At 66.8% G+C, this 57,671-nt stretch carries 30 protein-coding genes (1 of these 30 running past the window's edge); 15 read left to right on the forward strand and 15 right to left on the reverse strand.

Features of this window, described 5'->3' with window-relative positions; translation table 11 throughout:
- The first annotated feature begins 70 nt into the window (after nucleotides 1–70).
- Nucleotides 71–370 carry a DUF503 domain-containing protein gene (locus A5622_RS00205; protein WP_066867493.1) on the forward strand — a complete coding sequence of 100 codons (300 nt, stop codon included), beginning with the start codon at nucleotides 71–73 and terminating at the stop codon, nucleotides 368–370.
- Here A5622_RS00205 and trmI read toward each other — a convergent pair whose 3' ends face one another.
- Nucleotides 371–1,216, reverse strand: coding sequence for a tRNA (adenine(58)-N(1))-methyltransferase TrmI (trmI, locus tag A5622_RS00210; protein WP_066867490.1), 846 nt, complete (start codon nucleotides 1,214–1,216; stop codon nucleotides 371–373).
- A 122-nt stretch (nucleotides 1,217–1,338) separates the two neighbouring features.
- Here trmI and A5622_RS00215 point away from each other — a divergent pair, with 122 nt between their 5' ends.
- Complete coding sequence (locus A5622_RS00215; RefSeq protein ID WP_156749027.1) at nucleotides 1,339–2,202, forward strand: RecB family exonuclease; 864 nt, start codon at nucleotides 1,339–1,341, stop codon at nucleotides 2,200–2,202.
- Here the strand turns inward: A5622_RS00215 and A5622_RS00220 are convergent.
- The 5 genes from A5622_RS00220 to A5622_RS00240 form a co-directional block, all read right to left on the reverse strand.
- Nucleotides 2,199–3,578 (reverse strand): FAD-containing oxidoreductase, encoded by a 1,380-nt coding sequence (locus A5622_RS00220; RefSeq protein WP_066875916.1) that lies wholly within the window; start codon nucleotides 3,576–3,578, stop codon nucleotides 2,199–2,201. The two genes, A5622_RS00215 and A5622_RS00220, sit on opposite strands and share 4 nt — an antisense overlap.
- Nucleotides 3,575–4,087: a DUF4126 family protein gene (locus tag A5622_RS00225; RefSeq protein WP_066867483.1), complete on the reverse strand. Its 513-nt coding sequence runs from the start codon at nucleotides 4,085–4,087 to the stop codon at nucleotides 3,575–3,577. Before A5622_RS00225 ends, A5622_RS00220 begins: the two co-directional genes overlap by 4 nt.
- Nucleotides 4,088–4,205: 118 nt before the next feature.
- Complete coding sequence (gene hisG / locus A5622_RS00230) at nucleotides 4,206–5,060, reverse strand: ATP phosphoribosyltransferase (protein WP_066875995.1); 855 nt, start codon at nucleotides 5,058–5,060, stop codon at nucleotides 4,206–4,208.
- Between the two features lie 2 nt (nucleotides 5,061–5,062).
- A complete protein-coding gene (locus A5622_RS00235; RefSeq protein ID WP_066875917.1) occupies nucleotides 5,063–5,344 on the reverse strand; it encodes a phosphoribosyl-ATP diphosphatase in 282 nt (93 codons plus the stop codon).
- 55 nt (nucleotides 5,345–5,399) lie between these two features.
- Nucleotides 5,400–5,999 (reverse strand): TetR family transcriptional regulator, encoded by a 600-nt coding sequence (locus tag A5622_RS00240; protein WP_066875918.1) that lies wholly within the window; start codon nucleotides 5,997–5,999, stop codon nucleotides 5,400–5,402.
- Between the two features lie 305 nt (nucleotides 6,000–6,304).
- Between A5622_RS00240 and A5622_RS00245 the strand changes: the two genes are divergently transcribed.
- From A5622_RS00245 to malQ, 11 genes are all read left to right on the forward strand, one after another.
- Nucleotides 6,305–7,147, forward strand: coding sequence for an ABC transporter permease (locus A5622_RS00245; RefSeq protein WP_066875919.1), 843 nt, complete (start codon nucleotides 6,305–6,307; stop codon nucleotides 7,145–7,147).
- Nucleotide 7,148: 1 nt separating this feature from the next.
- Complete coding sequence (locus A5622_RS00250; protein WP_066875920.1) at nucleotides 7,149–8,012, forward strand: ABC transporter permease; 864 nt, start codon at nucleotides 7,149–7,151, stop codon at nucleotides 8,010–8,012.
- 11 nt (nucleotides 8,013–8,023) lie between these two features.
- A complete protein-coding gene (locus A5622_RS00255) occupies nucleotides 8,024–9,604 on the forward strand; it encodes an MlaD family protein (RefSeq protein ID WP_066875921.1) in 1,581 nt (526 codons plus the stop codon).
- Entirely contained in the window at nucleotides 9,601–10,656 is a 1,056-nt protein-coding gene (locus A5622_RS00260) for an MlaD family protein (RefSeq protein WP_066875922.1), read from the forward strand. Before A5622_RS00255 ends, A5622_RS00260 begins: the two co-directional genes overlap by 4 nt.
- Nucleotides 10,649–11,704, forward strand: a complete 1,056-nt coding sequence (locus tag A5622_RS00265) for an MCE family protein (RefSeq protein WP_066875923.1) — start codon at nucleotides 10,649–10,651, stop codon at nucleotides 11,702–11,704. The genes A5622_RS00260 and A5622_RS00265 overlap by 8 nt, the downstream gene beginning before the upstream one ends.
- Nucleotides 11,701–12,816, forward strand: a complete 1,116-nt coding sequence (locus A5622_RS00270) for an MCE family protein (RefSeq protein WP_066875924.1) — start codon at nucleotides 11,701–11,703, stop codon at nucleotides 12,814–12,816. The genes A5622_RS00265 and A5622_RS00270 overlap by 4 nt, the downstream gene beginning before the upstream one ends.
- On the forward strand, nucleotides 12,813–14,015 hold the full coding sequence (locus A5622_RS00275) for an MCE family protein (protein WP_066875925.1): 1,203 nt from the start codon (nucleotides 12,813–12,815) through the stop codon (nucleotides 14,013–14,015). The genes A5622_RS00270 and A5622_RS00275 overlap by 4 nt, the downstream gene beginning before the upstream one ends.
- Nucleotides 14,012–15,271 (forward strand): MlaD family protein, encoded by a 1,260-nt coding sequence (locus A5622_RS00280; protein WP_066875926.1) that lies wholly within the window; start codon nucleotides 14,012–14,014, stop codon nucleotides 15,269–15,271. The genes A5622_RS00275 and A5622_RS00280 overlap by 4 nt, the downstream gene beginning before the upstream one ends.
- Nucleotides 15,272–15,302: 31 nt before the next feature.
- Nucleotides 15,303–16,007, forward strand: a complete 705-nt coding sequence (locus A5622_RS00285; RefSeq protein WP_066875927.1) for a tetratricopeptide repeat protein — start codon at nucleotides 15,303–15,305, stop codon at nucleotides 16,005–16,007.
- Nucleotides 16,008–16,024: 17 nt separating this feature from the next.
- Nucleotides 16,025–16,792 carry a mannan-binding family protein gene (locus A5622_RS00290; protein ID WP_066875928.1) on the forward strand — a complete coding sequence of 256 codons (768 nt, stop codon included), beginning with the start codon at nucleotides 16,025–16,027 and terminating at the stop codon, nucleotides 16,790–16,792.
- A 228-nt stretch (nucleotides 16,793–17,020) separates the two neighbouring features.
- Entirely contained in the window at nucleotides 17,021–19,027 is a 2,007-nt protein-coding gene (gene malQ, locus A5622_RS00295) for a 4-alpha-glucanotransferase (RefSeq protein ID WP_066875931.1), read from the forward strand.
- A gap of 30 nt (nucleotides 19,028–19,057) precedes the next feature.
- Here the strand turns inward: malQ and metH are convergent, their stop codons facing one another.
- The gene (metH, locus tag A5622_RS00300; protein ID WP_066875933.1) at nucleotides 19,058–22,846 is read right to left on the reverse strand and encodes a methionine synthase; all 3,789 of its coding nucleotides are present in this window, start codon (nucleotides 22,844–22,846) and stop codon (nucleotides 19,058–19,060) included.
- A 365-nt stretch (nucleotides 22,847–23,211) separates the two neighbouring features.
- On the opposite strand from metH, the gene A5622_RS00305 reads away from it, so the two are divergent.
- Together A5622_RS00305 and A5622_RS00310 are read left to right on the forward strand one after the other, a co-directional pair.
- Nucleotides 23,212–24,102 (forward strand): PAC2 family protein, encoded by an 891-nt coding sequence (locus A5622_RS00305; protein ID WP_197498159.1) that lies wholly within the window; start codon nucleotides 23,212–23,214, stop codon nucleotides 24,100–24,102.
- Nucleotides 24,103–24,181: 79 nt separating this feature from the next.
- Nucleotides 24,182–25,663 (forward strand): amino acid permease, encoded by a 1,482-nt coding sequence (locus A5622_RS00310; RefSeq protein ID WP_066875936.1) that lies wholly within the window; start codon nucleotides 24,182–24,184, stop codon nucleotides 25,661–25,663.
- Here A5622_RS00310 and A5622_RS00315 read toward each other — a convergent pair.
- From A5622_RS00315 to A5622_RS00350, 8 genes are all read right to left on the reverse strand, one after another.
- Entirely contained in the window at nucleotides 25,660–26,538 is an 879-nt protein-coding gene (locus A5622_RS00315) for an SDR family oxidoreductase (protein WP_066867513.1), read from the reverse strand. The two genes, A5622_RS00310 and A5622_RS00315, sit on opposite strands and share 4 nt — an antisense overlap.
- A gap of 1,165 nt (nucleotides 26,539–27,703) precedes the next feature.
- A complete protein-coding gene (locus A5622_RS00320; RefSeq protein WP_066875997.1) occupies nucleotides 27,704–29,443 on the reverse strand; it encodes an AMP-binding protein in 1,740 nt (579 codons plus the stop codon).
- 2 nt (nucleotides 29,444–29,445) lie between these two features.
- Nucleotides 29,446–30,213, reverse strand: coding sequence for a siderophore-interacting protein (locus A5622_RS00325; RefSeq protein WP_197499361.1), 768 nt, complete (start codon nucleotides 30,211–30,213; stop codon nucleotides 29,446–29,448).
- A gap of 16 nt (nucleotides 30,214–30,229) precedes the next feature.
- Entirely contained in the window at nucleotides 30,230–30,568 is a 339-nt protein-coding gene (locus A5622_RS00330) for a hemophore-related protein (RefSeq protein ID WP_066867507.1), read from the reverse strand.
- Nucleotides 30,569–30,605: 37 nt separating this feature from the next.
- Nucleotides 30,606–31,883 (reverse strand): cytochrome P450, encoded by a 1,278-nt coding sequence (locus A5622_RS00335; protein ID WP_066875937.1) that lies wholly within the window; start codon nucleotides 31,881–31,883, stop codon nucleotides 30,606–30,608.
- Nucleotides 31,884–31,896: 13 nt separating this feature from the next.
- Entirely contained in the window at nucleotides 31,897–38,265 is a 6,369-nt protein-coding gene (gene pks2, locus A5622_RS00340) for a type I polyketide synthase (RefSeq protein WP_066875942.1), read from the reverse strand.
- Between the two features lie 472 nt (nucleotides 38,266–38,737).
- Entirely contained in the window at nucleotides 38,738–40,246 is a 1,509-nt protein-coding gene (locus tag A5622_RS00345; protein ID WP_066875943.1) for an MFS transporter, read from the reverse strand.
- Nucleotides 40,247–40,434: 188 nt separating this feature from the next.
- On the reverse strand, nucleotides 40,435–57,671 hold the 3' portion of the coding sequence (locus A5622_RS00350) for a non-ribosomal peptide synthetase (protein ID WP_082994496.1). 622 nt of this gene lie beyond the right edge of the window; only the last 17,237 of its 17,859 coding nucleotides appear in the window; its start codon lies off the right edge, out of view — the gene reads right to left on this strand; it ends in the stop codon at nucleotides 40,435–40,437.

Consider the following 57,671-nt stretch of genomic DNA (forward strand, 5'->3'; position numbering starts at 1 on the left):
GAGCTCCTCGGGGGCCGGCACCGGCCCCGGAGCCGCCCCCCGAGCAGAACCCGCCGGGTTGACCCGCGGCATGTGGATCGGTTGGCTCGAGTTCGACGTACTGCTGGGCGACGTGCGGTCCCTCAAACAGAAGCGGTCGGTGATTCGTCCCGTGGTCGCCGAGTTGCAGCGCAAGTTCAGCGTGTCGGCGGCCGAGGTGGGTTCGCATGACTTGTACCGGCGAGCGGGCATCGGCGTCGCCACGGTGTCCGGGGACCGCGGTCATGCCGTCGACGTCCTGGACGCGGCCGAGCGGCTGGTGGCCGCGCATCCCGAATTCGAGCTGCTGTCGGTGCGGCGCTCGTTGGTGCGCAGCGAGGACCTCGGCTAGCTAGCCGTCGCGGCCTTCACGCTTGCGGCCCAACGGCATGGGCGCGACGACGCCTGGCGCGAGCCGGCGTGTGAAGATCAGGAAGGCGGTGTGCCCACGCATCGAGTGCTGCGGCCGGACCGCGAGACCGACGACGTTCCAGCCGCGCTGCAACGTCTCCCACGACCGCGGCTCGGTCCAGCACTGCTGTTCCCGCAGGGCCTCGACCGCGCGCGACAGCTGGGTGACGGTCGCCACGTAGATGATCAGCACGCCGCCGGGAATCAGCAGCCGCGCGACCGACTCCAGCACCTCCCACGGCGCGAGCATGTCGAGCACGGCGCGGTCGAAGGATCCGTCCGGCAGCTCGGAGTCGGAGACGTCGCCGATGATCAGCTGCCAGTTGTCGGGCGCCTGGCCGCCGTGGAACACCGACACGTTGCGTTCGGCGTGCTCGGCGTGATCGGCGCGCAGCTCGTAGGAGGTCACCCGGCCGTCGGGTCCGACCGCGCGCAGCAGCGAGCAGGTCAGCGCGCCGGAGCCGGCGCCGGCCTCCAGCACCCGCGCGCCCGGGAAGATATCGCCCTCGTGCACGATCTGGGCGGCGTCCTTCGGGTAGATCACCTGGGGTCCGCGCGGCATCGACATCACGTAGTCGATCAGCAGGGGCCGCATCACCAAGTACACGGCGTTGTTGCTGGACTTGATCACGCTGCCCTGCTCGAGCCCGATCAGCGCGTCGTGCGGAATCGCCCCGCGATGGGTGTGGAACTCGGCGCCCGCGGTGAGCACCACGGTGTAGTGCCGACCCTTGGCATCGGTGAGCTGGACACGCTCGCCCTCGGTGAACGGGCCGGATACGGACACGCGGTCTAGCGTGCCAGCCGACTCGCCGCCGCAGGTGCTTGGGGGTTGTCGGCGCCCGGTCCTAGGCTGCCGACATGATCGTCCAGCCCGAGGCGCCCCTGTCTGAGGCGCCCCAGCCGGAGATGCGCCCGGCGGGCCAGGTGTACCGCCCGGCCCTGTCGCCGTCGCGGGCCGCGGACTTCAAGCAGTGCCCACTGCTGTACCGGTTCCGGGCCATCGACCGGCTGCCCGAGGCCCCGTCGCCGGCGCAGTTGCGCGGCTCGCTGGTCCATGCCGCCCTGCAGCAGCTGTACGGCCTGCCCGCCGAACAGCGTGGCCCCGACACCGCCATGGCGTTGGTGGAGCCCGCCTGGGACCAGGTCATCGGGGCGACGCCCGAGCTGGCCGCCGACGTGGATCCCGGGCAGCGCGCCCAGTTACTGGCCGAGGCGCAGGCGCTGCTCGCCGGTTACTACCGGCTCGAGGATCCCACTCGCTTCAACCCGGAATGCTGCGAGCAGCGCGTCGAGGTGGAACTCGCCGACGGCACCCTGCTGCGTGGCTTCATCGACCGGATCGACGTCGCCGCCACCGGCGAACTGCGGGTGGTCGACTACAAGACCGGCAAGGCGCCACCGGCCGCCCGGGCCCTGGCCGAGTTCAAGGCCATGTTCCAGATGAAGTTCTACGCGGTGGCGCTGTTGCGTTCGCGCGGTGTGCAGCCCACCCGGTTGCGGCTGATCTATCTAGCTGACGGACAGGTGCTGGACTACACGCCGGATCACGATGAGCTGCTGCGCTTCGAGAAGACGTTGATGGCGATCTGGCGGGCGATCCAGTCCGCCGGGCACTCCGGCGATTTCCGGCCCACCCAGTCGCGGCTGTGCGACTGGTGTCCCCACCAACAGCACTGCCCGCTCTTCGGCGGCACCCCGCCGCCCTACCCGGGCTGGCCGGAAACCCTTGTCGTGCAGAATGATTCACATCCCACTGAACCGGCCGCCTAAGCCTGGCCGTCCAGCGGCGAGAGCTCCTGCAGCATCGTGGGAATCAGCTCGCTGACGGTGGGATGGATGTGCATGGTGCGCGACAGCGTGGTGTAGGGCGCCTTGGCCGACATCACGTCCAGGATGGCGTGGATGGCCTCGTCACCGCCGACCCCGAGGATGGCGGCACCCAGGATCTCCTGGGTGTCGGCGTCCACCACGACTTTCATGAAGCCTTGTGTCTCACCCTTTTCCACCGCCCGGCCGACCCGGGTCATCGGCCGCTTGCCGACCAGCGCCTGGCGTCCCGACGAGCGGACCTGATCGACGGTCATGCCGGCGCGCCCCAACGGCGGATCGATGTAGAGCGCGTAGGTGGTGATGCGGTCACTCACCCGGCGCGGGTCCTCGTCCAGCAGGTTGGCGGCGACGATCTCGAAATCGTTGTAGGAGGTGTGGGTGAATGCGCCCTTGCCGTTGCAGTCGCCCATCGCCCAGATGTGTTCGACGCTGGTCTGGAGCTGATCGTCGACCACGATGTAGCCGCGGGCATCGGTCTGCACCCCGGCCGCGTCCAGGCCCAGGTCGTCGGTATTGGGTCGCCGGCCCACCGCCAGCAGCAGGTGACTTCCCTGAACGGGCGCGGCGCCCTCACCAGGGGTCAGCTCGAACCCATTGCCGTTCTTGGCTATTCGCACATCGTCCGCCCCGACGATGACGTCGATGCCCTCGGCGCGCAGGATTTCTTCGATGGTGGCCGAGACGTCCTCGTCCTCGCGCGACGCCAGCCGCGCGCCCCGTTCGACGACGGTCACCCGGGCCCCGAACCGGCGGTACATCTGCGCGAACTCGAGCGCGATGTAGCTGCCGCCGACGATGACGAGATGCGTTGGCACCGTGTCGAGTTCGAGGATCGACACGTTGGTGAGGAAGTCGACGTCGGACAGGCCCGGAATGTCGGGCACCACCGCACGCCCGCCGACGTTGAGGAAGATACGGTCGGCGCTCAGCTCATCGTCACCGACCCGCAGCGTGTGCGGATCCCGAAAGACCGCGTGCCCGCGAAAAACGGTGCAGCCCTTCATGCCCTCGAGCCAATCCTCGACGCCCTTGCGGTCGCCCAGCATGATCTCGTCTTTACGGGCCTTGACCTTTGCCATGTCCACGCTGACCGGCCCGGTCCCGACGCCGTATTCCGCGCCGCGGCGCGCGAGATGGGCGGCGTGCGCTGAGGCCACCAGCGTCTTGGTCGGGATGCACCCGGTGTTGACGCAGGTGCCGCCGATCAGCTTGCGCTCGATCAAAGCGACGCGCTGTCCCGCAGCGGTCAGCCGGCCTGCCAACGGCGGGCCGGCCTGCCCGGCCCCGACGATGATCGCATCGAAATGCGCTGTCACTTAACCGCCGTCAGCAGGTATTCGGTCAGCAGGTGGCCCGTCGCCGCCGCGATGGCGAACCCGCCCACGATCGCGACGGCGTCCTCGAGCAGCGCGATGGGCAGGTCCCTGCCACCCGTCGCCGCCACCAGTCGCTTGCGCGCCTGGTAGCCGCCGAGGGTACCGAGCACCGCACCGATGACACCGGCGCCCAGCGCGGTGAACGTCCAGTGCGGCCAAGCGCCCAGCGCGGCGCCCGCGAGCCCACCGGTGACGATCCGGGCCGCGAAGATCGGCGCCGCGGTGCGCGCCGGCGTCTTGGGCAGCTTGTCGTTGATCAGTTCGCCGATCGCCAGGACGGTGAAGATGATCACCGCAATGATGTTGGTCAGCCAACTCGCCCAGGTGCCGTGCAGGTCGATCCAGCCGATGTAGGCGGCCCAGGCCACGACGGCGGGCGCCGTCAGCGACCGCAGCCCGGCCACGACGCCAATCAGTAAAGCCAACAAGACGAGCAGCGCGTGTGTCACGGAAACCCTCCTGGGAGACGAACAGCCGGCGACCGATGCAGGGACGGCCCATTCGCCAACCCGGGCAGTCCCCCGAGGCGGACGCTAACACAGCCGCGGGTCTTACACCGCGTACGAATCAGAACCGGCAAAACCTGATGTCAGACGCCAGGATCGCCTTCGCGCCGATGGCGGACAGCTCGTCCATGATCTCGTTGACGCCCCGACGCGGCACCAGCGCGCGGATGGCAACCCAGTCCGGATCGGCCAGGGGCGCGATGGTGGGCGACTCCAGCCCCGGCGTGATCGCCGTGGCCTTATCCAGCACCGAACGGGGGCAGTCGTAATCGAGCATCAGATACTGCTGGCCGAACACCACGCCCTGGACCCGCGCCACCAGCTGATCGCGCGCCGCCTGCGTCCCCGCGTTGCTGTTCGAGTCGCTTTCGATCAGCACCGCTTCCGAATCGCACAGCGGGTTGCCGAAGGCGACGAGGTTGTGCAGGCTCAGGGTGCGCCCGGAGCCCACCACGTCGGCGATCGCGTCGGCCACGCCGAGCTGCACCGAGATCTCCACCGCGCCGTCGAGCCTGATGACGGTCGCCTCAATACCACGCCCCGCCAAGTCTTTTCGGACCAGATTGGGGTAGGCGGTGGCGATCCGTTTGCCGGCCAGGTCGGCGATCTTCCAGTCGCGCCCGGCCGGTGCGGCGTAGCGAAAGCTGGACGAGCCGAAGCCCAGCGCCAGACGCTCGCGCACCGGTGCGTCGGAATCGCCCACCAGGTCCCGGCCGGTGATGCCCAAATCCAGCTCCCCCGAACCCACGTAGATGGCAATGTCTTTGGGCCGCAGGAAGAAGAACTCGACCTGGTTCGCCGGGTCGATGACGGTCAGGTCTTTGGGATCGGTGCGACGCCGGTAACCGGCTTCCGTAAGGATCTCGCAGGCCGGGTCGCTGAGCGTGCCCTTGTTGGGGACCGCAAGCCGCAGCATGGTCATAGCTTCCGATACACGTCGTCGAGGGTCAGGCCACGCGCCACCATCAACACCTGCGTCCAGTAGAGCAACTGGCTGATCTCCCCGGCCAGCTCGTCGTCGGATTCGTGTTCGGCGGCCAGCCACACCTCGCCGGCTTCCTCGAGGATCTTCTTGCCCAGGCCGTGCACGCCGCCGTCGAGCGCTGCGACCGTCGCGCTGCCGGCCGGCCGGGTGCGGGCGCGCTCGCCCAACTCGGCGAACAGATCCTCGAAGGTCTTCACGGCCAGCGATTGTTTCACGCCACCGCGAGTAAAGTCACGGCGGTTTAGCCCCGGCGGCGTCCTCGCGGGTTCGTCAGTCGAATCCGGCGAGGGTGAGGCGCAGCGCCGCCTCCAGCTGCACGTGGAACGCCGGGCCTTCGGCGACGTTCGAGGTCAACCAGCCGTCGAGGACGAATTTCACTGTGGCCAAACTGGTGTGGACCAACAACGCGGGTCGGATGTCGGCCGCCGAATCGACCCCCATCCGATGGGCGACCTGCTCGATCAGCTTGCCGTGATCGGTTGCGCTGACCAAGACGGACTTGCTCAACAGGTGGGGCGCGGTCGCGACGGCCAGTCGCCAGGTATCGAGGTCGTCGACCTCGCTGACATCTTTGGCGTGCGTGACGAACAGCTGAATCAACGCTTCGACCGGTGACTCATGGGGCGGCCTGGTGCTGTAGGAACCCACGATCTCTGCGGCGGCCTCCCGGACGGGATCGACCAGCAGGCCCTCCTTGGTGGGCGCGTACCGGAAATACGTGCTGATGGAGATTCCAGCGGCCGCGGCGATGTCCTCGGTCGTCACCGCCTCGAAGCCGCGCTCGGCGAACAGCCGGTGGGCGGTCTGCTGGATCTGGGACAGCAGTTCAGCACGGCGTCGGTCACGCAACGATATGTTTGCTGAGGGCATGCCATCACCTTCGTCAATCCGACATTAGAACCCCACGACGCCGTTTACCGACGAACTCAGATGAGTGACTCTACACTATTGAAAGTCCCTATCAAGTAGGCTAGTGTGATGCAGCACACACCAATGAGCTGCGGAGATCTGGGGCTTGTTGACACTATTTTAATAAGAATAGCGTTCAACCGTTGCCCGACGTTCTCCGCTCGGCACTCAGGACTTAGGGGCGGGAAGAGGGCCGATGACAGCGGTAGCTGGTACGCGATGACTTGCGCCATGGGTTTGCTAGGCGGTCCGCGGGTCACGCCGCTATGACGACCACCGAGTTCGATGGCGTCACCGCTATCCGGAACTGGTCCGTGGGGTACGTCAAACGCCACCCGATCGCCTCGCTGACGACGGTAGGTGAACAGTTCGTGCTGGGTGTGCGAACCGCCCAATATTTCTTCTACGACCTGGCGACCGGGCGGTTCCAGTGGCACGAGTTCGTCCGGCAGGGCGCATTCATGGCCGGCACCGCCGTGTTGCCGACGATCCTGGTGTCCCTGCCGATCAGCGTCACGTTGTCCATCCAGTTCGCCTTGCTGGCCGGCCAGGTGGGTGCCACGTCGCTGGCCGGGGCGGCCAGCGGGCTGGCGGTCATCCGGCAGGGGGCGTCGCTGGTCGCCGCGGTGCTGATGGCCTCGGCGGTCGGCTCGGCCATCACCGCGGACCTCGGTTCGCGAACGATGCGCGAAGAGACCGACGCGATGGAGGTGATGGGCGTCTCGGTGATCCGCCGCCTGGTGGTGCCCCGTTTCGCCGCGGCGGTAATGATCGGCGTGGCCCTCACCGGCGTGGTGTGCTTCGCCGGGTTCTTCGCGAGCTACCTGTTCAACGTGTACTTCCAGAACGGGGCGCCGGGCAGCTTCGTGTCGACGTTCGCGTCGTTCGCCACGACCGGCGACATGATCCTGGCGCTGATCAAGGCCATCGTGTTCGGCGCCATCGTGGCGATCGTGTCCAGCCAGAAGGGCCTGTCCACCAAGGGCGGGCCGACCGGCGTGGCGAATTCGGTGAATGCCGCTGTGGTGGAGGCGATTCTGCTGCTGATGATCGTCAACGTCGCGATCAGCCAGCTCTACATCATGTTGTCACCGCGGACGGGGCTGTGACATGACGGCCTCCGCTTATCAACCGTTCGCACCGATTTCGGTCCCCCTCGTTCGGCTCTACCGCCGCGGCAAAGTGCCGGTCATCCGGCTCGGCCACCTCCTGGTCTTCTTCGTCCGGGCCGCGGTCGCGGTGCCGCTCGCCCTGCGCCAGTACCGCGCCGAATTCCTGCGGCTGCTGTCGAACATCACCTGGGGCAACGGCTCGATCGTGGTGGGTGGTGGCACGGCCGGGGTGGCCGTGGTGCTCGGCATGACGGTCGGCGCGCTGGTCGGCATCGAGGGGTACAACTTCCTGGATCTGCTCGGTCTGGGGCCGGCCACCGGGTTCGTCTCGTCGTTGGTCAACACCCGTGAGCTGGCTCCCCTGATGGCGTCGCTCGCCTTCGCCATGCAGGGCGGCTGCCGCTTCACCGCCCAGCTGGGATCCATGCGGATCGCCGAAGAGATCGACGCGATGGAATCGATCGCCATCCGCCCGATCCCCTACCTGGTGACCACCCGGCTGATCGCGTCGGTGGTGGCGATCGTCCCGCTGTACGCCGCGTGCCTGGCGATCGGATACCTGAGCACCCAGATCGTGGTGGGCCTGGGCAGCGGCGGCTCGACCGGCTCCTACCTGCACTACTTCACGCTGATGCTGGCCGGCCAGGACATCGTCTACTCCTTGTTCAAGGCGGTGATCTTCGTCTGGATCGCGTCCACGATCCAGTGCTATTACGGCTATTACGCGAGCGGCGGGCCCGAGGGCGTCGGGGTCGCCGCCGGACACGGCATGCGGGCCAGCATCACCGTGGTGATCATCGTGAACATGCTGCTCACCATGGCACTGTGGGGCGTCGACTCCGGCGCCAGGTTCGGCGGGTAGGTCGGTGAAACGTGCCCAATTCCTTTGAGCTGGACGGCCGCGGCCCCTCCGATCGGCAGCTGTTCGGCATCGGGATCGCGGTCGTGGTGGTCAGCGCCCTGGTCACCACCGCGATGTTGGTGAAATCCACCGGCAGGCTCAACGACTACGTGCGGGTGGTCGCCGATCTGATCAACGTCGGCGATGGCCTTCCCCAGAAGTCCGACGTCAAATACCGCGGCGTCCTGGTCGGGATGGTCAACGGCGTCGTCCCGGCGGCGCACGGCAAGCCCAACTACGTCCACATCGACCTCAAAGAGGAATACGCCAAGTCGATTCCGGCCAACGTGACCGCACGCGTGGTGCCGAGCAACGTCTTCGCCGTGTCGTCGGTCCAACTGGTGGGGTCCCCAAACCAGGAGGGCCGCGGTGGGAAAATCCGCGACGGCGCGCACATCTCGGAGGACAAGCGGCTGCCGACGGTTCTTTTCCAGACGACCGTGAGCAAGCTGCGCGACGTGCTCGCCGCCGCGGGTCGTGGCCGTGACGACAGGTCGGTGGGGATCCTGGCCGCGCTGGGCGCGGCGACCGATCACCGCCGCGTCAGCCTGCTGACCGCCGGTGCCCAACTGAATCGCCTTCTCGATCAACTCAATTCGATCGTCAGCACCGACGCCGGCCCCTCGACGGTGTCGGCGCTGCTGGATGCCACCACGGGGCTCGCCCAGACGGCGCCCGATCTTCTCGATGCGTTGCATCAGGCCGTCGAGCCGATGCGAACCTTCGCCGAGACGCGCGGGCAGTTGGCCTCGCTGCTCTCCGGCGCCGACTACACGGTCAGCACCACTCGCCAATCGTTCGACAACCACATCGACCAACTCATCAGGATCACAAGCGATTTCACGCCGGTGCTCGGCATCTTGGCGGAGAAGTCGAACAACTTCGTGCCCGCCGTCACCAAACTGGACAACCTGGCCAACCAGTTCATGGAACAGGTCTGGAACCCGCGGACCAACCTGGGCAACATGCGCGCGATGCTGACGTTCACGCCCAGTTCCACCTACACCCGTGCCGACTGTCCGCATTACGGCGAGCTCAAAGGGCCCAGTTGCTTCACCGCACCGCTGATTCCGGTGCGCCCCGATCTGCCCGACGTGCTGTTGCCGCAGAACTACCATCCGCCCAAGGACCTGGCCCCACCGCCCGGCACGGTGATCGGCCCGGACGGAAACCTGGTCGCGGTGGGCCCGCCGCTGGTGAACGGACCACCAAACCTGGTCGACCCCAATCCGCCACTCGCTCCCGGCATTACGCCGTCGCCGCCGGTGCCGGGCAGTGCGAACCCCGACAACCCCTCACCCGGGGCGCCCGCGACGCCGCAACCACACGAACCGTGGGTCGCGCCGGTGGCACCGAAGGCGCCGTGGATCCCGCAGGCCGCGTACCGGGCCTCGTTCGGCGGCAACGTGGGACCCGTTGGGAGTCAATACGAACGCACCATGCTCGGCGTGATCACCGGCGCCCCCGCGACCGAGGCCACCGAACTACTGCTGGGACCCGTCGCTCGCGGGACCACGGTCTCACTCGCTCATCCGCCCGGGGAGGCCAAATGAGGTTTCGCGGCCCGCTCCTCGCACTGACCCTGTTCATGATCGTCTCGCTGACGCTGACCTGGCTGGTGTATGTGAGCCTGCGGCGTGACGTCGCCGGCGACACCGCCAGGTACACGGCGGTGTTCAGCGACGTGTACGGACTACGCGAGGGCGACGACGTCCGCATGGCCGGGGTGCGCGTGGGCCGGGTCGAAAAGGTGGAACTGGACGGGACTCTGGCGAAGGTCTCGTTCGTGGTGCAGTCCGACCAGCGGTTGTTCGGAAACACCCTGGCGTCGGTGACCTACCAGAACATCGTCGGGCAGCGTTACCTCGGGCTGTCCCTGGGCAAGGAAGGCAGTCCGCAGCTGCTGGCGCCGGGCAGCACCATCCCGTTGGAGCGCACCGAGCCCTCTTTCGACGTGACCACGCTGCTCAACGGCTACGAGCCGTTGTTCAGCCTGCTGAACCCCCATGACGCCGACAACCTCACCAAGGGCATCATCGCCTCGCTGCAGGGCGACACGTCCTCGCTCACCACGCTGGTCGGCCAGACCTCCACGCTGACACAGACTTTCGCGGGCCGCGACCAGGCCCTGGGCAGCGTCATCACCAACCTCAACAAGGTGGTCGGCAACCTCGCCCAACAGAACGACGATCTCGACGGGGTCATCACGGCGGCCCGCAGCGTCGTCGGCGACCTCGACCGGCGGCGCCCGGACCTGGTCGCCTCGGTCGGTTCGCTGGCCCGGGTGACCAACCGGCTGTCGGCCTCGGCGACCGACGTCTACCCGGCGCTGCGCGAATTCATCGATCGCCAGCCCGGCGTCACCAAACACATCATGAACGTCGAACCGCAGGTGGCGTTCTTCGGCGACAACATTCCGCTGCTGCTGAAAGGCCTTACCCGCGTGGGCAATCAGGGCGCCTACGGCAATGCCTACGTGTGCGACGTGAACTTCATGGGTTTCTTCCCCGGGCTCAACGATGTCGTGCCGATCATCATCAACGCGGCCACGCCGGGCAACCGGGCCTGGCACACCCCACGCTGCAGGAGCACGGTCGATGGCTGAGGCATCGGTACGGCGGCGGTTGTCGGGGCTGACGAAGCGCCCGCTGGAAAGCTACAACAAGACCTGGCTCGGGTTCATCGCCGTCGCGGTGGTCGCGGTGGTGATTTCAGTCATGCTGGCGGTGCACGCGATCGGCGCCGCCTATCGCCATTACACCGCCGAGTTCCTGCAAGCGGCCTCGCTGCGGGCCGGCAACCCGATCGTGGTCGCGGGTATCCCGGTGGGCAACGTCACGAGCATGAAACTCGTCGGCGACCATGTCGAGGCGGGGTTGAAGGTCCGCGACGACATCAAGCTGGGCAAGGATTCTCGTGCACAGATCCGGGTCACCACCATCCTGGGCTCGCGCTATCTCGCGCTGGAACCCAAGGGGCCCGCCCGCCTGCCCAACGAGACCTTCGACCTGGGGCACACCGAGGTGCCCTACGACCTGCAGGCCGCGCTGCAGGACGCCACCACCACCTTCGAGCAGGTCGACTCCGACAGGTTCGCCCAATCGCTGGCGGTGCTCGGCAAGCAGCTTGAGGGCCTGCCCGCCGTTGTGCCGCAGGCGATCACGAACATCAACACCTTGTCGTCGATCATCGCGGTGCGACGCGACCAGCTGGGGCAGCTGCTGCGCAGCACCGAGCAGGTCACCAACACGCTGCGCCGCCAGCAGGCCGGCATCGGCGCCCTCGTCGACCAGGGTCAGGACCTGCTGGGCCAATTCGTCGCGCGGCGCGCCGTTTTCCACGCGATGATGCAATCCCTGTCGAGTCTGGTCGACACCATGAGCCAGGTCGTGGTCAACGACCGCTCGGGCCTGGACGCGTTGATCAGAGACATGCGCGACTTCACCAACTTGATGTCGGCGCACGACGACCTGCTGCACAGCATGCTACAAACCAGCCCGATCTTCTTCCGCGAGGCGGCCAATCTGACCGGTGACGGCAACGCGATCAACTTCAACGCCCCCAATGTCCCGTTGATCGACTCGTGGATGTGCGCAATCAGCGGGCGTGCCAAGCAGTTCGGCATGATCCAGTACTTCAAGGACTGCAAGTGAACGGGCTCGGCGCCAAGGCGCTGGCCATCGTCGCCGCGGTCGCGGTCCTCGCCGCGGCGGTCGGCGCCGGCTGGTGGTACCTGAGTTCGGACGACGACACAATCACCGTGACGGCCCAATTCGACAGCGCCTCAGGCCTCTACGAGGGCAACGAGGTTGCGGTGCTGGGCATGCCGGTGGGCAAGATCACCAAGATCAACCCCAAGGGGGGTTACGTCGAGGTCCAGTTCACCGTCGACCGCCACGTCAAGGTGCCCGCCACCGCGCAGGCCGTCACGGTGTCGACGTCCATCCTCACCGACCGGCAGATCGAGCTGACGCCGCCCTACCACGGCGGACCGACCCTGCAGAATCACGACACCATCGGGCTGCCCAGGACCAAGACCCCCGTCGAATTCAGCAGTGTCCTCAATGTTTTGGACAAGGTGACCAAGTCGCTCGAGGGTGACGGGCGAGGCGGCGGCCCGATCGCCGACGTGCTCGGCGGCGGCACCGAGGTGGTCAACGGCAACGGCGAGAAGATCAAGGCGGCGCTGGGCGAGCTGTCCAAGGCGCTGCGGCTGTCCAGCGACGGCGGCGCGGCGACCCGCGAGCAGATCACCACGATCGTCAAAAACATCAGCACGCTGTTCGACGCCGTCGCCGCCAACGACTCGAAACTGCGCGAATTCGCCTCCACCATCCACCAGGTCAGCCGGATCATGGCCGACGAGGACCTCGGCAGCGGCAACACCGGGCGCAAGCTCGACCAACTGATCCAGCGGGCCGGTGACCTGCTCGACGCCAACCGCGACAACGTCAAACAGGCCGTCCTGCACGGCAACGGCACGCTGATGACGGTGACCGACCAGCGGCGCGACCTGGCCGAGCTGCTGGATCTGGCCCCCTTGGTGGCCGACAACGCCTACAACATGATCGACCGGGCGAACGGCAGCGTGCGGGCCCGCTTCCTGACGGACCGATTGCTGTTCGACAGCCAGTACACCAAAGAGATCTGCAACCTGATGGGGCTTCGACAACTGGGCTGCAGCACCGGGACCATCCAGGACTTCGGCCCCGATTTCGGGTTGACCTACGTGCTCGACGGCATGGCCGCCATGGGGCAGAAATGACGGGCGCGGGCGTGCGGGGCATGCTCACGGCGGTGGCCGCGGCGATGGTCACCGCGGGATGCGCCACGAACGGCCTTGCCAGCCTGCCCCTTCCGGCCCCGGGCCTGGGGTCCGGCGGTTATTCGCTCAACGCGGTGTTCTCCAACGCGCTGAACCTGCCGATGAACGCCAAGGTCAAGCTCGCCGGCGCCGACGTCGGGCAGCTCGAATCGATGGTCGCCCGCAATTACACGGCGGTCACGCGGCTGCGCATCCGGGATGGCGTACAGCTGCCGCGGGGCAGCACCGCCGAATTGCGCACCGCGACACCGCTGGGCGACGTCTTCGTCGCGCTGAAGCCACCGGGCGATGCCGACGGGCCGCTGCTGCGCGACGGGGACACCATCGGCCTGGACTCGACCGCGGCCGCCGCGACCGTCGAGTCGGTGCTGAGCTCGGCGGCGATCCTGGTGAACGGCGGGGCGGTGCGCAATTTCACCAACATCATCAACGGGTTCGGCAAGGCGACCGGAGATCAGGGCCAGGCGTTCGGAGACATGATCCGCAAGTCCAACGAGCTACTCGCGACGCTGGACGGCCGATCCGATCAGATCTCGCACGCGTTGACCCAATTGTCGCGCCTGGCCGACCAACTCGACGCCAAGAACCAGACCATCAGCGACCTGATGTCGGCGGCCCGCCCCGCCACCTCGGCCCTGGCCGACAACACCAGTCAACTGTCCAACCTGGCCGTGCAGGTCGGCGACACCTCCCGGTTGCTGGCCAGGTTCCCGTCGATCGGCGGGACCGACACCAGCGGCCGCAGCATGATCCGCGACCTGAACACGATCGCCGGGGCCGCCAACGACGTTGCGATCAGCCCCGACACCAGCTGGCTGTCGATAAACCGGCTGATTCCCGCGCTGGTCAAATCCACTGCGGGGAACTCGATTTCGGTGAACGTCGGCGTGGACAAGATCATGCTCGGATCGCTGCCCGACATCGGATTCCCCGGCGACATCGGGCTGCACGGGCCGCACCACTACAACGTGAACCTGCTCGTCGGCACCCTCAAATACACCCTGTGGCGACTGCAGGAACGTGTGGTCGGCCGGGGACCCAATTCGCCTCAGGTTCCGGTGATTCCGGATCCCAACATCCCGGGACAGATCGACGTCGCGCCCGGGCCCCCGCCCGCACCGCCAGGGCCGCAACCGTGATCCGCGCCGTCGCCGACTTCGCCAATCTCGTTGTGCGCGCGGTGCGCACCGCGCACCGGCAGCAGGTCTGGTTGTCGGTGGCCGGCCTGGTGCTCATCCTGGTCGTGGCGACCGCCTATCTGCTCGTCGGCGCGTTGCGAGTGAAACCCTTCGCCTCGTCCTACCGGGTCACCGTGCAGCTGGCGGAATCCGGCGGCCTGCTCCCAAACCAGGACGTCGCGCTGCGCGGTGTTCGCGTCGGGCGCATCGAATCGCTGCAGATCACCGACGACGGCGTGAACGCCGTCGCCAGCATCACGTCGCAGGTGCGGATCCCGGCGAACAGCGTCGTGCACGTGTCCGCGCTCTCGCCGGCCGGTGAGCAGTACATCAACTTCGAGGCAGCCTCCGACGCCGGGCCGTATCTGCATGACGGCAGCCTGATCGCCCTGGACCACACCACCGTCCCGGTCAGCTTGGCGCAGTTGCTCGGTGACGCCGATGGGCTGCTGGCCCAGGTCGACCCGCACAAGATCGAGTTGATCAAGAAGGAGTTGAGCCTGAGCAGACAGGGCCCGGCCAAGCTGACCGCCATCGTGGACGGCGGCACGTTCCTGCTGTCGACGCTCGATTCGGTGCTGCCCCAGACCACCAGCATCATCAAGACCAGCCGGGTGGTGCTCACCCTGGCGAGCGATAAAAACGCCGGATTGGGCTCCGCCGCAACCGAACTCAACCAGACGCTGACCGGCGTGGCCAGAATGCAGGCCGGTTACCGCCGGTTGACGCAGCAGACGCCGCGCACGCTGTCGGCCGTCGACAATCTGTTCGCCGACAATTCCGACACGATGGTGCAGTTGCTGGGCAGCATGGCCACCATGTCACAGCTGTTCTATCTGCGGGTCCCGGCGCTCAACGCACTGTTCCCCGACTACCGCGGGTCGGTATTGGACGCGGTGACGAGCGCCTTTCACGACGGCGGCGTCTGGGCGACCGCCGACCTGTATCCCCGCTACGTCTGCGACTACGGGACACCGGCGCACGCCTCCTCGGCCGCCGACTATTACGAGCCGTTCATGTACACCTACTGCCGCGACGACGACCCGGCGGTCTCGATCCGCGGGGCCAAGAACGCGCCACGTCCGGGCGGCGACGACACCGCCGGCCCGCCGCCGGGCGCGAACCTGGGCCAGCGAACCGATCCGACCCCGCGGGGCCGCTACACCATTCCCACCCCCTACGGCGGTCCGCAGCTGCCGATCGAACCGCCGCACTGAGCCCTGGCCCATCCCAGCCGACCTTTAGGAGATGATCGTGGTCGTGACCACCAAGAAGAACCCGAAAGTCGACGCCGACACGGACACGGACGTCGAAGCGGAAACGGGCGCCGAAACAGCGGCAGCCGCAGGCGAAGACACCGGCGAGGCGCGCGCCGAGGAGTGCACCGACGAGGCTGACGGGCAGGACGAAGACGAGGACGAAGGTGGCCCGCTGCTCAAACGAAAGCGTCCCGACACCGAGCGCGCCCAGCGGCCCTGGCGGCGGTATCTGCGCCGCAGCGTGCTGCCGGTGTTACTGGTTGCCGTGCTTGGCGTTTCGGGGTTCCTCGGGTGGCGGCAGTGGCAGGACCATCAGCTGAAGGTGGCGGGCGAACAGGCCCAACAGGCGGCCATCGCCTATGCGCAGGTGTTGACGAGCATCGATTCGAACAAGGTGGACGACAACTTCAAGCAGGTGCTGGACGGCGCGACCGGCGAATTCAAGGACATGTACACCCAATCCAGCGTCAAGCTTCGCCAACTGCTGATCGACAACAAGGCGACCGCGCACGGCGTGGTGGTGGACTCGGCCATCCAGTCCGAAACGACCGACAAGGTCGTCGTGCTGCTGTTCATCGACCAGACCGTCACCAACACCGCCGCGCCCGACCCGCGCATCGACCGCAGCAGGATCAAGATGACCATGGAGAAGGTCGACGGCCGCTGGCGGGCAAGCAAAGTCCAACTCCTCTGAGTCGAGCGGAGCAACCCATGCTCAAGAGACTGGCGGCGGCGTTTGTATTGATCACGGCCGCAACGATTCCCGGCGCGGCCACCACGCACGCGTCCGCGCCGTCGTTCTGCGGTCAGCTCGGCGGCAACTGGGACGGCCAGTACTGCCACACCGCGGTGACCTCGGAACGCAACGCCGTTCGCGACATCAAGGTCGCCGTGCCCGACGACCTGGTCGACAATCCGACCACCGGGCCGGTGATCCGTGACTACCTGCATACCCTGGTCAGCAACTGGAAGACCGCAAACGCCAGCATGGCCGCCGACAGCTACGGCGAGGAGAACTTCGAGGTCTTCCGGCACGGCAACCTGCTCAGCGCGGTGTTCCACGAGGACTATCACGCCGACGGGCCCAAACCCAACAACGCCTATCGGACATTCACCTTCGACATGGCAGCGGGCCGACGGGTGCAGCTCGCCGATCTGACCACGTCGAACCCGCTGACCGCGATCCCGCCGCTGGCTGCGCCGTTCATCGATACCGCACTCAATCAGGCTCCGCCACCGCATGATCCGGGCACCTACCCGTTCATCCTCGACCGTTGGACTCCCGACAAGGTTTACTCGGGCGCGTACAAGGCGTGGGCGCTGACGCCCGACGAGTTGATCATCTACATGCCCGACTATCCGGTCGGCCACGACGAGCCGATCAACTTCTCCCCCGGCCTGCCGCAGTGGTACATGGACGGGGGCACCGTCCAAGCGCACATCCCGCTGTCGGCGCTGGATCCGGTGCTGCGCATCTGAACGGGGCCCTCGGTCCTGGCGCATCGGCTCCGCATGTGGCCGAGTCGTTTTCACTCCGGCGAATCGCGCGCCGCTTTCTGTTACTCACGACGCGGGCGACCCGTGTAAGTCGGCCTCGGATGGGTACGTTCCGAAAGTGCGCCCGCCTCTTTGCTATCTGAGTACTTGCCCTGCTCGCAATCTCCAGCCGTCACCCAGTCACCCCGCGCTGCCCGTGCGGACGATCTGATGGCCACACCCAAGCCGGTGCCCGAGGACCTGCGCCAGCTGGCCCAGGCCCATGGCGTGGCGACCTTTTACCGCAATGAGCGGCGAGAACCGGTAGAAGTCGATGCCGACGTGGTGGTCCGCGCGCTCGCATTGCTCGAGGTCGACGCCGCCAGCGAGGCCGATCGGCGCCGTGAATTGGCGAAGCTAGCCGAGCGCAAGCGCGCTGGAGCCCTGGCACCGACAATCGCGATGCGACTGGACGGCCGGCCGCGGCCGTTGCCCGGCGCGGCGGCGTTGATCGGCGAGGACGGCACCCGCGCCGACGTGCGCGACGAACTGCCCGGCGATCTGGCGCCGGGCTGGTACCGCCTGCACACCGGGGACGGCCAAGAAGTCACCCTGGTCGCGGCCCCGCCGCGGGTGCCCCAGACAGCGGTGACCTGGGGATGGATGCTGCAGCTCTATGCGCTGCGCTCGGGCCGCTCCTGGGGCATCGGCGATCTGGGCGACCTGCGGGAGTTCATCGAGTGGACCGCGGCGGCGCACGGCGCGGGCGCGGTACTGCTCAACCCGCTCAACGCCCCCGGCCCGACGCATCCGGTTCAGCCCTCGCCCTACACCCCGTCCAGTCGACGCTTCGCCAACCCGCTGGCCCTGCGCATCGAGGACCTCGACGCCTACCATCGAGCCGACCCGCAAACCCGCGCGGAAGTCGACGCCCTGCGCGTCTGGCCGGAGACCGAGCGGATCGACCACGACCTCGTCTGGGCCGCCAAGCGCGACGCGCTGGAGTTGCTGTGGCGCGCGGAGGATCGGCCCTGCCCACTGGACGAGTCCCCCTCCTCCGGGGCGCTGCGCGACTGGGCGACCTACTGCGCGCTGGCCGAGCGGTACGGCGGGCGCTGGCCGCGATGGCCCGAACCCCTGCGCGATGTCGACGGACCGGGGGTGACCCAGGCTCGCCGGGAATTGGCCCCCAGGATCGCCTTTCACGCCTGGGTGCAGCAACGCTGTGCCGAACAGCTCGGCGAAGTCCGCAGCGCCGCGCGACGAGCCGGCATGGCGCTGGGTGTATTGCACGACCTGCCGGTCGGCGTCGACTCCGACGGGGCCGACGCGTGGGCCCTGGCCGACATGCTGGCCACCGGAGTTCACGTCGGCGCTCCCCCGGACAATTTCACCCCGCGCGGTCAAGACTGGGGGCTGCCGCCCTGGCGGCCGGACCGGCTCGCCGCCACCGGGTACACCGCGCTGCGAGACATGCTGCGCGCCATACTCGTTCACGCCGACGGACTGCGGATCGACCACGTCGCGGGATTGTGGCGGTTGTGGTGGATACCGCCGGGCGAGTCGGCCGACCGGGGTACCTACGTGCACTACGACGCCGACGCCATGCTTGCCGTGCTCGCGCTGGAAGCCCAGCGGGCCGGCGCGACCGTGGTCGGCGAGGACCTGGGAACTGTCGAGCCCGAAGTCACGGAAGCGTTGGGCGACAACGGAATGCTGGGCTGCGCGGTGTCCTGGTTTACCCGGGACGAGTCCGCGCCCGGCGAACCCTTGCTTGCGTCGTCGCGGTGGCCGGCGCGGGCGGCCGCGAGCCTCTCCACCCATGACCTGCCCACTGCGGCCGGCTTTCTGCGCGGCGAACACGTGCGGGCGCGCGCCGAGCTCGACCTGCTCGACGACGTACCGGCGGAGCAGGCCGCGGCCGACAAGGAAAAGGCGGAGTGGCTGGCCCTGCTGCGTTCCGAAGGGCTGTTGCCCGACGACCCGGACGAGGACGACGGCCCGAACGAGAACGCCATCATCACCGCGATGCACCGGTTCTTGGCGGCCACGCCGAGCAAGTTGAAGCTGATCTCGCCCTACGACATCGTCGCCGAACCGCGACAACCGAATCTGCCCGGCACCATCGACGAATATCCGAACTGGCGGCTGCCGTTGCCCCAAACGCTGGAGCAGCTGCGCGAGGACCCGCGCGTCGCCGAGATCACCGCAATATTTCAGGCCGCCGCCGAGGGCTGAGCCCGCCGAGGACTCAGTCGCCCGAAGAGTTCAGTCCTCCGGGTTGTAACCGAGGTTGGGGGCGAGCCAGCGTTCGGCTTCGGCCAGGGTCCAGCCCTTGCGCTTCGCGTAGTCGGCGACCTGGTCCTGGGCCATCCGGCCGACGACGAAGTACTGCGACTGCGGGTGCGAGAAATACCAGCCGCTGACGGCGGCACCGGGCCACATGGCCATCGAATCGGTCAACTCGATGCCGGTCCGCTCCTTGACGTCCATCAATTTCCAGAGCGTCGCCTTCTCGGTGTGCTCGGGGCAGGCCGGGTAGCCGGGGGCGGGCCGGATGCCCCGGTACTTCTCATCGATGAGCGCGTCGTTGTCCAGTTGCTCGTCCGGCTGGTATCCCCAGAACTCCTTGCGGACCCGTTGGTGCATGCGTTCGGCGAACGCCTCGGCCAGCCGGTCGGCGACCGACTCCAGCAGGATCGCGCTGTAGTCGTCGAGCGCCGCCTTGAACTCGGCGATCTTCTCCTGGCTGCCGAGCCCCGCGGTGACGGCGAAGGCGCCGATGTAGTCGGCCAGGCCGGTGTCCTTGGGCGCGACGTAGTCGCTCAGCGACCGGTTGGGGATTCCTTCCCGGTGCTCGCCCTGCTGGCGCAGGTTGTGCAAGGTGGTCAGCACCTCGGTGCGGGTGTCGTCGGTGTACACCTCGATGTCTTCCACCCCCGAGCCGACCGCGTTGGCGGGGAAGAACCCGATCACGCCGTTGGCGGTCAGCCACTTCTCCTTGATCAGGGTGTCGAGCATCTCCTGCGCGTCGTCGTACAGCTTGCGGGCGGCCTCGCCCGAGGCCGGGTTGTTGAGGATGTCGGGGAATCTGCCCTTCATCTCCCAGGCGTTGAAGAACGGCTGCCAGTCGATGTACTCCCGCAGCTCGGCGAGGTCGTAGTCCTGAAATTCCCGTACTCCCGTACCTATTGCGGGCACCGGCGGCGTGTAGCCGTCCCAGTCGATCGGCGTCCGGTTGGCGCGGGCCTTCTCCAGTGTCAGCGTCGGCCGCTCGTTCTTCTGGGCATGCCGTTCGCGCAGGGACGCGTAGTCCTTCTCGGTGGCCTCCAGCAGGGGACCCCGCTGCTTGGGGTCCAGCAGCGCGGCGGCGACCGGCACCGAGCGGGACGCGTCCTTGACCCAGACCACCGGACCGCTGCGCCGCGGCGAGATTTTCACGGCCGTGTGTGCGCGCGAGGTGGTCGCGCCGCCGATCAGCAGCGGGATCTCCAGACCCTCGCGTTCCATCTCGACGGCGAAGTTGGCCATCTCGTCCAGGGACGGCGTGATCAAACCGGACAGCCCGATGATGTCGGCGTCGTGCTCCTTGGCCGCATCCAGGATTTTCTGGGCGGGCACCATGACCCCGAGGTCGATCACTTCAAAGTTGTTGCACTGCAGCACAACTCCGACGATGTTCTTGCCGATGTCGTGGACGTCGCCCTTCACCGTGGCCATCACGATCGTGCCGTTGGTGTCCTTGGCGGCAGCGGTACCGTTCTCTTCCTTCTCCTTCTCGATGAACGGCAGCAGGTACGCGACGGCCTTCTTCATCACCCGGGCCGACTTCACCACCTGGGGCAAAAACATCTTGCCGGAGCCGAACAGGTCACCGACGACGTTCATGCCGTCCATCAGCGGACCCTCGATCACCTCGATCGGGCGGCCGCCCGCGGCGGCGATCTCGGCGCGCAACTCCTCGGTGTCGTCATCGACGTGGGCGTCGATGCCCTTGACCAGCGCGTGCGTGATCCGCTCCCGGACCGGCAGGCCGCGCCATTCGGCCGCCTTCGGGTCCTCACCCTTGTCCTTGCTGTTGAACCGCTCGGCGATTTCCAGCAGTCGTTCGGCCGCGTCCTCGCGACGGTTGAGCACCACGTCCTCGATGCGGTCCCGCAGCTCGGGGTCGATCGAGTCGTAGGGCACCAGCGCACCGGCGTTGACGATGCCCATGTCCAGGCCGGCCTTGATGGCATGGAACAGGAACACCGCGTGGATCGCCTCGCGGACCGGGTTGTTGCCGCGGAACGAGAACGACACGTTGGAGATGCCGCCGGAGATGTGCACCCCGGGCAGGTTCTCCTTGATCCAGGCGCAGGCCTCGATGAAGTCGATCCCGTAGGTCGCGTGCTCCTCGATGCCGGTCGCCAGCGCGAAGCAGTTCGGGTCGAAGATGATGTCCTCGGGCGGGAAGCCGACCTCTTCGGTCAGGATCCGGTAGGCGCGCCCGCAGATCTGTTTGCGGCGCTCCAGGTTGTCGGCCTGGCCCTGCTCGTCGAAGGCCATCACGACCACGGCGGCGCCGTACTTGCGGCACAGCCGCGCCTCGCGGATGAACTTCTCCTCGCCCTCTTTCATGGAGATCGAGTTGACGATCGGCTTGCCCTGCACGTTTTTCAGGCCGGCCTCGATGACCTCCCACTTGGACGAGTCGATCATCACCGGCACGCGGCTGATGTCCGGCTCGGCCGCGATCAGCTTGGTGAACCGGTCCATCGCGGCGACGCCGTCGATCATGCCCTCGTCCATGTTGATGTCGATGACCTGCGCGCCGGCCTCGACCTGCTGCAGCGCGACCGAGAGCGCGGTGTCGTAGTCCTCGGCCTTGATCAGGTTGCGGAACCGGGCGGAGCCGGTGATGTTGGTGCGCTCACCGATGTTCACGAACAGGGACTCGTCGGTGATGTTGAGCGGCTCCAGGCCCGAAAGCCGGGTCGCCACTTCGATTTTCGGCACCTCCCGGGGTGGTTTGCCCTCGACGACCTTGGCGATCTCGGCGATGTGCGGCGGCGCGGTTCCGCAGCAGCCACCGACCAGGTTGACCAGGCCGGCGTCGGCGAAGTCGGCGATGTAGCCGGCCTGCCGCTGCGGGGTCTCGTCGTACTCGCCGAAGGCGTTGGGCAGGCCGGCGTTCGGGTAGCAGGAGACGAAGGTGTCGGCGATGCGCGACATCTCGGCGATGTAGGGCCGCATCTCGGGCGCGCCCAGCGCGCAGTTGAGCCCGACCGCGATCGGCTTCGCGTGCCTGATCGCGTTCCAGAAGGCCTCGGTGACCTGACCGGACAACGTCCGCCCGGACGCATCGGTGATGGTGCCCGAGATGATCAACGGCCAGCGGCGTCCCCGGTCCTCGAACAGGGTCTCGACCGCGAACACCGCCGCCTTGGCGTTCAGCGAGTCGAAGATCGTCTCGATGATCAGCAGGTCGGCGCCCCCGTCGACCAGGCCGTTGGCGGCCTCGAGGTAGGCGGCGACCAGCTGGTCGTAGGAGACGTTGCGGGCCCCGGGGTCGTTGACGTCCGGCGAGATCGACGCGGTCCGGGTGGTCGGCCCGATGGCGCCGGCGACGTAGCGGGGCTTGTCCGGGGTGCTGTACTCGTCGGCGGCCTTGCGAGCCAGGGCGGCGCCGGCGTAGTTCAGCTCGTAGGCCAGCTCCGCCATGTCGTAGTCCGAGAGGGAGATCGCGTTCGCGTTGAACGTGTTGGTCTCCAGGATGTCGGCGCCCGCCTCGAGATACTCGCGGTGGATCCCCTCGATGATCTGGGGCTGCGTCAGGTTGAGCAGGTCGTTGTTGCCCTGCAGCGCGGTCGGCCACTCCGTGAACCGGTCGCCGCGGTAGCCGGCCTCGTCCGGCCGGTCGCGCTGGATCGCGGTGCCCATCGCGCCGTCGATCACCACGATCCGCTGGCGCAGCGCCGCCGTCAGCTCGTCGGTGCAGTCGGGGCGGATGTTCGGCGCGAAGGTGTTCGGCGCGGAAGTCTGGGCCTCAACGGCGGTCACGTGCACTCCTTCCATAACGGAAGGCGTCCTTGACTCTGCCGAGCGTGGCGGATACCGGCAAAGACCGGTACCCGTTGCAACGCCTCTCGACCAGAAAAGTCTACGTCGTCACCCGATCGACGTCCGGACGCCTAACTCATCGCCGCTATCGACAGTTCGTGGAGTCTGTCTGCGACATAGTTAACCAGGTTAACGAAATCGCAGCCGAACCTATTTCGTCTGGACCGCCGAGGATGTCAGTGTCGCAGCGGTGTCCCCTGGCGGCTGTCACGCCATAAGAATAGTCGTCCTATGCAAAGCCCCCGGTTGAACGTCAATCGGCCGACAATCCTTGGCCACCGCGCCCCGAACATCGGGCCGGAAGGCCGTACGCTAAATCTGTGACCCCGCCCGACGGCCCCCCCTTTGGCGAAACGGCATTGCCGGAACTGCACCACACCGTCGTCGTGGCCGCGTTCGAGGGTTGGAACGACGCCGGCGACGCGGCCAGCGACGCGCTCGAACACCTCGAGGCCATCTGGGAAGCGGACCCGATCTTGGAGATCGACGACGAGGCCTACTACGACTACCAGGTGAATCGCCCGGTGATTCGGCAGGTGGACGGGGTGACCCGCGAGCTGGTGTGGCCGGCGATGCGGATCTCGCACTGTCGCCCGCCGGGCAGCGACCGCGACGTCGTGCTGATGCACGGGGTGGAACCCAACATGCGCTGGCGGACCTTCTGCGCGGAGCTGGTGGCCATCGCCGACAAGCTCAACGTCGACACGGTGGTGATCCTGGGCGCCCTGCTGGCCGACACCCCGCACACCCGGCCGGTTCCGGTGTCGGGCGCGGCGTACTCCCCCGAGTCGGCGAAACGCTTCGGCCTCGAGGAAAGCCGCTACGAGGGGCCGACCGGCATCGCCGGGGTGTTCCAGGACTCCTGCGTGGCCGCCGGGATTCCGGCGGTGACGTTCTGGGCGGCGGTGCCGCACTACGTCTCGCAGCCGCCGAACCCGAAGGCCACGGTGGCCCTGCTGCGCCGCGTCGAGGACGTCCTCGACATCGAGGTGCCGCTGGCCGACCTGCCGACGGACGCCGAGGAATGGGAGCAGGCGGTCACCGAGATGACGGCCGAGGACGAGGACCTCGCCGAGTACGTGCTGTCGCTCGAGCAACGCGGCGACGCCGAGGTCGACATGAACGACGCCCTGGGCAAGATCGACGGCGACGCGCTGGCCGCCGAGTTCGAGCGTTACCTGCGCCGGCGTCGCCCCGGCTTCGGGCGCTGACGCTCACAGCGCTGTTGAACTTGCCGTCGGCCGATCAACTACGGAAGCATCGCGTCGCGACCTACCGATTGGACGTTTCATGGCCGCGTTGCCCGATGATGGCAACCCCGATCCCATAGCCGGTTCAGCTCCTCTAGCCGGCCCAGATCCCGCAGCTGGCGCAGTCGGCGAAGACGCCGGCTACCGCAAGGGACTCAAGCCCCGCCAGGTGCAGATGATCGGCATCGGCGGCGCGATCGGCTCCGGGCTGTTCCTCGGGGCGGGCGGGCGGCTGGCCAAGGCGGGGCCCGGAATGTTCCTGATCTACGCCGTGTGCGGGGTCTTCGTCTTCCTCATCCTGCGAGCGCTGGGCGAGTTGGTCTTGCATCGGCCGTCGTCGGGCTCGTTCGTGTCGTATTCGCGAGAGTTCTTCGGCGAGAAGGCCGCCTACGCGATCGGCTGGATGTACTTCCTGGGCTGGTCGATGACGGCCATCGTCGACACCACCGCGATCGCCACCTACCTGCGGCGGTGGACGGCCTTCGAATCCATCCCCCAGTGGGTGTTGGCCCTGCTGGCCCTCGTCGTGGTGCTGTCGATGAACCTGATCTCGGTGGAGTGGTTCGGTGAGCTGGAATTCTGGGCGGCGCTGGTCAAGGTTCTCGCGCTGGTGGCCTTCCTGGCGGTCGGGATCGTCTTCCTGGCGGGCCGGTATCGGATCGACGGCCACAGCACCGGACTGAGCCTGTGGACCAATCACGGCGGACTGTTTCCCTCCGGCGTGCTGGCGGTCCTGCTGACCACCTCGGGTGTCGTATTCGCCTATGCCGCCATCGAATTGGTGGGCACGGCCGCCGGGGAGACCGCCGAGCCGGAGCGGGTCATGCCCCGCGCGATCAACGCGGTGATCGCGCGGATCGCGATCTTTTACGTCGGGTCGGTGGCGCTGCTGGCATTGCTGCTGCCCTACACCTCCTACAAGGCCACCGAAAGTCCTTTCGTCACCTTCTTTTCCAAGATCGGCTTCCACGGCGCCGGCGACCTGATGAACATCGTGGTGCTCACCGCCGCCCTGTCGAGCCTGAATGCCGGGCTGTATTCCACCGGCCGCATCATGCACTCGATGGCGTCCAGCGGCAGCGGTCCCCGGTTCGCCACCCGGATGTCGAAGAACGGGGTGCCCTTCGTCGGCATCGCGATGGCGGCCGCCATCTGCCTGCTCGGCATCGGCCTGAACGCCGTCAACCCCGGCGAGGCCTTCGAGATCGTGCTCAACATCGTGGCGCCGGGAATCCTCGCGAGCTGGGCCACCATCGTGCTGTGTCAGCTGCGCTTCTACCGGCTGGCCAAGGCGGGGCAGGTAGAACGCCCGCAGTTCCGGATGCCGTGGGCCCCGTATTCCGGGTATCTCACCCTGGCATTTTTGGCCGGCGTCCTGGTCATGATGGCGTTCGATAAGGACACCGGCACCTGGACCATCGCGACGGTGGTGGTGGTCATTCCGGCGCTGAGCGCCGGATGGTTCCTGGTGCGCCGGCGGGTGGCGGCCGTCGCGTCGCAGCGCGCGGCCCCGACCGGCTAGGAGCTGCCGAGGTCGCGGTTGTAGGCGCTGGTGGAGCGGCCCAGCGCGGCGACTTGGGCGTCCAGTTGGGGCAGCAGCTCGGCGGTGGATTTGTGCAGCGGCATTTCGCCGACCGGACTGGACAGCACCGGCTTGACCCAACGGAACAGCGCCACCCAGCGCGGGCAGTAGACGCGGGTGCGCCGCCGCTCGATGCCCTTGACGAAGGCGGCCGCGCACTTGTCGACGGTCGTCGTCTTGCTCAATGGCCACGGGAAGCTGGCGAGTAGCTGGTTGAACGCCGGCAGGTCGGACTGGGTGTCGCGGACCAGGGCGGTGTTGATCCAGGACATGTGCGCCGAGCCGACCGTGACGCCCAGGTGGGCCACCTCCAGCCGCAGCGCGTTGGCCAGCAGTTCGACGCCGGCCTTAGACGCGTTGTACGGCGCCAGGCCGGGGCAGGCGGTGTAGGCGGCCAGCGACGACACGATGAGCACGTAGCCGCGGCGCTCGATCAACGCCGGCAACGTGGCGCGCACGGTGTGAAAGACGCCGAGCACATTGATGTCGAGCACCCGTTTGAACGCGTCGGGGTCGACCTGCAGCACCGATCCGTAGCTGGCGATGCCGGCGTTGGCCAGCACCACGTCGATGCCGCCGAATCGCTCGACGGCGCGGGCGGCGGCGGACTCCATCGCGGACAGGTCGCGCACGTCGGCGACGGCCGTCAACACCCGTTCTTCGCCGAGTTCGGCGGCCAGCGTTTTCAGGTCGGTTTCGTTGAGATCGGTCAGGACGAGCCTGGCGCCCCTGGCAGACAGCCGCCGAGCGGTCTCGGCCCCGATCCCCCGGGCACCGCCGGTGATGAAAACGACTTTGTCCTGCAGCGATGTCATGGTCGCCAACCTACCGTGCGGGCATTCGAGGGCATCGCCCGCGCGCGTGACCTCGGTTGACGCCGACAGCATTGCGGTGTCGAGCCACCGGTCTGCGCTGAATCAGCAGGCTGCTGAATTAGCCGAGAATGGCCCCTTGCACACCGCTGAAATTGACATTAGCGAAAGTGCCCAGCGTATAGCGCCGGTCTTGCGAGTTCTGCGTGGTGCAATGTGTGCGTCTTTATCTACGCTCGTTCCGAACCCACTCTTGCCCGGAATGAATGCCCTGCGCTGGATCGGCCTCGGCGGGTGTTTTCTGTGTTAACAACACGCTAACTGGACGCTGCCACTACTCTATTTGGCTCGCACCTAGCCCGGCGAGACCAGCGCCGGCCATAGGCTCCGCAGCATGACACGCAATTGCGCATGTCGCCGGGGATCTCGCTGGATGACAATCGACAGCTCGATCCCACCGCCAGCAGCGCTAATAGACCGATTGCAAAGCAACGCCGAACGTTGTCGAAACAAAGTCGAATTCGACTATGACCGCTAAACCACCGGCGCGCGGCGGCTCCGCCAACCCAGCCGCCGCGCGCCGGACTACACCGCGGGCGCCGTGGCGTGCTCCTTGCAGCGGCGCTCTGCTGTCGGGGAACCGGTCCCCGTGTTGTGCACTGGCTATCCCGCTTTCAGCCGCGACTTTTGCGAGTTTGTCTGCTCCGAAGTTGCCGCCAACCACGGGTGTGCGACCGGGATCAGCCGGCTTTGGTCGAGTCGGCTCCAGCATCTGAAAGGGAGGGACGATGCACAGAAAATCGACTCCACCTGATTTTTCAATGTGGAAATTTGTGTCGCATGCCAGCTTGGGTGATCTGGAAACCTATCTCTGGCATCGTCAGGGCAGCAACGTATTCTGCTGGCGCCCGGTGGGAAAGTCTCGGGGTGCAGCGAAAAAGAAGGACGTCGAAGAATGACCAGCGGAACTGAGCTCATCCGCTAAAAGGCCAAGAAAACAGCGGGGATCGCAGGTCTTTCGGTAGTGCGAGCGGACCCCACTAGAGCGTCTACGCGCCGCGACCAGGCGGTCTCGAAGCAGCGATGAGCATCAATCCGTGGGTAATGACAATTTAGACTTTCGTCTTGGTCAAAGGCGCAACGCCCAGCGACCCGCCGGTGGTAGCGCCTAACCGCGCAACCGGGCGAACTGACCTTGCCGGTACTGCTCGACGCAGGCCGAACGCCGCACCTTGCCACTCGTGGTGATCGGTATCGACCCCGGCGCCACCACAACCAGATCCGCGACGCCGAGGCCGTGCGAGTTGGAGACTGCCGAGGTCACTTCGCGCTCGACGACGGCGAGCTTGTTCGCCCCCTCTCCGTGGGGCGTGGGCTGGTTTTTGACTTCGGCGATCACGACAAGCTTTTCCATGCCCTGATGCGGGACCGCTATCGCCGCGCACCGGCCCCGGGTGATCTCCTGGACCGTCGCTTCGATGTCGTCGGGCGAGTGGTTACGCCCGTAGACGATCAGTAGATCCTTGATGCGGCCGATGATGAACAGCTCGCCTTCGAAGATGAACCCCGAGTCGCCGGTTCGCAGCCACGGCGCTTCGGGTGTGCCGTCCGACGCAGCGACCAGCCGATCGCCGAACGTGCGTTCGGTCTCCTGGGGCTTTCGCCAGTAGCCCAAGGCGACGTTGCCACCGTGCATCCAGATCTCGCCCACGGTGCCCTGGGGACACTCGATCCTGGTGTCGGGGTCGACAACGCGGATCATCGGTGACCGCGGCGCCCCGTAGCTGACCAGTGGTGTACCGGTGGGGCTTTCGCAGCGGTCCGCGCTGCCGGCGGCCAGCTTCTCGGGATCGAAGTGCACCATTTTGGGCGGCTGTGCCGGTGTGCGAGTCAACGCGTACACCGTCGCCTCGGCGAGCCCATAGCTTGGCCGTACCGCGTTGTCGGGCAGATTGAACCGCGCGAACCGATCGATGAAACGCCGCAGCGTCGCAGGATGCACGCGCTCACTACCGTTGAGGATGACCAGCACCTCGCCTAGATCCAGTCCGGCCAGGTCCTCGTCCGACGTCTTGCGTGCCGCCAATTCGAACGCGAAGTTCGGCGCCGCCGAAAACGCGTGACTTTCCTTGGCCAGCAACTGCATCCACCGGGCCGGTCGCTGCAGAAACGACACCGGACTGGTCAGCACGGTGCGAATTCCGCCCAGCACCGGCGCGCACACTCCCAGTATCAAACCCATGTCGTGGTAAAACGGCAGCCACGACACAATGGTCGTGTCCGGCGGCGCGACGCCGCCGTGCTCCGCGCAGAAGTCGGACATGATCTGCCGGAAATTGGCCAGCAAATTGCCTTGAGAGACCATGACCCCGGCCGGCTGCCGGGTGGATCCGGACGTGTATTGCAGATACGCCAGCTCTGAATGATTCTCGCGCGCGGGGCCGGATCCTGTCCGGGCGTCCAGGTCCAGCAGGTCAACCTCTACGACGGATGGAACTGATCCGCCGGATTGCGACTGGACATACCCGGCAACGGTTTCCGCGGCCGGGGACGTTGTGAGGATGACGGTTGGCGACGCGTCGCGCAGCACCGAACTGACGCGTTCATCGCTGACGCCACCTAACGGCACTGAAAGCGGAACCGCGATCTGACCCGCCTGCAATGCACCGAGAAACGCCACAATGTAATCCAGCCCCTGCGGGGCCATGATCACGGCGCGGTCACCCGCCGACCCGCAATCATGAAGCCGCCGCGCAAGGTTGCGCGTTCGCCGATGCAGCTGCGACCACGTCAGGCTTTCAGCAACGCCGTTCCAGTCCTGCTCGTAATCGACGAAGGTGAATGCCGTGTCGTCGGGCTGCAAGCTGGCGCGTTCGCACAGCAGGTCTGACATAGGCGTCTCAACCATCATCACTCCATTCCGCTACGGCCGGGGGTCCAAAAGGGCTTCGTGCGTATCTGCCGTCGATCCCAGCCACGTTCGGTGATCAATATTTTGCGCAGCGTTTGTATGGTGCGGGCCTCGCCGGCGAGGTAGGCGACGCCGGGATAGTCGGGCAGCGGCAGGCTGCGCAGGGCGTCGGCGAGCACGGCAGAGTTCGCGGCCGGTGCGCCACCGCGCTCGACCCGGGTCAGGGGTGTGGCCAGGGGCAGGTGATCGGTGTCGGTCACGGCCTCAATCGCTCCGTAGACCTCGGCGGTTGGGGGCAGGGATCGAAGCATCGCGGCGAACGCGACCGAGGCGGTTTCCTCGCCGGCGAACAGGTGGTAGGGCGCGTCCCGGCGGATGGCGAACTTGCCCTGGGGCCGGGTGAAATGGACGCCGTCTCCGACCGAGGTGGACAGCGCCCAGCGCTTGGCGGGTGTCGCGCCCTGCCGGCCACCGTCGTGGTCGACCATCACGATGTCGAGTGCGCCGAGGGCGGGATCGGCGTCGTAGATCGAATACGTGCGCAGCACGGGGTATGGGTGCAGCCGCAGCACGGCGTCACGCAGACTCTCGACCTGCAGTCGGACATGCTGACCTGGCGTCCAGGTCAGTCCCCGCAGGCGCGGGCCGCTGAACCGGATGCGGCGCATTCTCGGTGTCAGCCTTTCGATCTCGCTGACCGTCGCCGAAAGAAACACTGCGTCGCGCAGGGTGCTGATGACGGGAAAATTTTCGACGAGGGTAGCCACGAAGAACTCCAACTGCTCAGTAGTTGTTGCAGGTGGCGAAGACCCGCTGGACAAGTCCGAACTGCTCGTCAGCCCCCGGCTGGCTCGCCAGCATCTGGGCCATCTGCTGGCGTTGACTCGGCGGCGCGGCCAGGAACTGCCGCAAAAACGAGCCGCTCTCCGGCGAAGCGTTGAATTGTTCGGCCGCTTGGGGATCCGCCGCCTGCAGCGCCGACATCACCTGACCGTAATTGCAGGTGGTGTTGACGAACGGGCTGAGATCCCGATCGGCCGACGCGAGCCCGGCCCCAGCGGTCAACGACAGTGCCAGGCCGCAGATCCCGACGGCGAACCTAGTCAACGATACCGTCCTCATTTTTGACATCTCCAACTAATCGTCGCGATGGACCGGTTCACCGAACCGGCGTGAACTCGAGGTGTAATTCCTTGAGGCGCCTGAACAATGGGGTGCGGTCCCATTTCAGCCGACGAGCGCCTGCCGGGCCGTGTTCGGCCTCTGAAAGCCGGATGTCGGCCATTCGGTTAAGGATGCGTTCCAAGCTCACCCGCACTTCGGCGCGAGCAATCGGGGCGCCCGGACACGTGTGGATACCACGGCCGAATGCCATGTGGTGCAATATGTTCGGGCGGCCCAGGCGGAACTCGTCGGGGTCGTCGAACCGCCGTGGGTCGCGGTTTGCCGCACCGTTCATCACCAGCACGCTGGTGCCGGCTTGCACATCGATGTCGCCGATCCTGGTGGTGCGACGCGCCAGACGGAAATTCGTTTTGATCGGGCTTTCGATGCGCAGCATCTCCTCGATGAAGGCGCTGATCTTTGAATTGTCCTCGCGCAGTTGCTCTTGCAAGTCCGGTCGCTCCGCCAGCGTCAGCATCGAGAGACTCAGCAGATCGATCGTCGTGCCGTGGCCGGCGGCGAACATGAAGGTGGCAACGCGGGCAACATCAAGCGCGTCAGGTGTCGTGCCATCGGGAAACTTCGCCAGCGCAAGCTCGGTCAGGACATCGTCACGCGGCTCGCGCCGCCGCTCCTCGATGTACTCGACGAACCACTCCTCTTTCACGCCGACGAAACCACTGCGGTCACCCTCGAGCCGGCTGGCATACGCAGCGCGGCGGAATCGCTCACGGTCGGCCTCGGGCACGTCGAGCAGGTCGGTAATCGCGTCGAGCGTGAATGGAAAATTGTAGTCAATGACCATCTCGCACTTGCCGTGGGCGAGGAACCGGTTGAGTTGCTCGTCGGCAAGACGCCACAGGAAGTCCTCGTTGTTCTTGAGCTGCTTCGGCGTAAACAACCGGCTCAACAGCGAGCGGTGGGCCGTGTGCTTCGGAGGATCAAACGTCAGGAAGTAGTCGCCGAACGTCACCCCCTGGCGGTGCCGCTCAATCAGATCCGAAATGTCGTCGCTGTCGGTTTTGGTCGGAATCCCCGACCATGGGCCGCTGACGATATTGCAGACCGAGAAGGCCTGTTCGGGGTCGCGTTGCACCGCCAGGGCCTCGTCATACCCCGACACCATCACCACACCGTGCGCAGGCTCACGCCACACCGGGCACCGCCGGATCGCGTCGTAGTAGTCGTATGGGTTATCGACGAGCGACTTCTCGGTGAAGAAGTCGAGGTTTTCGGGAGTGGACTTTCGGCTGACCATGTAGTCAGATGTCATTTTTCAAACCCTCTCAGCTTGAGGCGGCGTCCGCGGGAACCAGCTTGTCGCGCAGCAATTCGGCCAAGCCGCGGATCGTGCCAATCTTTGCGATGTCGGCGGGCGTCACCCGTACGCCCGTTTCGGTCTGGATGCGGGTAAGCAGTTCGAGACCACCCAGCGAGTCGAGCCCGTACTCGGAAAGCGGACGGTCGGGATCGACGTTGCGACGCAGGATCAGGCTGACCTGGTCAGAGATCAGGCGCCGCAGCCGGGTAGGCCATTCGTCCGGGGCCAGCTCATTGAGCTCGGCACGCAGTTTGCTTGTGCCCGTTGAACCTTGTCCGTCGGAGCGGAAAGCTTCGGCGAACGGACTGCGCTCGGCGAAAGCGGCCAACCACGGTGTGTTCGTCAACGGGGCATAGCCCGTGCAGGCACGGTCGTGGCGCAGCAGCGCATCGAACGCATAAGCGCCTTCGTCGGGAGCGATCGCGGCGTCGGCGCCTTCGGCCAAGGCGGTGCCACGTCCAATCTGCCCCCACGCGCCCCATGCGATCGCGGTGGCGGGCAGACCCCGAGCCCGCCGCCAGCGGGTGAAGGCGTCCAGCCAGCTGTTTGCCGCGGCGTACGCACCCTGTCCGGGTGACCCCACCAGCGCGGCGGCCGAGGAGAACGAGCAGAACCAGTCCAACGGCTGCGAAGCGGTGGCGGTGTGCAGATTCCACGCCCCATAAACCTTTGGTGCCCAGTCATGTTCGATGAGATCATCCGTGATGTTGGTCAGCGTGGCATCCTCGATCACCGCCGCCAGATGCAGCACACCGCGCACCGGAAGCCCGGTGGCGGTTGCCGCGGCCACCAACCGCTGAGCCGTCCCAGCCTCGGCTATGTCGCCGCACTCGACGACGACATCGGCACCCGTCCCGCGGATGCGTTCGATCATCGCCCGCGCCTCGGGATTTGGCTGTGAACGCGAGGACAACACGATACGCCCGCAGCCGGCCTCCGAACCAGGCGAAGCCATCTTGTCGGCCAAAAACAGCCCCAGGCCGCCCAGTCCACCGGTGACAATGTAGGCGCCGTCGCTGCGGAAGACCTCGACCTGCGCCGGCGGCACCATCACGCGGCTGCGGCCGGTATGCGGGATATCGAGCACGAGTTTGCCGGTGTGTTGCGCGCCGCTCATCACCCGAATCGCCGTGGCGGCATCGGCAAGCGCGTAGTGTCTGGCTTCAGGCATCGGCAACTCACCGTTCGCGGTGAGCCGGTACACCGTGTTCAGCAAGTCACGCAGCCGGTCCGGATGACTGAACGACATCAACGCCAGGTCGAGGGCGTAGAACGTCAGGTTGCGCCGGAACGGGAAGAGCCCCAGTCGGGTATCGCCGTAGATGTCGCGTTTGCCGATCTCGACGAATCGCCCACCGAACGCGAGCAATTCGACGCCCGCGCGCTGGGCGGGCCCGATGACCGAGTTGAGCACGATATCCACGCCATAACCGTCGGTGTCCCGGCGTATCAGGTCGGCGAACTCTACGCTCCGCGAATCGTAAACATGCTCAATTCCCATGTCGCGCAATAATTGTCGACGTTGCTCGCTGCCGGCTGTGGCGAAGATCTCGGCGTCTGCAGCCCGCGCGATGGCGATCGCCGCCTGTCCGACCCCACCGGTCGCGGAGTGGATCAGCACCCGATCACCGGCACTGATTCGGGCCAGCTCGTGCAGGCCGTAATAGGCGGTGGCGTGCGCGGTGGTCACCGCCGCGGCCTGGTGATCGGTCAGGCCGACCGGCAGCGTGACAGCCAGGCGCGCGTCGCAGGTGAGGAAGTTACCCCAACAACCATTGGCGCTAAGTCCCCCAACATGATCGCCCACCTTGTGGCCGGTCACGTCCGGCCCGACGGCGGTCACCACGCCGGCGAAGTCGGTGCCCAGCTGCGGCAGCCGCCCCTCGAAGGCGGGGTAACGGCCGAACGCAACGAGCACGTCGGCAAAGTTGATGCTGGACGCGCTGACCGCTACCTCGATCTGTCCTGGTCCGGGTGGAATACGGTCGCTGGCAACGAGTTCGAGTGACTCCAGATCACCCGGCGTACGGATCTGCAGGCGTATCCCGTCCCGCTCGCGGTCTGCGACGGCGGTTTGCCGCTCCTCGGGGAGCAGTGGGGCGGGGCACAATCGCGCGGTGTACCACGCGCCATTCCGCCAGGCGGTCTCGTCCTCCTCCAACCCGCCGAGAAGTTGGCGAGCCAGCTGGTCGGCGTCGGTGGTCTCGTCGACGTCGATCTGGCTGGCGCCCAGGTGTGGGTGCTCCATGCCGATCACCCGCACCAGGCCCCGCAGCCCGGCCTGCTCGAGGTTGGGCACGTCGTTGGACACCACGGTTTGGGCGTTGCGGGTCACGACATATAAGCGCGGCGGTTCGCCCGGAAGATCCGCCAACTCACGGGCAATGCGCACCAGATGTTGCACATAGTCCCGGCCCAGCTGCGCACTCCGCTCGTCGGGGTCGCCGTTTTTCGGTCCGGTCAGGATCGCCACACCGGTGAATTCACCGGCACGCAAACGGTTTCCAAGCTGGTCGGAGTTGGAGGTGTGGTCGGCCTGCTGCGGCCAGGACATGGTGGTGCACTGCACCCCATGGTTCTTCAGCGCGTCGGCCAATGTGCTGGCCACCACGTCGGCGGTGGCGCTGGTGCCGATCAGCAGCCAGCTTCCGGCGTCGGTGTGGTCCAGCTCGGGCAATTCTCGTTGCCGCCATTCGATGGTCAGCAGCCGCTCGGCCAGCAGCCGATCGTCATTGCCGCTCCCCGACGCGCTGGTGCCCACCCGCAGCCCCTGCACGGTGACCAGGACCGCGCCGTGCTCGTCGAGCAGGTCGATGTCGGCCTCGACCCCGGAGGTATCGGCTTTCGTCACCCGTGTGTAGCAGTAATGGACGTTGCGGGCAGCGCTGTAGGCGCGCAGGAGGCGAATACCCAATACCAATCCGAGCGCGCCTTCGCCCAGGGCCTGAACGTCCGGATGAGCCTCCACGGACTGAAAACACGCATCCAGCAGTGCGGGATGCACGCCGTAAGCCGCTTGCTGCGAGCGGATTTGGCGGGGTAGCGCCACCTCGGCCAGCACGGTGCCCGTCGCCCCTCCGCCGGTGTGCACGGCGCCGAGACCGGCGAACGCGGGACCGTAGTGGACGCCCCGCTCGTCCATGCGCTTGCGCACTTCTGCGCCGTCGTCACAACCCGGATGCGCCGCAAGTAGTGCGGACATGTCGTGCGCAAGTGGCTGCTCGTCCTCCGCGACGTGGAGGACGGCGGAAGCATGCCGCGCCTTTTCGGCGCCCTGATGTGACTCCACGGTGAAGTCGACAACGCCCGGCGAGGACAACGATCCCGAGGCGCCGATCGTGGTCAGCTCCTCCAGCAGGAGCGCCTGCTCGAAGCGGATGTCACGAACCTCAGCCGCCTCGCCCAGCACGGTACGCGCCGCCGCCAGCGCCATCTCGCAGTAAGCGGCTCCCGGCAGCATGGGTACGTCCCGAAGCCGGTGGTCCGCGAGCCAGGGGTGGGCGGCGGTGCCGACCTCGGCCTGCCAGACGTGGCGTTCCGGTTCCTCGTCCAAGCGCACATGCGAGCCCAGCAGGGGGTGCACTGCAACGGTGCAACCACCATGTGTCGGGGATTCCTGACCCCCGCCGCTCAACCACAGCCGCCGGTGCGTCCACGTCGGCAGCGGCGCATCGACCAGCCGCCCGCTCGGGTAGAGCACCGAGAAATCGACCGCCGCGCCCGCGGTGTGCAGGTCCGCCACAAATCCACGCAGGCCGTGCGGAAGCTTCTGTTCGCGGCGCATACCGGCCAGAGCGGCCATGGGCATCTCGCGGTTGCGGGCGGTCTGCTCGAGGGCGCGGACAAGTAGCGGGTGTGGCGACAGCTCGGCAAAGACCCGGTAGCCGTCCTCGAGAGCTGCCTGCACTGCCGTGGCGAACCGCACCATACGGCGCATGTTGTTCGCCCAATAGCGGGCATCGCACACCGGCTGCTCCCGCGGATCGAACAGGGTCGCCGAGTAGAGGGGCACTTGCGGTGTCATCGGGCTGATGTCGGCGAGCACGTCGATCAATTCGTCCATGATCGGATCGACCTGAGGCGAATGGAAGGCGACATCGGTGGGAACCTCGCGCGCCATCACGTCGCGCTGCTCCCAGGCCGCGACCAGGTCGTGAACCGTTTGCGCGGCGCCGGCGATCACCGTGGACTGCGGCGAGGCCACGACCGCCACCACGACATCGTTGATACCGCGTGCCGTCAGTTCCGAAAGCACCTGCTGCGCAGGCAATTCCACCGAAGCCGTGGCACCGGCACCGGCGACGCGAGTCATCAGCCGCGAGCGCCGGCAGATCACGCGCACCCCGTCTTCCAGCGACAACGCGCCCGCGGCGACAGCTGCCGCGGCCTCACCGAGAGAGTGCCCGATGACCGCCCCCGGGCGCACCCCGTAGGCCTTCATCGTGGCGGCCAGGGCGACCTGCATGGTGAACAGCGTCGGTTGGACCCGGTCTTGACCGGTCACGGTCTGCGGCGTCGAGATCGCGTTGGTCACCGAGAATCCGGACTCCCGGGCGATCAGCGGCTCGGCTTGCGCGACGGTGGCGGCGAACACCGGTTCGTTCGCCAACAGGTCGGCGCCCATCGCCGCCCATTGCGAACCCTGCCCGGAAAACACCCATACCGGTCCGCGGTCGTCCTGTCCGACCGCGGCCGGATACGGAGTGTCGCCGTCGGCAATCTCGCGCAGGGCCTCTACGAGTTCGCGCCGGTTGCTGGCGATGGCGGCGGTGCGTACCGGGCGGTGCGCGCGCCGACGTGCCAGGGTATAGGCAAGGTCGGGCAGCGCCAGGTCGTCATGTGCTCGCACCCAATCGGCCAGCCGGCCGGCGGTGCGGCGCAGTTCGTCGGCCGAGGTGGACGACAGTGGAAACAGCAGAGACGCCGTCGTCGAAGCCTCGGGTGAGACACCCTCGGACACAGCGGCTTCGAGAAGCTGCTCAGGTGCTTGTTCCACGATGGCGTGCACGTTGGTTCCCGACAGCCCATACGACGAGACCGCCGCCCGCCGCGGGTGATGGCCGTTCGTGACCCACCGTGTATTTTCCTGCGGCACAAACAGCTTCGTATCTATTCGGGCAAGATCATCGGGTAGCCGGGTGAAGTGCAGATTCCGGGGAACCACACCGTGTTGCAGGGCGAGGATGGCCTTTAGCAGCCCGAGTGCTCCGGAGGCCGCTTGGGTATGCCCGAAATTGGTCTTCACCGACGCCAGCGCGCAGGGGCCGTCGACGCCATAGACGTTGGCCAGACTGGCGTATTCGATCGGGTCACCCACCGGGGTGCCGGGGCCGTGCGCCTCGACCATGCCGACCGTGCGGGCGTCCACACCCGCGGCGGCTAACGCCGCCTGATACACGGCTGTCTGGGCGGTCTCCGATGGTGTCGCGATGTTCACGGTGTGCCCGTCCTGGTTAGCAGCGGTCCCGCGCAGCACCGCCAGGATTCGGTCCCCGTCGCGTTGCGCGTCAGTCAACCGCTTGAGCAGCACCATGACGCTGCCCTCCCCGCCCACGAACCCGTCCGCCGCGACGTCGAAGGCGTGGCAGCATCCGGTCGGCGACAGCATGCCCTCGGCCGACCCGGCGGAGAATTTCCGCGGATCCAACGCCAGCGTGGCCCCGCCGGCCAGCGCGAGGTCGGTTTCACGCTCGTGCAGGCTGCGGCAGGCCAGGTGTATCGCCGTCAGGCCGGAAGAACACGCCGTGTCCACCGTCAATGCGGGACCGTGGACCCCCAAGGCGTAGGCGATGCGCCCGGACGCCAGGCTGAAGCTGTTGCCGGAGAAGCCATATGCCCCCTCCACGGAGTGCGCGTCGGCGGCCAGCAATTGGTAGTCGCCATGCGTCAACCCCAGGAACACACCGGTCAGTGAGTCAGCGATGCGCTCCCTCGTGAGACCGGCGTGTTCCATGGCCTCCCACGAGGTCTCCAGCAGCAACCGGTGTTGCGGATCCATCGCGGTCGCTTCTCGCTCGTTGATCCCGAAGAACTCGGAATCGAAACCGGCGACGTCGTCGATGAAGGCGCCCCACCGCGATACCGACCGGCCCGGCACACCGGGTTCCGGGTCGTAGTACTCGTCGGCGTCCCAGCGGTCGGGCGGTATTTCGGTGACCAGGTCATCGCCGCGTAACAACGCTTCCCACAACTGATCCGGCGAGTCGATGCCGCCGGGAAGCCGACACGCCATGCCGATCACCGCAACAGGAGTGACAGGCGTCGTGGCCATAGGGGCGGAGTAATCGGTCGAAGGCGAGCGCTGCATGGCGTCGTCGATCAGTTGGGCAGTCATTTCGCCTCCTTGCGGCAGCGACCGAGTGGCTTGTCAGTCGCGAGGGTGCCGTCGGTTGTGTAGTAGAACGGGGTGATACTCACCGGTCCTCCATGATTTCGCTTTGGCATGAGCCGAATGGGTCGGTGCACTCGCTGCAACCGACCGTGCGCGCTAGGGCTGGGCCCGGAAAGGGCCTCGACGAAGTGCATGCCCCGAGCGTCGTGGCTTTCAATCCCGTTGTCAGGCTTATCAAGTCGGTAGCGTAGTCAGGACCCCCACATAGAGTGGTGAACGCAAGGCGACAGAGTGGTGGCTCCGGTACCGGCAATAAATAACGCTACCGAAAATGAGTCTTTTGGCACGGATTAGATTCCGCGACAGCACTTTTCGTCGACCTACGGGAGTTGGGTATTACGCGGCGGGCCGCCGGAGAGAACTGTACCGCGACCGTGCCGCTCGGCGTCCAGTAGACGTAGCCGACGACGACTAGCTAAAGCTCCCCGGCGTCGATGGCTTCCTTGACTTCCTGCGCGCGGGCTACCTGCGCGGCGGTGTACCCGATTAGCAGCGCCACCCCACCCAGTAGCACGACCACTCCGGCCAACCACAACAGGCCGTAGGTGTAGCCGCGGTCCAGCGCATGCAACTGGGCGGCGTTCATGAACTTCACCGGCCGGAGGGTGCCGCCGAGGTGCAGCGTGCGCGACGTGATGGCGACCTGGATGACGACCAGCACCAGCGGTCCACCCAAGGTCTGCAGCATCATCGAAATCGCCGACGTGGGCCCGATCCGGTCCGAATCGACGGAGGCGATCACCGATAGCGTGAGCGAGACGAAGACCGCCCCGATACCGATAGCGCCAACGATGAGCGGCAACACAAGATTCGGGAAGTACGGCGTGCCCCGGTTGAAGGTCGAACCGTACAGCGCCGCGCCCAGAATCAGGCCGCCGCTGGCGATTACCACCACCCGGGGCGGGAACCACGTCACCAGCTTCGACGCCACGGCCACCCCGATGGCCATCGCGATGCCGAACGGGACGAAGGCGATGCCGGCGCGCAGCGGGCTGTAGCCCATGATGGTCTGCACATACAGGCCGACCACCACAGTCAGGGTGAAAAATATCCCACCGGCAAGGAACATGGATGCGAATGTGGCCAGCCGGTTGCGGTCGCGGAACAGGCTGAACGGCACGAGGGGGTTCTCGGCCCTGCGCTCGACGACGAGGAACGCCACGAAAGCGGCCAGAGCCGTCACGCCCGAACCGAGCGTGACGGCCGACAGCCACCCCTTCTCCGGGCCGATCGATAGGCCAAACACTGCGGCGGTACAGGTGAAGGTGGCCAGCACAGCCCCCGCGCTGTCGAGCTTCATCCGCTCCTTCTGGGTCTCCTGCAACGTGTTGACGGCGAGGTAAATCACGGCCAGACCGATCGGCACGTTCACCAAAAACGCCAGGCGCCAGGACATGTCGGTCAGTGCCCCGCCCACCACCAGGCCCAGCACCCCACCGAGACCAGACGTGGCGCCGAACACCGCCGTCGCAAAGTTACGTTCCGGTCCCGTCGGGAACGTGGTCGCTATTAGCGCCAGAATCGTCGGTGTGGTGATTGCGGCGGCCCCGCCGTGCAGCAGCCGTGCCGATATCAGCACGCCCCCGTCCCAGGCGACGCCGCACAGCATCGAGGCGAAAGTGAACAGCGCGACCCCGACGATGAAAGCACGTTTGCGGCCGATAGCGTCACCCAGGCGGCCGCCCAGCAGCATCAAACCGCCAAAGGTCAGCATGTAGGCGGTGATCACCCAACTCCGCGCGGCATCCGATAAGCCGAGCTCGTTCTGGATCCTGGGAAGCGCAAAGATCGCGACGGGGCCGTCCATCGACACCATCAGCTGTATGCCGCCGATCGCGACAACTACGGCGACGAACCGGCGGGACCGCAACAAAGCCGGAATGCGCCGCTTCCTATGGTGCAATGTGGTCGGTTCGACGGACATTATGAACCGCTATTTCGCCGCGTCGCCATAGCGCCAAATGCGGGTTCGAAGAGCGAATCCCTGCGTCTGGGTATCACTCACCACAACGCGACCACACCGACCCTTCTCGACTTTTCGCATGGAGCCCAGCTCTTTCGTGAGTGTGATGTCGGTATTGCCCGGGTGCGTTCAAGGCGCTTTTGGTGCTTTTAATCTATGCACGCAGGCTCGGTTTCTATCAGGGCTTTGATGTGTTGTCCGTACTGGACGAGCGATTCGGCAGTCAACATATCCAGGTGCGCACACTCGACCGGGTAGCTGCTGATGTCGCCAGTAACGTAAGGGCGCCAACTTTGCGTAGGACACGAGCCCTGATCCCCCTTATCCTCCATGGCGGAGAATAGGGTTATATCCCCATCGAAGACACCGGGTTCGTGGACTTGAGCCAATGCCTGGTTACGGTTGATGTTCTGAACGCCGAAATCGACAAGTTGTTTGTACCGAGCAAATTCGACAATTCCTCGTTCGCGAAGCAGTCCTTCCGCCCGCTCAAAAGTAAGCGGCTCATCCTGATCCGGCATCTCTATGTGACACAACCGCAAGACCTCTTCCAGGACGTCCTGCTCGGCCAGGTTTGGTAGATCGACGCTGCTGTCGGTGATGAGTAAAGCGTCGAGAAGGACAAGGTTTGCGATTACGCATCCGCGCCGCTGCAGCTCGATGGCAATTTCATGCGCGACAATGCCGCCAAACGACCAACCGAGAAGGTTGTAGGGCCCGGTTGGATCAACCCCTTGGATCCGGTCGGCGTAGGTTACCGCCATCTCGCGGATTGACTCGGGTTCAGCCTCGCCATTTTGCGGGGTTTGTTGAATGCCAATGATCGGGCAGTCCAAGTAATCGCCGAGAGCGTAATACGGCCAGACCAGCCCACCCGCGGGATGGATGCAGAACATCGGGCGACCCGCGCCCTCTTTGAGGAACTCAACGGGGACTAGTTCCACCTCGCCGGCATCTTGGTCCAGCTGCTGACTCAAGCTCCGCACGGACGGCGCCTGGAATAGTGTGCGCACCGCTAGGTTGGCGTCGAGGCTGGTGTTGATCGCGGCGATCAGGCGCATCGCCGACAGCGAATCCCCGCCCAAATCGAAGAAGGAGTCGTCGACCCCGACCCGTTCGAGGCCGAGTATCTGGGCGTAAATGCCGGCCATGATCTCCTCGGTGGGAGTGGTCGGGGCGCAATAGCGATCGCCCCGTTGGTATTCCGGCGCCGGCAGGGCGCGGGTGTCGAGTTTGCCGTTGACCGTCAGCGGCAGTGCGTCGATCACCACGACCGCGGCGGGCACCATGTAGGCCGGGAGTCGCTGCATGAGCTTTGTGCGGCTTTCGGCCGGATCTGCAGTGCCGGTGATGTAGCCGATCAGGCGCTTGTCACCGGGGCGGTCCTCGCGCGCGATCACCGCCACCTGATCTACGCCGTCGAGTGCGGCCAGGGCGGCGCGAACTTCTCCGAGTTCGATGCGGTAACCACGGATTTTGACTTGCTCGTCGGCGCGGCCCAGGTACTGCAGTTGCCCATCGGGGCCCCACTTCACCAGGTCTCCGGTGCGATACATCCGTGTCCCCGGCGCCCCGAACGGGCAGGCAACAAACCGCGATGCGGTCAATCCCGCGCGGAACATATAGCCGACCCCGACTCCGACACCGGCCACATACAACTCCCCGACGACCCCGACCGGCACTGGACGCGCCCACTGATCCAGCACGAACAACGCGGCGCCTGGGAGCGGCGAGCCGATCGGCGGCGCGCCCGAACCGGCGACCAACGGCGCACTCCTGGATGCACACACCGTGGTTTCGGTCGGGCCGTATTCATTGACCATCACCCGCCCGGGCGCCCACCGATCCACCAGCTCGGCCGGGCACGCCTCACCGGCCACCAGCAGCGCCATCGACTCCAATCCCTCAGGGGACAGCATCGCCAGCGGAGACGGCGACTGACTCGATGTCTTGACCTGCTCAGCGACGAGCAAGGCATGCAAGTCTTCGGCCGAGCGTGTCACCGACTCGGGCACCACTACCAGCCGCCCGCCGTGGAACAACGCACGCCAGATCTCTTCCACCGAGGCGTCGAAGGCCAAGGAATGCCCCAGCGTCGACGGCCCCGCCGGCAGGTGGATATCCGGCGGCCCGAACATCTGGGTGACGTTGTGATGGGTGATGGCAACGCCTTTGGGCACACCGGTGGTGCCAGACGTGTAGATGAGGTAGGCGATGTCGTCGGGGGCCGGCGCCGACAGGTCGGTGCACGGGTAGCCGTTGATTCGGGCGTCCTTGATCTGGGCGTCCTTGACGTCGATGACCACCAGGTCACACGAGTATTTGTCGAACCGGTCGGCGAGCTCGGCGGTGGTGAGCGCGGCGATCGGCGCGACGTCGGCCAGGATGAATTCGATTCGCGCGTCGGGATGCGCGGGGTCGAGCGGCAGGTAGGCTGCCCCGGTTTTGAGCACCGCCAAGATCGCCACGATCGCCTCGGCGGAACGGGAAAGCAGCAGTGCCACAGTCTGTCCCGGGCCCGCCCCATGGCCGGCCAGCAGATGCGCCAACCGGTCAGATGCCTCGTCGAGGCCCCGGTAGGTCATCGAGTGGCCGTCGCAGGTGATCGCCACCGCCTCGGGCGTGCGCGCCACCTGCGCAGCGAACAGCGTCGGAATCGACACCGCGGTGGACTGCGGCGCGGTCAACGCGGCCCGGTTGCCGATCCCGTCGAGGTGGGCGTGCTCACGCTCGTCGAGTAGATCGACCGCTGACAAGTGCTGGCTGGGGTCGGCACTCACGGCCGCCAAGACGCGGCCCAACCGCTCGATCAACGCCTCGATGCTGGCCGCGTCGAACACGTCGGTGCGATACTCCACCGACCCGGCGATCCCGGCGGGCTGGCCGCCCTCGCCGAAACGTTCGGCCAGCGTGAAGGTCAGATCCATGCGGGCGACCCGCGTGTCCGCCGATAGCGGTGTGACCTGCAAATCACCCAAAGCCAGCCCCCCGGCGGCCAGGTCATTGTCGGGCCCGGCGAAGTTTTGCCAAGCCAGCGCGACCTGCACCAGCGGATGATGGGCCAGGCTGCGGGTGGGGTTGAGCCGCTCGACGAGTAACTCGAAGGGCACATCCTGGTGCTCGTAGGCGGCCAGGCTGCGGGCACGCACCTGGTCGAGGGCTTCGGTGAAGCTGGGGTCACCCGACAAATCGACCCGCAGCACCAAGGTGTTGACGAAGAATCCCACCAGCTCATCGAGTGCGGGATCGTCACGCCCGGCGATCGAGAACCCAACTGCCACATCACTGCTGGCGCTGAGCTTGCCCAGCAGCACCGCCAGGGCGGCCTGGATCACCATGAAGCTGGTCGCGTTGTGCTCGCGAGCCAGCGCGCGCACCCGTTGCTGCAGCTCGGCGGGCCAGTCCACGATCACACTGGCGCCGCGGTAATCGGCCACCGGCGGGTAGGGCCGATCGGTGGGCAACGCCAGCCGCTCGGGCAGCCCGGCCAGCTCCTGCTCCCAATAAGCCAGCTGCGCGGCGATCGGGCTGTCGGCATCGGCCACATCCCCGAGCTGGGCGCGCTGCCACAACGTGTAATCGACGTACTGCACCGCCAACGGCGCCCACCCCGGCGCCCGCCCGGCACACCGGGCGGCATAGGCCACCCCCAGATCAGCCACCAGCGGGGCCATCGACAAGCCGTCGCCGGCGATATGGTGCATCACGGCCACCAACACATGCTCATCCTCAGCGACACGGAAAAGCCTTGCCCGCAACGGGATCTCGGTCGCCAAATCAAACGAGTGCCGCACCGTGGGATCGATGGCATCCTGCAGCCGGTCCACCGGCCAGCCGGTGGCATCGACGACCTGCCAGCCGAAGTCGGCCCGGTCGGCCGGGATCACCACCTGCCGTGGTATCCCCTCGACCGCGGGGAACAAGGTGCGCAGGCTTTCCTGGCGAGCCACCACATCGGCCAGCGCCGCCCCCAACGCCTCGGCGTCCAGGTGCCCACTGAGCCGCAACGCCGCCGCCATGTTGTAGACCGGTGACGGCCCCAGCAACTGGTCGACGAACCACAACCGCTGCTGGGCAAACGACAACGGCACCACCGCGGGCCGCTCGAGGGCCACCAACGGCTCGCGCCGACCCCCGTCGCCACCCACACGCAACGCCAACTGGGCCACCGTGGGCGCCTCGAACACCGTGCGCACCGACAACTCGGCGCCCAAACCCATCTCTATCGCGGCGACGAGACGCATCGCCAACAACGAATCCCCGCCCGCATCGAAGAACGAGTCATCGACACCGACCTCGTCAGTCCCCAACACCTCGGCGAACACGCCGGCCAAGATCTCCTCAACCGGGCTGGCCGGAGCGCGATAACCGGCGTTCTGATACGCGGGCGCCGGCAGGGCGCGGGCATCGAGTTTGCCATTGGGCGTGAGCGGCAGCGCCGCCAACACCACCACCGCGGCCGGCACCATGTACTCCGGCAACCGCTCGCCCAGCGCGCTGCGTAGCTCGGCCGGGCTAGCTGTCCCGGTCACGTAGCCGACCAGGCGTTTGTCGCCCGGGCGGTCCTCGCGGGCTACCACTACCGCCTGCTGCACCCCGTCCAGCGCTGCCAGAGCGGCCTGAATCTCCCCCAGCTCGATGCGATACCCGCGGATCTTGACCTGTTCATCGGCACGTCCCAGATACCGCAGCTGCCCGTCAGCACCCCACCACACCAAGTCTCCGGTGCGATACATCCGCGTCCCCGGCGCCCCGAACGGGCACGCCACAAACCGCGACCCGGTCAACGAAGCCCGGCCCACATATCCGTTCGCCAGCCCCCCACCGGCCACGTACAACTCCCCGACGACTCCCGCGGGAACGGGCCGCAGCCAGCTATCCAGCACGAACAATGCCGCCCCTGACACCGGCGCGCCGATCGGCACCACACCCGAACCCGCCGCCAGCGGCGCGCTCATCGCCGCGTATATCGTGACCTCGGTCGGGCCATAGGCATTGACCATCACCCGCCCCGGCGCCCAGCGATCCACCACCTCGGCCGAGCAGGCCTCGCCACCCACCAGCAGCGCCACCGACTCCAATCCCTCAACCGGCAACGCCGCCACCGCCGACGGTGTCTGGGTCAACACGCTGACCTGCTCCGCCACCATCAAGGCATGAAACTCTTCCGGGGAACTCGTCACCGACTCGGGCACCACCACTAGGCGCCCGCCGTGCAGTAACGCGCCCCAGATCTCCCACACCGAGAAGTCAAAGACGTAGGGATGGCATTGCGTCCACACTCGTCCGGGCGGCAGGCCAGCGTTCAACGACTCCAGGTGCTGGGTGAGGTTGTGATGGGTGATCGCCACTCCCTTGGGCACGCCGGTGGTGCCCGAGGTGTAGATCAAATAGGCGACGTCATCCGGGGCCGGCCCCGGCACACCCGTGCACGGGTAGGTGTCCACGCGGGGATCGTTGACATCGATGACCAGCAGCTGACGCCCGTCGAGACGCACGCGCAGGTCCGCCGTGGTGATCGCCGCGGTCGGCTGAGCGTCGTCGAGCAGGAATCCGATCCGTTCCGCCGGCGCGCCCGGGTCAATCGGCAGATACGCCGCCCCGGCCTTGAGCACCGCCAGAATCGCCACGACCGCCTCCATCGACCGGGAAAACAGCAGTGCCACCGGCGCCCCCGCGCCCACTCCCTGGTCGGCGAGCAAGTGCGCCAACCGGTTCGACGACTCATCAAGCTCGCGGTAGGTCATCGAGCGGCCTCCGCACGTCAGTGCCACCGCCTCCGGGGCGCGAGCCACCTGCGCGGCGAACAACACCGGAATCGACACCGGCGGCGGTGCGGGTCGGGTCAACGCCGCCCGGTTACCGATCCGATCCAAGCGGGCATGCTCACCCTCGCCAAGCAAATCCACCGACGACAGCCGCCGGGTGGGATCGGCGGTCATCGCCGCCAACACCCGCTCCAACCGCTCGATCAACGCCTCGATGCTGGCCGGGTCGAACACGTCGGTGCGATATTCCACCGTCCCGGAAATCCCGGCGGGCTCACCGGCCTCGGTCCAGGATTCCTTGAGGAAGAAGACCACATCCATCTTCGCGGTTTGGGTGTCGCCGACCAGCGGCGTGACCTGAAGATCGCCCAAACTCAGCCCGGTCGCGGGGACTTCGATTTGCCCGGGGAAGTTGTTCCAGGCGAACACCACCTGAACCAGCGGGTGATGGGCCAGCGACCGCGCGGGGTTGAGCCGCTCGACGAGCACCTCGAAGGGCACGTCTTGGTGCTCGTAGGCGGCCAGGCTGCGTGCTCGCACCTGAGCCAGCAGCTCGGCCACGGTGGGATCGCCGGCTAGATCGACGCGCAGCACCAAGGTGTTGACGAAAAAGCCCACCAGCTCATCCAGTGCCGGGTCGCGGCGCCCGGCAATCGGGAAGCCCACTGCCACATCGCTGCTGGCGCTGAGCTTGGACAGCACCACCGCCAGGGCGGCCTGCGTCACCATGAAACCGGTCGCGTTGTGCTCGCGGCCAACACGGGCGACCTGCTGCTGCAATAGCGCCGGCCACTGCACCGCCACCCTGGCGCCGCGCTGATCGGCCACCGGCGGGTAGGGCCGATCGGTGGGCAGCTGCAGCCGCTCGGGCATCCCGGCCAGCGCCTGCTCCCAGTAGGCCACCTGCGCGGCGATGCGGCTTTCAGTGTCATCGAGATCGCCGAACTGCGCGCGCTGCCACAGCGTGTAATCGACATACTGCACCGGCAATGGCGTCCAGCCGGGGGGTTGCCCCTCGCACCGGCTGGCATAGGCCACCCCCAGGTCACGCACCAGCCGGGTCGTCGACCAACCATCAGCGGCGATTTCGTGCACCACCGCCACTATCACGTGTTCGTCCTCGGCGACGCGGAAAAGCCTTGCCCGCAACGGGATCTCGGCAGCCAGGTCAAATCCGTAACTCACGGTAGCGCGGATAGCCTCCTGCAGCCGGCCTGCCGGCCAGCCGGTGGCATCGATGACGTCCCAACCGAAATCGGCCTGCTCGGCGGGCACTACCAGCTGCCGCGGTACCCCCTCGACCGCCGGGAACAGCGTGCGCAGGCTCTCGTGGCGGCCCACCACATCCACCAGTGCCGCACCCAGCGCGTCCACATCAAGCGGCCCGGCCAGCCGCAACGGCAGCACCACGTTGTAAAGCGGTGAGGGCCCCTGCAACTGGTCGATGAACCATAACCGGCTCTGGGCAAACGACAACGGAACCACCGCCGGCCGCTCAACCGGCTTCAGCGGCTCCAGGCCCCCGCCCTTACCGACACGGGACGCCAACTGGGCGACCGTGGGCGCCTCGAACACCGCACGCACCGAAATATCGGCATCCAGACGGGTGTTGACCGCGGCGATCAAACGCATCGCCGACAGGGAATCCCCGCCCAGGTCGAAGAACGAGTCGTCGATCCCGATCTTGTCGATCCCGAGCACCTCGGCATAGATGCCGGCGAGGATTCTTTCCGTCTGGGTCTGCGGCGCCCGGAAGGCTGTGGTGGCAAACACCGGCGCCGGCAAGGCTTTACGGTCGATCTTGCCCGAGGTCGTCATCGGGAACTCGTCGAGCACCACGATATGGGTCGGCACCATATATTCGGGCAACCACGCGCTCAATTGCTGACGCACCGCGGTGATCTTGGTGTTGGTCTGCGGGTCATTGGCGTAACCGGTGACCCGGTGGGGCCCGTCAGCCGGCAGATACAGATCGGTCAGCGCCGACGTCCGCTCAGCGTCCGCTGCAGCGATGAACACCGCATCCACGGTGCCCGGTTGGGCACCCCAGGTGACGGCGACGTGATATCCGGCGCTCTCCCCAAGGCGGTGCAGTTGTTCGGGGACAACTGCATCGGCGCCGTCGGCCAGGGCCACTGCGTCCGCCAGGGAAAGCCCGCCCAGCAGGGCTTGCTCGATGCGGACGTCGCTGATCAGTCCGGCGCGGGGGATCTCGGTGATGCGAACGGTGTTGGGACGCTGAGCCACCAACCGATCGTGCAGTCCGCTCAGCCCCGCGCACTGGGTCCACGCCCAGCTGTCTGCGCCGGCCAGGGAGCGCACCGGCGCGGGGGATTTACGGACGACGAGGTCGTAACGATAGCGGTTGAGTTCGTTGTCGGCCATCCCGCGCTTGACTTCGATATCCAGCCCGGCCGCCGACGGATGGCCGGCAGCCCAGGTGGTGAAAAACTCTGGGGCCAACAACAATTCGGCTTCGCTGAGCACGGCGCGCTGAACTCGTTGGCGAATCTCGTCGGCGTCGGCGATGTCGGTGGCGCTGCGGGCGAGCGCGATCCCGGTCTGGAACGCGCCCTGCAGACTGTGGTTGCGCACATCGCCGATAAACAGTGCCCCGCCCGGTGCCAGCAATCGCATCGCGACCGCCAGCACGTCGGTCAGATACCGCGCGCTCGGGAAGTACTGGACCACCGAATTGAGCACCACGAGATCGAAGTGGCCTTCCGGCAACCCGGCGGCGACATCGGCGGGCTGCACCTGCAACCGCACCCGATCGCCCCACGACCGTCCGGCCACGGCGGCCTGCAGCCGCTGGATCGTCGGCGCGGAGAAGTCCGTCGCCCAATACTCGGAACACACCGGGGCCACCTGGGAAAGCAATAGCCCCGAGCCCACGCCGATCTCCAGTACCCGCGCGGGATGCAGTTGAAGGATCCGATCCACGGTGGCCGAACGCCACTCCTCCATCTCTTCGAGCGGAATCGGATCGTCGGTGTAGCTGCTGTTCCAGCCGCGGAAGTCCATGCCGAACTCCGGCGCCTCCACGTCAGCGCCATACGCCTCGTCATATAGCTGTTGCCACGCGTCGACGGTTTCGGCGTCGTGCTCGGCGGTGGTGGTCTGCTCGAGGGTCACATAGGCGACCAGATGCGAGCCGGTTTTGCTCTCATGCACGGTCGCGGCCGCGCGGGTGACCTGGGGGCAGCCCAGCAAGGTGTTTTCGATTTCGCCCAGTTCGATGCGGTGTCCACGCAGCTTGATCTGTGCGTCGGCACGGCCGAGATATTCCAGGGTTCCGTCGGGTGCCCAGCGCACCAGGTCGCCGGTGCGATACAGCCGCGCGCCCGCAGGCCCGTAGGGATCCGCCACGAATCGTTCCGCGGTCAATTCCGCCCGGCCCAGGTAGCCGCACGCCACCGCCGGTCCGCCCAGATACAGGTCACCGACCACCCCGATCGGCGCGGGGTTCAGCCGCGCGTCGAGCACCAGTGCGCGCATCCCCGGGAGCGGGGTGCCGATGCGGACCGGCTGCCCCGCCAGCAGCGGCGCAGTGGTGGCCCAGATCGTGGCCTCGGTGGGACCGTAGCCGTTGAACATGCACCGCCCCGGCGCCCACGCGGTCACCAACTCGTCCGGGCAGGCCTCACCGCCGACGATCAGCGTGGACAACCCATCCAGCCGGGTTCGATCCAGCGTCGAGAGCAACGTCGGGGTCATCACCGCCGCGTTGACCCGATGCTCCTCCAGCAAGGCGGTCAACGCCTCGCCGGCAAAGACCTCCGGCGGCGCAACCACCAACGCGCCCCGCGCTCCCACCGCGACCAATAGCTCGCCGAGCGCGGCGTCAAACGTCGGGGAGAGCACCGCCAGCATGCGGGTGTCCTCGCCCATGCCGAATACCTCGCGGTGCGCCGCGGCTACCCCGGGCAGACCGCCGTGGCTGACCGCCACACCCTTGGGGGTGCCGGTGGACCCCGACGTGAAGATCACATAGGCGGTGTTATCCGGCCCCAGCGACGCCAGCCGGTCGGCGTCGGTGATCGCCTCTGCGCACCGCCCAGAAAGGTCCAGGCCGTCCATGCGCAGCACCGCGCGCGTCCCGGCCCCGGCCACCACGTCGGCATCGCGGGTCAGGACGCACACCGCGTCCACCGAGTCCAGCACCGTGGCGATCCGCTCGACGGGGTGAGTGGGATCGACCGGCACATACACGCCGCCGGCTTTCTGCACCGCCCACCACGCCACCACCAGCTCCGTGGACCGGCCGATCGCCACGCCGACGGCGCGTTCCGGACCCACCCCTGCCTCGATCAGCACCCGCGCCAGCCGCGTCGACCACTGGTCGAGTTCGCGATAGGACAAGGTCCGGGCATGATCGACGACCGCCACCGCGTCCGGATCGGCGGCCACCGCTGCTGCCAACAACTCCGGCGCCACTCCCGTCGGCGCCTCGACGCCGGCGCCAGACCACCGCAAGAGCACCAAATCCCGCTCGTCGGGATCCAGCAACGCCAGGTCGCCCACCACCACGGACGCGTCCCCTACGATCGCTTCGATCACCCGCTCAAACCAGGTGACGAAGCGCTCGATGGTGACCCGGTCGTACAGGTCGGTGGCATAGGTCACGACGCCGGCGGCCATCGGTGCGGTCGGGTCCTCGGAGGGCACCTCTCGCAGATCGACGTCCAGGTCGAATTTGGCGGTGCGGCTGTCCACCGCGAGTGGCTCGACGCTGAGCCCGTCGAGAGCCACGTCGGGGCGCACATTGTTCTGGAAGGCCAAGGCCACTTGGAACACCGGATGATGCGCCGTGGAGCGCACCGGGTTGAGCTGCTCGACCAGCCGCTCAAAGGGCAGATCCTGGTTGCTGTAGGCGTCCAGCGCTTTCTGACGCACGCCCTCAAGCACCTCGCTGAACCGGTTCGCGGGCGTCACCCCCACCCGCAACACCCACGTGTTGACGAAGAACCCGACCAGCTCATCGAGCGCCGCATCCATCCGGCCGGCGATCGGGGTGCCGATCGCGATGTCCTCGCCGGCCCCGGCCCGGTGCAACACCACCGCCATGGCCGCCTGCAACACCATCGAGGCGGTCGCATTATGCGCAGCCGCCAGCGCCTTGATTCCGGCCCACAGCCGTGGATCGAGGTGCACGTCCACCGCATCGCCGCGGTAGCTCGGCACCGGCGGGCGCGCCCGGTCCGCCGGCAGCGACACCACCTCGGGCAGATCGGCCAACTCGTTTCGCCAGTACGCCAACTGCCCGGCGATCACACTGTCGGGATCGGACTCGACGCCCAACCATTCCCGTTGCCAGAGGGTGAAATCGGCGTACTGCACCGGCAACGGCGCCAACTGCAGGGTCTGGCCCTGCCGCCGCGCCCGATATGCCTCGCCGATATCTCTGGCCATCGGCGCCAGGGACCACCCGTCACAAGCGATGTGGTGCACCACAATTCCCACGACATGCTGCTCGGGGCTCACCTCATAGATCTGCGCCCGAAGCGGGATTTCGGTTGCCAAGTCAAACCGATGGCCCGCCAGCCCAACCAGTTCGCCGACTAGATCCTGCTCCGCCAACGACACGACTGCGGGGGCCCCGCGACGCCACATCCCCGCCTCGGCCGGCAGTACCTTCTGGAACGGCACGCCGTCGATATCCGGAAATATGGTGCGCAGCGTCTCGTGGCGGGCGATCACGTCATCGATTGCCGCCGTCAGCGCCTCGACGTCCAGCGCCCCGCTGATCCGAAACGCGGTCGGCATGTTGTAGGTCGCCACCCCGCCCTCGAATCGGTCGAGGAACCACAGCCGGCTCTGCGCATACGACAACGGCACCACCGTGGGCCGCTCGCCGGCCACCAGCGGCTTACGCCCATTCCCGGCCCCGCCGATACGGGGCGCCAACTGGGCGATCGTGGGGGACTCGAACACGGTGCGTACCGCAAGGCCGGCGTCCAGGGATTTGTTGATGGCGGCGATGACCCGCATGGCAGACAGCGAATCCCCGCCCAGGTCGAAGAAGGAGTCATCGACCCCGACCCGGTCGAGCCCGAGCACTTGAGCGTAGATGCCGGCCAGGATCTCCTCGGTGGGCGTAGCCGGGGCGCGGTACCGATCACCCTCGCCGTATTCGGGCGCCGGCAGGGCCCGGGTATCCAGCTTGCCGTTGACCGTGAGCGGCAGCGCATCGATCACCACCACCGCCGCCGGCACCATGTAGGCCGGAAGCCGCTGACCCAGCCATGCCCGAACCTCGGCCGGGTCAGCGGTTCCGGTGACATAACCCACCAGCCGCTTGTCGCCGGGGCGGTCCTCGCGGGCGATGACCGCCGCCTGCTCCACCCCGTCGAATGCGGCCAGCGCCGCTTGGATTTCGCCGAGCTCGATGCGATATCCCCGGATCTTGACCTGCTCGTCGGCGCGCCCCAGATACCGCAGCTGCCCATCGGGACCCCAACTCACCAGATCCCCGGTCCGATACATCCGCGCCCCGGACGCGGCGAACGGGCACGCCACAAACCGCGACGCCGTCAGCCCCGCGCGGCCCAGGTATCCGTACGCCAGTCCGCCGCCGGCCACGTACAACTCCCCTGTCACCCCGACGGGCACCGGGTGCAAGTCGGTGTCCAGCACGAAAAAGCCGAGATGGTTCAGGGGCAACCCGATCGGGCTGACACTGCGGTCGACGTCGGCGACCGTGATCTCCCGGAACGAGGCGTGCACCGTTGTCTCGGTGATGCCGTACATGTTGATGAGCCGCGGTGATCGCGGGTGGCGGTCCAACCACGTCCCGAGGCGCTGGGGTTCTAGCGCCTCGCCACCGAACACCACCATCTGCAGGTTCAGCCGTTCCTCGGACTCGGCTGCCCGCGCGTCGGCGGTTTGCAGCGCATAAAACGCAGACGGCGTCTGACTCAATACGCTGACCTGTTCGGCAATCAGCAAGGCGTGCAGCTCTTCAGGCGAGCGGGTCACCGACTCCGGCACCACCACGAGCCGTCCGCCGTGCAACAGCGCACCGAAGATTTCCCACACCGAGTAGTCGAAGGCCAGCGAGTGGCACTGCGTCCACACCTGCCCCACCAGCTCTTGGTCCGCATTCAAAGAGTCCAGTAGCCGGATCACATTCTGGTGAGCGACGGCCACCCCCTTGGGAACCCCGGTGGTGCCCGAGGTGTAGATCAGGTAAGCGATCGCTTCGGGGCCCGGCGCCGCCAAGCCCGTGCACGGGCAGCCGAGGATGCGCGGGTCCGCGACGTCGATGACCGGCAGGCCACAACCGTCGAACCGCTCGGCCAGTCCTGCGGTGGTGATCGCGGCGATCGGTGCGGCATCAGCAACCATGAACTCCATGCGCGCGGTGGGATGCGCCGGGTCGATCGCCAGATAGGCCGCCCCGGTCTTGAGCACCGCCATTACCGCCAGGACCGCCTCGGCCGATCGTGGCAACAGCAGCGCCACACACTGTCCCGGGCCGGCGCCCAGGGCAGCCAGCAGGTGCGCCAACCGGTTGGACGCCTCGTCGAGCTCGCGGTAGGTCATCGACTGGCCTGCAAAGGTGATCGCCGCCGCCTCTGGCGTGCGCGCCACCTGAGCGGCGAACACCGCCGGGATCGACGCCACGCTTGGCACCGGCCGGGCCAGCGCCTCCCGGTTACCGATCTTGTCCAGTTGGGTGTGCTCGTCGGCATCCATCAGGTCCACCGACGACAACCGTCGGCTGGGGTCGGCGGTCATGGCCGTCAATGCTCGCCGCAACCGCTCGATCAGCGCCTCGATGCTGGCCGCGTCAAAGACATCAGTGCGAAACTCCACATCCCCGGCGATTCCGGCGGGCTCACCGGTCTGGGTGAAACGTTCCGCGAGGGTGAACGTCAGATCCATGCGCGCCGATTGGGTGTCCACTGGCAAACGCGTGACCTTCAGGTCGCCCAGGTCCAGCCCGGCGGCGGGGTCGCTGGTGTGCCCCGGGAAGTTCTGCCAGGCCAACACGACCTGTATCAGCGGGTGGTGGGCCAGGCTTCGGGTCGGGTTCAGTCGATCAACGAGCACCTCGAAGGGCACGTCTTGGTGTTCGTAGGCGGCGACGCTGCGCGACCGCACCTGGGCCAGCAACTCGGCCACGGTGGGGTCCCCGGCCAAATCGGCCCGCAGCACCAGGGTGTTGATGAAGAACCCCACCAGCTCATCGAGCGCTGGGTCGCTCCGCCCGGCGGTCGCGAATCCGACTGCCACGTCGCTGCTGGCGCTGAGCTTGCCCAGCAGTACGGCCAGGGCGGCCTGGATCACCATGAAGCTGGTCGCATTGTGCTCGCGTGCCACCGCGCGCACCCGCTCTTGGAGCTCGGCGGGCCAGTCCACGATTACGCTGGCGCCGCGGTAATCGGCCACCGGCGGGTAGGGCCTATCGGTGGGCAACGCCAGGCGCTCGGGCAGCCCAGCCAGCTCCTGTTCCCAGTAGGCCAACTGCGCAGCGATCGGACTCTCGCGATCGGCGACATCGCCCAACTGCGCACGCTGCCACAGCGTGTAATCGACGTACTGCACCGGCAACGGCGCCCACCCCGGGGCTTGACCCACACACCGGCTGGCGTAAGCCAGTCCCATATCACGCACCAGTGCGGTGATCGACCAGCCGTCGGCGGCGATGTGGTGCACCACGGCCACCAGCACGTGTTCGTCGTCGGCGACGCGGAAAAGCTTTGCCCGCAAGGGGATCTCGGTGGCCAGATCGAATGTGTGGCACGCCGCGGCGTTTACGGCCTCACTGAGGCGGCCTGACGACCAGCCGGTGGCATCAATGATCTCCCAACCGAAATCGACTTCTTCTGATGGGATAACCACTTGCTGCGGTGTTCCGGTGGGCGCCGTAAACAGCGTGCGGAGGGTCTCATGGCGGGCCACCACATCGGCCAGCGCCGCACCCAACGCCTCGGCATCCAGCCGTCCACATAGCCGCAATGCGGCCGGTATGTTGTAGATCGGTGACGGTCCCTGCAATTGGTCGATAAACCACAACCGCTGCTGGGCGAACGACAGCGGAACCGCCGCAGGCCGCTCCACCGCCACCAACGGCTCAAGCCGACTTGCGCCCGCGCAGACGCGGAGCGCCAACTGGGCCACCGTGGGCGACTCGAACACCGTGCGCACCGAAAGCTCGGCGTGCAGACTGGTCTCGATCACCGCGATCAGGCGCGTCGCCAGCAGTGAATCCCCGCCCAGGTCGAAAAACGACTGGTCCACCCCGACACGCTCGACGCCGAGCACGTCCGCGTAAATACCGGCCAGGATCTCCTCGACCGCACTGGCCGGTGCGCGATATCCGGCGTTCTGGTATTCGGGTGCGGGCAAAGCGCGGGTATCGAGTTTGCCGTTGACAGTGAGCGGCAGCGCGTCCAGCACGACCACCGCGGCGGGCACCATGTACTCGGGCAATCGCTCGGCCAGCGCGGTACGCAGCGCGCCCGGATCTACTGCCCCGCTGCTCGATTCGGTGACATAGCCGATGAGGCGTTTGTCGCCGGGGCGGTCTTCGCGGGCGATCACGACCGCTTGCTCGACGCCGTCGAGGGCGGTCAGTGCGCTCTGGATCTCGCCCAGTTCGATGCGGTAGCCGCGGATCTTGACCTGCTCATCAGCACGCCCCAGATACTCCAGCTGCCCATCGGCACGCCAGCGCACCAGATCGCCGGTCCGATACATCCGCTGCCCCCACGCACCGGTGAACGGGCAGGCCACAAACCGCGAGGCGGTCAACGAGGCCCGACCCACATACCCGACCCCGACCCCGGTGCCGGCCACATACAACTCCCCCACCACCCCGGCGGGCACCGGGCGCAACCAACTGTCGAGGACAAACAGTGCGGCTCCGCTGACCGGCGAGCCGATCGGCACCACACCCGCGCCCGCGGACAGCGGGGCGCTGATCGCCACACACATCGTGGTCTCGGTCGGGCCATAGGCATTGACCATCACCCGACCAGGCGCCCACCGATCCACCACCTCGACGGGGCACGCCTCACCGACCACGGCCACGGCCACCGACTCCAAACCCCGCGGAGACAACACGCTCAAGGCGGACGGGGTTTGACTGAACATGCTGACCCGCTCGGCCACCAAAACCCGATGTAACTCGTGCGGGGAACTGGTCACCGGCTCAGAGACCACCACCAGGCGCCCACCTCGCAACAGGGCACCAAAGATCTCCCACACCGACACGTCGAAAGCCAACGAGTGACACAACGCCCACGTACCCGTCCCCGGCAGGCCGGCGCCCAACGACCCCAACAGCTCGGTCACATTGCAATGGGTGATCGCCACCCCCTTGGGCACCCCGGTGGTGCCCGAGGTGTAGATCAAGTACGCGATAGCGTCGGGCTCGGGGCCCGTCAAGCCTGTACTGGGCTGGGCATCCACAGCGGGATCGTTGACATCGATGACGACCACGTCATGGTTGTCGAGCCGCTCGGCCAGCCCACCGGACGTCACCGCGGCGATCGGTGCGGCATCGGCCAGCACGAATCCGATCCGCTCATCGGGCACTGCCGGGTCGATCGGCAGATAGGCCGCCCCCGTCTTGAGCACCGCCAAGATCGCGGCCACCGCCTCGGCCGAACGCGAAAATAGCAGTGCCACAACCTGTCCAGGGCCCGCACCTCGGCCAGCCAACATGTGCGCCAGCCGATTCGAAGCCTCATCGAGCTCGCGGTAAGTGACCGACTTGCCCTCACCCACCACCGCCACCGCATCCGGAATCCTGGTCACATGAGTCGCGAACAGCGCCGGGATCGACACCGGCATACTCGCCGACTCGCTCAACACGGCCCGATTGCCGATCTCCCCCAGCCGGGCATGCTCACCCGCGCCGAGCACATCCACCGATGACAGCGGCCGTGCCGGGTCGGCGGTCATCGCCACCAACACCCGCTCCAACCGATCGATCAAATCGCGGACGTCACAATCAGAAAGCCATTGTCCAGCGCCCCCGAACCCACCCGTCGTGGCGCCGGGCTGCATGCCGAGAAAAAGCCGATCGTGGTCGCTGAAAAAATCCAGCCCAAGCTGATCGACGAGATTGGTGTGGGTCAGTGTTCCCGAAACCGTGGCACCAGCAATGTTCGCCAGGTTTGTAGTCGGAATGAAGTTGAGGATTATGCGATTTGACCGCTGCGCAGAGCCGCGGAGACGCCTGTTCTCGATGAGGTGCACCGGGAATCGCTGATGGTGCAGCGCTTCTCGCAGTCGCGTGTCGACATGTTCACAAAAACTGGCAACCGAGGACCCCGGCGAAGCTTTTAACACCAGTGGGACGAACCCGGTAATCATGCCGGGCACCGCCTGCGTCTCCGGACGCACCCGCCTGCTTACCGGGAATTCGAACACCACCTCGGAACTCTCGACGTCGCAACCACCCACCAGCAGCGCGCATGCCGCAGCGATCACCGAAGAGCGGCGCACGCCCAACGCCTGCGCCAATTCCTGGATCCCGGCGACTACGGCCGGGTCTAATTCAACGGGTGGAGACGATTCAGATGGCTCGCGCGCGCCCGTTGCGGGCGCCGACCGATAACGCGGTTCGCTTTCCGCCGGCAGGTTCTTGGCCCAATAGGCCTGAT

The organism is Mycobacterium sp. 1245801.1 (assembly GCF_001673055.1).
GTDB classification, from domain to species: Bacteria; Actinomycetota; Actinomycetes; order Mycobacteriales; family Mycobacteriaceae; genus Mycobacterium; species Mycobacterium europaeum_A.

What these genes read in the sequence shown, in the direction of transcription:
- A5622_RS00205 (WP_066867493.1), top strand. Translation starts at nt 71, where the DNA reads ATGTGGATCGGTTGGCTCGAGTTCGACGTACTGCTGGGCGACGTGCGG.
- A5622_RS00215 (WP_156749027.1), top strand. Translation starts at nt 1,339, where the DNA reads ATGCGCCCGGCGGGCCAGGTGTACCGCCCGGCCCTGTCGCCGTCGCGG.
- hisG (WP_066875995.1), bottom strand. Translation starts at nt 5,060, where the DNA reads ATGCTGCGGCTTGCGGTCCCCAACAAGGGCACGCTCAGCGACCCGGCC.
- A5622_RS00240 (WP_066875918.1), bottom strand. Translation starts at nt 5,999, where the DNA reads ATGCCCTCAGCAAACATATCGTTGCGTGACCGACGCCGTGCTGAACTG.
- A5622_RS00245 (WP_066875919.1), top strand. Translation starts at nt 6,305, where the DNA reads ATGACGACCACCGAGTTCGATGGCGTCACCGCTATCCGGAACTGGTCC.
- A5622_RS00250 (WP_066875920.1), top strand. Translation starts at nt 7,149, where the DNA reads ATGACGGCCTCCGCTTATCAACCGTTCGCACCGATTTCGGTCCCCCTC.
- A5622_RS00260 (WP_066875922.1), top strand. Translation starts at nt 9,601, where the DNA reads ATGAGGTTTCGCGGCCCGCTCCTCGCACTGACCCTGTTCATGATCGTC.
- A5622_RS00265 (WP_066875923.1), top strand. Translation starts at nt 10,649, where the DNA reads ATGGCTGAGGCATCGGTACGGCGGCGGTTGTCGGGGCTGACGAAGCGC.
- A5622_RS00275 (WP_066875925.1), top strand. Translation starts at nt 12,813, where the DNA reads ATGACGGGCGCGGGCGTGCGGGGCATGCTCACGGCGGTGGCCGCGGCG.
- A5622_RS00285 (WP_066875927.1), top strand. Translation starts at nt 15,303, where the DNA reads ATGATCGTGGTCGTGACCACCAAGAAGAACCCGAAAGTCGACGCCGAC.
- A5622_RS00290 (WP_066875928.1), top strand. Translation starts at nt 16,025, where the DNA reads ATGCTCAAGAGACTGGCGGCGGCGTTTGTATTGATCACGGCCGCAACG.
- malQ (WP_066875931.1), top strand. Translation starts at nt 17,021, where the DNA reads ATGGCCACACCCAAGCCGGTGCCCGAGGACCTGCGCCAGCTGGCCCAG.
- metH (WP_066875933.1), bottom strand. Translation starts at nt 22,846, where the DNA reads ATGGAAGGAGTGCACGTGACCGCCGTTGAGGCCCAGACTTCCGCGCCG.
- A5622_RS00310 (WP_066875936.1), top strand. Translation starts at nt 24,182, where the DNA reads ATGGCCGCGTTGCCCGATGATGGCAACCCCGATCCCATAGCCGGTTCA.
- A5622_RS00315 (WP_066867513.1), bottom strand. Translation starts at nt 26,538, where the DNA reads ATGACATCGCTGCAGGACAAAGTCGTTTTCATCACCGGCGGTGCCCGG.
- A5622_RS00320 (WP_066875997.1), bottom strand. Translation starts at nt 29,443, where the DNA reads ATGGTTGAGACGCCTATGTCAGACCTGCTGTGCGAACGCGCCAGCTTG.
- A5622_RS00330 (WP_066867507.1), bottom strand. Translation starts at nt 30,568, where the DNA reads ATGAGGACGGTATCGTTGACTAGGTTCGCCGTCGGGATCTGCGGCCTG.
- A5622_RS00335 (WP_066875937.1), bottom strand. Translation starts at nt 31,883, where the DNA reads ATGACATCTGACTACATGGTCAGCCGAAAGTCCACTCCCGAAAACCTC.
- pks2 (WP_066875942.1), bottom strand. Translation starts at nt 38,265, where the DNA reads ATGACTGCCCAACTGATCGACGACGCCATGCAGCGCTCGCCTTCGACC.
- A5622_RS00345 (WP_066875943.1), bottom strand. Translation starts at nt 40,246, where the DNA reads ATGTCCGTCGAACCGACCACATTGCACCATAGGAAGCGGCGCATTCCG.